At 69.3% G+C, this 57,671-nt stretch carries 45 protein-coding genes and 1 pseudogene (1 of these 46 running past the window's edge); 18 read left to right on the plus strand and 28 right to left on the minus strand.

What is annotated here, in order from left to right; translation table 11 throughout:
* Window positions 1–62 precede the first annotated feature (62 nt).
* Together A176_RS14225 and A176_RS14230 are read left to right on the plus strand one after the other, a co-directional pair.
* Window positions 63–845 carry an exodeoxyribonuclease III gene (locus tag A176_RS14225; RefSeq protein WP_021780955.1) on the plus strand — a complete coding sequence of 261 codons (783 nt, stop codon included), beginning with the start codon at window positions 63–65 and terminating at the stop codon, window positions 843–845.
* A gap of 18 nt (window positions 846–863) precedes the next feature.
* A complete protein-coding gene (locus A176_RS14230) occupies window positions 864–1,646 on the plus strand; it encodes a lysophospholipid acyltransferase family protein (RefSeq protein ID WP_002640769.1) in 783 nt (260 codons plus the stop codon).
* 1 nt (window position 1,647) lies between these two features.
* Here A176_RS14230 and A176_RS14235 read toward each other — a convergent pair whose 3' ends face one another.
* A complete protein-coding gene (locus A176_RS14235; protein ID WP_002640768.1) occupies window positions 1,648–2,181 on the minus strand; it encodes an LbetaH domain-containing protein in 534 nt (177 codons plus the stop codon).
* Between the two features lie 108 nt (window positions 2,182–2,289).
* Window positions 2,290–2,751, minus strand: coding sequence for a universal stress protein (locus A176_RS14240; RefSeq protein ID WP_044889162.1), 462 nt, complete (start codon window positions 2,749–2,751; stop codon window positions 2,290–2,292).
* A 157-nt stretch (window positions 2,752–2,908) separates the two neighbouring features.
* Here A176_RS14240 and A176_RS14245 point away from each other — a divergent pair, with 157 nt between their 5' ends.
* Window positions 2,909–3,766: an SDR family NAD(P)-dependent oxidoreductase gene (locus A176_RS14245; RefSeq protein ID WP_002640766.1), complete on the plus strand. Its 858-nt coding sequence runs from the start codon at window positions 2,909–2,911 to the stop codon at window positions 3,764–3,766.
* 20 nt (window positions 3,767–3,786) lie between these two features.
* Here A176_RS14245 and A176_RS14250 read toward each other — a convergent pair whose 3' ends face one another.
* The 7 genes from A176_RS14250 to truD all read right to left on the minus strand — a co-directional run bounded on the left by A176_RS14250 (window position 3,787) and on the right by truD (window position 12,433).
* Entirely contained in the window at window positions 3,787–4,581 is a 795-nt protein-coding gene (locus tag A176_RS14250) for a trypsin-like serine peptidase (protein ID WP_002640765.1), read from the minus strand.
* Between the two features lie 348 nt (window positions 4,582–4,929).
* A complete protein-coding gene (locus tag A176_RS14255; RefSeq protein ID WP_002640764.1) occupies window positions 4,930–6,447 on the minus strand; it encodes an FAD-dependent oxidoreductase in 1,518 nt (505 codons plus the stop codon).
* A complete protein-coding gene (locus A176_RS14260; RefSeq protein WP_002640763.1) occupies window positions 6,444–7,790 on the minus strand; it encodes a 2Fe-2S iron-sulfur cluster-binding protein in 1,347 nt (448 codons plus the stop codon). Before A176_RS14260 ends, A176_RS14255 begins: the two co-directional genes overlap by 4 nt.
* Before the next feature lie 209 nt (window positions 7,791–7,999).
* A complete protein-coding gene (locus tag A176_RS14265; RefSeq protein ID WP_002640762.1) occupies window positions 8,000–9,457 on the minus strand; it encodes a DUF8173 domain-containing protein in 1,458 nt (485 codons plus the stop codon).
* Window positions 9,458–9,464: 7 nt separating this feature from the next.
* Window positions 9,465–9,968: an anti-sigma factor family protein gene (locus tag A176_RS14270; RefSeq protein WP_002640761.1), complete on the minus strand. Its 504-nt coding sequence runs from the start codon at window positions 9,966–9,968 to the stop codon at window positions 9,465–9,467.
* The gene (locus A176_RS14275; RefSeq protein WP_002640760.1) at window positions 9,965–10,495 is read right to left on the minus strand and encodes an RNA polymerase sigma factor; all 531 of its coding nucleotides are present in this window, start codon (window positions 10,493–10,495) and stop codon (window positions 9,965–9,967) included. Before A176_RS14275 ends, A176_RS14270 begins: the two co-directional genes overlap by 4 nt.
* 150 nt (window positions 10,496–10,645) lie before the next feature.
* Window positions 10,646–12,433: a tRNA pseudouridine(13) synthase TruD gene (gene truD / locus A176_RS14280; RefSeq protein WP_002640759.1), complete on the minus strand. Its 1,788-nt coding sequence runs from the start codon at window positions 12,431–12,433 to the stop codon at window positions 10,646–10,648.
* Window positions 12,434–12,503: 70 nt separating this feature from the next.
* Between truD and A176_RS14285 the strand changes: the two genes are divergently transcribed.
* The 4 genes and pseudogenes from A176_RS14285 (at window position 12,504) to A176_RS14300 (ending at window position 18,457) form a co-directional block, all read left to right on the plus strand.
* Window positions 12,504–13,397 (plus strand): hypothetical protein, encoded by an 894-nt coding sequence (locus A176_RS14285; protein WP_002640758.1) that lies wholly within the window; start codon window positions 12,504–12,506, stop codon window positions 13,395–13,397.
* A gap of 118 nt (window positions 13,398–13,515) precedes the next feature.
* Window positions 13,516–15,180 (plus strand): adenylate/guanylate cyclase domain-containing protein, encoded by a 1,665-nt coding sequence (locus tag A176_RS14290; protein ID WP_002640757.1) that lies wholly within the window; start codon window positions 13,516–13,518, stop codon window positions 15,178–15,180.
* Window positions 15,177–17,379, plus strand: a pseudogene (locus A176_RS41210) (serine/threonine-protein kinase). The gene A176_RS14290 and the pseudogene A176_RS41210 overlap by 4 nt, the downstream one beginning before the upstream one ends.
* Before the next feature lie 106 nt (window positions 17,380–17,485).
* Window positions 17,486–18,457 (plus strand): hypothetical protein, encoded by a 972-nt coding sequence (locus A176_RS14300; protein WP_002640755.1) that lies wholly within the window; start codon window positions 17,486–17,488, stop codon window positions 18,455–18,457.
* Window positions 18,458–18,463: 6 nt separating this feature from the next.
* On the opposite strand, the gene A176_RS14305 is transcribed toward A176_RS14300, so the two are convergent.
* The 5 genes from A176_RS14305 to A176_RS14325 all read right to left on the minus strand — a co-directional run bounded on the left by A176_RS14305 (window position 18,464) and on the right by A176_RS14325 (window position 25,546).
* A complete protein-coding gene (locus A176_RS14305; RefSeq protein WP_002640754.1) occupies window positions 18,464–20,827 on the minus strand; it encodes a hypothetical protein in 2,364 nt (787 codons plus the stop codon).
* 156 nt (window positions 20,828–20,983) lie between these two features.
* Window positions 20,984–22,561 (minus strand): sigma-54-dependent Fis family transcriptional regulator, encoded by a 1,578-nt coding sequence (locus A176_RS14310; RefSeq protein WP_002640753.1) that lies wholly within the window; start codon window positions 22,559–22,561, stop codon window positions 20,984–20,986.
* Between the two features lie 13 nt (window positions 22,562–22,574).
* Window positions 22,575–23,408 carry an MBL fold metallo-hydrolase gene (locus A176_RS14315; RefSeq protein ID WP_002640752.1) on the minus strand — a complete coding sequence of 278 codons (834 nt, stop codon included), beginning with the start codon at window positions 23,406–23,408 and terminating at the stop codon, window positions 22,575–22,577.
* A 169-nt stretch (window positions 23,409–23,577) separates the two neighbouring features.
* Window positions 23,578–24,117 carry an AAA family ATPase gene (locus A176_RS14320; protein WP_002640751.1) on the minus strand — a complete coding sequence of 180 codons (540 nt, stop codon included), beginning with the start codon at window positions 24,115–24,117 and terminating at the stop codon, window positions 23,578–23,580.
* A 64-nt stretch (window positions 24,118–24,181) separates the two neighbouring features.
* The gene (locus tag A176_RS14325) at window positions 24,182–25,546 is read right to left on the minus strand and encodes a PQQ-dependent sugar dehydrogenase (RefSeq protein ID WP_044889166.1); all 1,365 of its coding nucleotides are present in this window, start codon (window positions 25,544–25,546) and stop codon (window positions 24,182–24,184) included.
* A gap of 515 nt (window positions 25,547–26,061) precedes the next feature.
* Here A176_RS14325 and A176_RS14330 point away from each other — a divergent pair.
* Together A176_RS14330 and A176_RS14335 are read left to right on the plus strand one after the other, a co-directional pair.
* The gene (locus A176_RS14330) at window positions 26,062–26,760 is read left to right on the plus strand and encodes a LysM peptidoglycan-binding domain-containing protein (protein WP_044889167.1); all 699 of its coding nucleotides are present in this window, start codon (window positions 26,062–26,064) and stop codon (window positions 26,758–26,760) included.
* Between the two features lie 181 nt (window positions 26,761–26,941).
* A complete protein-coding gene (locus A176_RS14335; protein ID WP_144429540.1) occupies window positions 26,942–28,174 on the plus strand; it encodes a COG3014 family protein in 1,233 nt (410 codons plus the stop codon).
* Window positions 28,175–28,179: 5 nt separating this feature from the next.
* On the opposite strand, the gene A176_RS14340 is transcribed toward A176_RS14335, so the two are convergent.
* Window positions 28,180–28,644, minus strand: a complete 465-nt coding sequence (locus A176_RS14340; protein ID WP_002640747.1) for a hypothetical protein — start codon at window positions 28,642–28,644, stop codon at window positions 28,180–28,182.
* A 22-nt stretch (window positions 28,645–28,666) separates the two neighbouring features.
* A complete protein-coding gene (locus A176_RS14345; protein ID WP_002640746.1) occupies window positions 28,667–30,460 on the minus strand; it encodes a DUF885 domain-containing protein in 1,794 nt (597 codons plus the stop codon).
* Window positions 30,461–30,755: 295 nt separating this feature from the next.
* Between A176_RS14345 and A176_RS14350 the strand changes: the two genes are divergently transcribed.
* Window positions 30,756–31,328: a tRNA-uridine aminocarboxypropyltransferase gene (locus A176_RS14350; protein ID WP_044889168.1), complete on the plus strand. Its 573-nt coding sequence runs from the start codon at window positions 30,756–30,758 to the stop codon at window positions 31,326–31,328.
* A 286-nt stretch (window positions 31,329–31,614) separates the two neighbouring features.
* Window positions 31,615–33,165, plus strand: coding sequence for an ArnT family glycosyltransferase (locus A176_RS14355; RefSeq protein ID WP_158513088.1), 1,551 nt, complete (start codon window positions 31,615–31,617; stop codon window positions 33,163–33,165).
* Here A176_RS14355 and A176_RS14360 read toward each other — a convergent pair.
* From A176_RS14360 to A176_RS39330, 4 genes are all read right to left on the minus strand, one after another.
* On the minus strand, window positions 33,080–34,234 hold the full coding sequence (locus A176_RS14360) for a sensor histidine kinase (RefSeq protein ID WP_002640743.1): 1,155 nt from the start codon (window positions 34,232–34,234) through the stop codon (window positions 33,080–33,082). The genes A176_RS14355 and A176_RS14360 overlap by 86 nt on opposite strands.
* Window positions 34,231–34,905, minus strand: a complete 675-nt coding sequence (locus tag A176_RS14365) for a response regulator transcription factor (protein ID WP_002640742.1) — start codon at window positions 34,903–34,905, stop codon at window positions 34,231–34,233. The genes A176_RS14360 and A176_RS14365 overlap by 4 nt, the downstream gene beginning before the upstream one ends.
* Before the next feature lie 260 nt (window positions 34,906–35,165).
* A complete protein-coding gene (locus A176_RS37985) occupies window positions 35,166–35,963 on the minus strand; it encodes a carbonic anhydrase (protein WP_226994313.1) in 798 nt (265 codons plus the stop codon).
* Window positions 35,964–36,313: 350 nt separating this feature from the next.
* Window positions 36,314–38,113: a hypothetical protein gene (locus A176_RS39330; protein ID WP_021780957.1), complete on the minus strand. Its 1,800-nt coding sequence runs from the start codon at window positions 38,111–38,113 to the stop codon at window positions 36,314–36,316.
* 311 nt (window positions 38,114–38,424) lie between these two features.
* Between A176_RS39330 and A176_RS39335 the strand changes: the two genes are divergently transcribed.
* Together A176_RS39335 and A176_RS14385 are read left to right on the plus strand one after the other, a co-directional pair.
* A complete protein-coding gene (locus A176_RS39335; protein WP_002640738.1) occupies window positions 38,425–39,513 on the plus strand; it encodes a leucine-rich repeat domain-containing protein in 1,089 nt (362 codons plus the stop codon).
* 65 nt (window positions 39,514–39,578) lie between these two features.
* Complete coding sequence (locus A176_RS14385) at window positions 39,579–40,340, plus strand: ParA family protein (protein ID WP_002640737.1); 762 nt, start codon at window positions 39,579–39,581, stop codon at window positions 40,338–40,340.
* Between the two features lie 70 nt (window positions 40,341–40,410).
* Here the strand turns inward: A176_RS14385 and rnk are convergent, their stop codons facing one another.
* From rnk to gltB, 3 genes are all read right to left on the minus strand, one after another.
* Window positions 40,411–40,827, minus strand: a complete 417-nt coding sequence (rnk, locus tag A176_RS14390; protein ID WP_002640736.1) for a nucleoside diphosphate kinase regulator — start codon at window positions 40,825–40,827, stop codon at window positions 40,411–40,413.
* 109 nt (window positions 40,828–40,936) lie between these two features.
* Window positions 40,937–42,400 carry a glutamate synthase subunit beta gene (locus A176_RS14395; protein WP_002640735.1) on the minus strand — a complete coding sequence of 488 codons (1,464 nt, stop codon included), beginning with the start codon at window positions 42,398–42,400 and terminating at the stop codon, window positions 40,937–40,939.
* A gap of 3 nt (window positions 42,401–42,403) precedes the next feature.
* On the minus strand, window positions 42,404–46,975 hold the full coding sequence (gene gltB, locus A176_RS14400) for a glutamate synthase large subunit (RefSeq protein ID WP_044889169.1): 4,572 nt from the start codon (window positions 46,973–46,975) through the stop codon (window positions 42,404–42,406).
* 231 nt (window positions 46,976–47,206) lie between these two features.
* On the opposite strand from gltB, the gene A176_RS14405 reads away from it, so the two are divergent.
* The 3 genes from A176_RS14405 to A176_RS14415 all read left to right on the plus strand — a co-directional run bounded on the left by A176_RS14405 (window position 47,207) and on the right by A176_RS14415 (window position 50,136).
* A complete protein-coding gene (locus tag A176_RS14405; RefSeq protein ID WP_002640732.1) occupies window positions 47,207–47,695 on the plus strand; it encodes an NUDIX hydrolase in 489 nt (162 codons plus the stop codon).
* Between the two features lie 134 nt (window positions 47,696–47,829).
* Window positions 47,830–48,720 (plus strand): TonB family protein, encoded by an 891-nt coding sequence (locus A176_RS14410; RefSeq protein ID WP_226994314.1) that lies wholly within the window; start codon window positions 47,830–47,832, stop codon window positions 48,718–48,720.
* 72 nt (window positions 48,721–48,792) lie between these two features.
* Complete coding sequence (locus A176_RS14415) at window positions 48,793–50,136, plus strand: PepSY-associated TM helix domain-containing protein (RefSeq protein WP_002640361.1); 1,344 nt, start codon at window positions 48,793–48,795, stop codon at window positions 50,134–50,136.
* Between the two features lie 95 nt (window positions 50,137–50,231).
* On the opposite strand, the gene A176_RS14420 is transcribed toward A176_RS14415, so the two are convergent.
* Complete coding sequence (locus A176_RS14420) at window positions 50,232–51,947, minus strand: DEAD/DEAH box helicase (protein ID WP_002640360.1); 1,716 nt, start codon at window positions 51,945–51,947, stop codon at window positions 50,232–50,234.
* Between the two features lie 239 nt (window positions 51,948–52,186).
* Here A176_RS14420 and traA point away from each other — a divergent pair, with 239 nt between their 5' ends.
* Together traA and A176_RS14430 are read left to right on the plus strand one after the other, a co-directional pair.
* A complete protein-coding gene (gene traA / locus A176_RS14425; RefSeq protein ID WP_021780959.1) occupies window positions 52,187–53,641 on the plus strand; it encodes an outer membrane exchange protein TraA family protein in 1,455 nt (484 codons plus the stop codon).
* Between the two features lie 171 nt (window positions 53,642–53,812).
* Window positions 53,813–54,742 carry a zinc metalloprotease gene (locus tag A176_RS14430; RefSeq protein WP_044889171.1) on the plus strand — a complete coding sequence of 310 codons (930 nt, stop codon included), beginning with the start codon at window positions 53,813–53,815 and terminating at the stop codon, window positions 54,740–54,742.
* Window positions 54,743–54,768: 26 nt separating this feature from the next.
* Here the strand turns inward: A176_RS14430 and A176_RS14435 are convergent, their stop codons facing one another.
* The 4 genes in view from A176_RS14435 to A176_RS14450 are tightly spaced (at most 26 nt apart) and all read right to left on the minus strand, a layout consistent with a single transcriptional unit that may run on beyond the window.
* Window positions 54,769–55,599: a hypothetical protein gene (locus tag A176_RS14435; RefSeq protein WP_144429542.1), complete on the minus strand. Its 831-nt coding sequence runs from the start codon at window positions 55,597–55,599 to the stop codon at window positions 54,769–54,771.
* A 26-nt stretch (window positions 55,600–55,625) separates the two neighbouring features.
* Window positions 55,626–56,636, minus strand: a complete 1,011-nt coding sequence (locus A176_RS14440) for an MlaD family protein (RefSeq protein ID WP_002640356.1) — start codon at window positions 56,634–56,636, stop codon at window positions 55,626–55,628.
* Window positions 56,629–57,387 (minus strand): ABC transporter ATP-binding protein, encoded by a 759-nt coding sequence (locus A176_RS14445; RefSeq protein ID WP_002640355.1) that lies wholly within the window; start codon window positions 57,385–57,387, stop codon window positions 56,629–56,631. The genes A176_RS14440 and A176_RS14445 overlap by 8 nt, the downstream gene beginning before the upstream one ends.
* Window positions 57,388–57,401: 14 nt before the next feature.
* A protein-coding gene (locus tag A176_RS14450; RefSeq protein WP_021780960.1) for an MlaE family ABC transporter permease crosses the window boundary here: on the minus strand, window positions 57,402–57,671 show its end. The gene runs 474 nt beyond the window's last position; the window shows 270 of its 744 coding nt (coding positions 475–744); its start codon lies beyond the right edge, outside the window; it ends in the stop codon at window positions 57,402–57,404.

Genomic DNA, 57,671 nt, shown 5'->3' on the forward strand with positions numbered 1-57,671 from the left:
TACCGCGCGTGTGTGCGGTAGGGGCTGGTAATACCGCACGGGGCGGGCCATAAGCCTGTCCCGTGCGAGTCGTTTCATGGAACGTGAACGGACTTCGCTCGGTGCACCGCAAGGGCTTCCTGCCCTGGCTGGCGGGCTCCCGGGCGCAAGTGGTGGCCCTGCAGGAGGTCCGCGCGCGCGCCGACCAGCTCCCCGATGAGGTCCGCGCGCCACCCCGGTGGAAGACGCACTTCGTCGCGGCGGAGCGGCCGGGCTACAGCGGGGTGGGGCTGTTCAGCCGCCTGGAGCCCGATGAAGTCGTCACGGTGCTCGGCGTGGGTGAGCTGGACGTCGAAGGGCGGCTGCAGATGGCCCGCTTCGGCAAGCTCACGGTGGTGAACGGGTACTTCCCCAACGGCAACGGGAAGGACCGGGACCTCAGCCGCATCCCCTACAAGCTGACCTTCTACCGGCGCCTCTTCGAGCGCCTGGAGAAGCCCCTGCGCGACGGGGGTCGGGTGCTGGTGTTGGGCGACTTCAACACAGCGCATCAAGAAATCGACCTGGCGCGGCCCCGGGAGAACCGGGAGACGAGCGGCTTCCGCCCCGAGGAGCGCGAGGAGTTCGACCGGTGGATTCGCGCCGGCTGGGTGGACACCTTCCGCCACTTCAACAAGGGTGGGGGGCACTACTCCTGGTGGAGCCAGCGCGCCGGTGTGCGGGAGAAGAACATCGGCTGGAGAATCGACTATGTCTTGGCCTCGCCAGCGGCCATGGCCTACGTGCGCAAGGCTGGCATCCACCCGGATGTGCTCGGCTCGGACCACTGTCCGGTGAGCGTGGATCTAGACCCCGCGGTTCGCTGACGCTTGCTCGAGGCTCTCATGAACGCACTGCTCTCCATCTGGACGTGGATCGAGATTGGCCTGGTGGCGCTGGTTGGCTTTTGCGTGCAGTTGTCGCTCGCCATCCTGACCTGGGCCTTTGACCACAAGCGCTATGTGACGGGGCGCTGCTTCCGGCTCATTGGCGTGACCGCGGCGAAGCTGACGCCGTTCTGGCGCTTCAGCGTGCACGGCGAGGCGCCCGACAAGATCGCGCCGAACACGGTGGTGGTGAGCAACCACGAGTCCAACGCGGACCCGTTCCTCATCTCGAACCTGCCGTGGGAGATGAAGTGGTTGGGCAAGGCCAGCCTCTTCAAGATTCCCGTGGTGGGCTGGAGCATGTGGATGGCGGGGGACATCCCGGTGAGCCGGGGGGACCGCGACTCGGCGACGGGGGCCATGGCGAAGTGCCGTCAGTGGCTGGCCAAGGGCATGCCGGTGATGATCTTCCCGGAGGGCACGCGCTCCAAGACGGATGACCTGCTGCCCTTCAAGGACGGCGCGTTCCGGCTGGCCATCGAAGCGCAGGCGGACGTGTTGCCCCTGGCGGTGAGCGGCACGCGGCGGGCGCTGCCGAAGCACTCCTGGCGCTTCGCGACCTCGCGGGGCCTGGTGACGGTGGGCACGCCCATCTCCACCAAGGGGATGACGTTGGCGGACGTGGAGAAGCTGAAGGAGCTGGCGCGCGAGCAGATTCTCACGCTGCGCGCTTCGCTGATGCCGTTGACGCGAACGGGCCCGGACGCGGCCGTGCCTCCGGGGCCCGCGAGCGCCGCGTGACTCAGGCGTCCTTCACCTTGTCCTTCGCGTCGTCGACGATGTGGCAGCCCGTCTCCGAGGAGAGGGCTTCCTGGATGATGCCGCGCACGAAGTCACGGCCGCCAATCTCGAAGGACAGGCTGACCTTCTCGCCCTTCACCGCGTCGTCCTGATCCAGCTTGAGGCGTCCGCCCAGGGCCACCGCGTTACCCTCGATGGTGGCGCCCTTGTGGACGCGGACCTCGCCGCCCAGTGAGACGGCGTTGCCGGTCACCCGGCCTCCGGGCTCGATGATGACGCGGCCCTGGATGGCGACGACGTCCTCCACCACCGCGCCCTTGCGGACGATGACGTTGCCCTCGACAGCGACGCCGTCCTTCACCTTGTCATCGGCCTCGATGACCAGGTCCGTGCCTTGAACGGCGCGGCTGCCGTCCTCCGACTGTGTGGCGCACACCACCTTCCAGGACTTGGAGGGCTTGGCGTCATCCGCCGCGAAGGCGGGCGAGGAAAGGGCGATGCCGAGGGCCAGTGCGGCGAGAGGGGACGGACGCATGAGAGGCTCCAGTGACAACCGGGATGTCTCTCCCTACGTGCGGCCCCTGGAGTGATTGCACGGGCGCCTCGACGTCGGCGTCCGCGGGCTCACTGGCCGGGTGATGCGTTACTTCGGTTCGGACAGGTGGATGGTGAGCACGGGGCAGGAAGCGCGGGCGACGACCTTCTGCGCCACGCTTCCCAGCAGCAGCCGTGGCAGGCCCCGCCGGCCATGGGTGCCCATGATGATGAGGTCGCACTGGTCCTGCTCGGCGACGTCGAGGATGGTGGACGCCGCCTCACCCACGACGATCTTCTGGCGCACCGGGACGCCCGCGGCCTCGCCTTGGTTGACCTGGGCGGTCAGTTCCTTCGTCGCCGTCTCCACCGCGACGTGCTCCAGGGACGTCGAGTTCCATCCCGGGGCCGCGACCAGCAGGTCGGGGGCCACGTACTGGGGCGGTTCCCAGGCGTGGACCACTTCCACTTCGGCCTTGAAGGGACGCGCGATCTTCATCGCGTAGTCGATGACCTCCCGGGAGCCGTCCGACAGGTCCACGGGAACGAGGATTCGGGAAACAGTCGCCATGTCTTCTTTTCTGGGCATGACCGGTCCCAGATGGAAGTGCCGTGCCGGGGGCACGGCTGACCGCCTGCTGCACAGGGCGGCGAGCTCCGGCGTGGACGCGGCGCGTCGCGCGCGGCGTGAGCACGATGGGCACCTCTCACGAACGGAGGATTCCCTCATGCGTCCCCTCCCCATCGATCAAGGAACCGTTCTCATCATCGGCGCGGCGCAGGGCATGGGCCGCGAGCTGGCCCGGTTGCTCGCGCGGCGCGTTCGCACCCTGGTGCTGGTGGACCGTCAGGCCCAGGCCCTGGAGCCCCTGCGCGACGAGCTGCTGCTGAACTACCCGACGCTGGGCGTGCTCGTGGAGTCCTGCGACGTCTGCGAACCCCAGCAGGTGGACACGCTGTTGTCGTCGTTGGACGCGCAGTTCGTCCGGGTGGACGTATTGGTGAACAACGCCGCGGAAGGGGCCCCGGGGTTGTATGCCCAGGAGGACTGGGCGCGCGTGGAGGCGATGCTCCGCGCCAACGTCTGGGTGCCCGCGCTGCTGACGCACCGGTTGCTCGGGCCCATGCTGGAGCGGGGCCGGGGTGGCATCCTCAACATCGGCTCTGGCGCCGCGCAGCTCATCCTGCCGGGCTCGGCCACCTTCGCGGCCAGCCAGCGCTTCCTCGACGGCTTCACGGAGGCCTTGCGCTTGGAGGTGGAAGGCCGCGGCGTGACGGTGACGCGCGTGGCCCCTGGCCCGCTGTGGTTGGAGGGGGCGGAGGATGACGCGGCGACCGCGCCCTTCTTCCCGCTGTCGCTGGAGCGCTGCGCCCGCGAGGCCCTGGCGGGCTTCGAGCGGGGGGAGGCGCTGGTGTACCCGGGCCTGGGCCACCGGTGGGTGATGCGGCTGATGCCCTTGTTGCCTCGCTCGCTCAAGCGGAGCCTGGGGCGGATGGCGCTGCGAGGCCTGCAGCGGGAGCAGTTGCGTCTCCCACGGCAGGCCCCGCCCATGCTTCAACTGCCGGGCGAGCCCTCACCAATGTGAGGTGAGGGCCCGGCTCGGGCTCACAGGCCGATTTCCGCCAGGCGCGCCCGCACGCGGGTGGCCTTGATGCCGGTGTTGCCGGTGCCGCGGCCCTGCGAGTTGCCGCCCAGGCCGATGTGGTGCAGGCCCACCACCTGGTTCGAGGACGTGGACAGCACGGGCGAGCCGGACGAGCCGCCCAGCGTGTCCGCGTCGTAGGACAGGTCCGTGGTGCTGTAGTTGGCGTTGAGGACGCGGCCGGGCGAGGACTTCTTCGTCGGCGTGCAGCCGCTCGTCGTGTAGTAGTCGCAGTTCTGGTGGACCACGTAGACGGTGGCGTTGGTGGCGGCGTTGGCGGAGGCCACCGTCAGCCAGCCGTAGACGTTGCCGGGGAGCTGGCCGTTGGTGGCCCTGCACCGCAGCGCCGTCATGTCGTCGCTGGCCCAGGTGCGGATGAGCGTGGGGCAGTCGTACCAGACGCGGCTCGCGGCGGCGACACCGTCCTCGTAGTTGAAGGACGCGCGCGCGCCAGCGGCCTGCGAGGCGCTGCCGACACAGTGGTTGTTGGTGATGATGGTGTCGGCCGACACCAGCCACGCCGTGCAGCGCGAGCCCACCGCGGGGATGGAGAGATAGCCCACCGCGCGCGAGCGCGTGCGCTGCGTGCCGGACAGCGTCGTGGCGCTCACCCAGTTCACCGAGCCCACGATGACGTTCGACTCCTGGGACTGGAGCGGCTCGACACCGTCCGCGTCGGGGACGTCGTGAGGCACCTCGGTACCGCAGGCAGACAGGGCTCCCACCAGGAACAGCGCACGAACGCTCTTCACGAACATCGGACCACCTCCACGCGCGGGGTTGCGCGGCGGGGGCCCAGGCACGTGCCGTGCCATGCCCATGCATCGGGCCTCGTCACTCGGAGCGGTTCGCGCGGCCCGCGCGCGGACTGGTGCGTTCCTGTCCAGGCAACTGGGTTGCTGATGTAAAGGGACTTCACATCGCTGCCGGATATCCCAGTTCTATCCGTGTTTTATATGAATATCCAGAACTGACCGAGGTCGGGTCAAGTCGTGCCCCAGGTGTTGTCTCAGGCCAGGACAGGGGCCGGAAAAGTACAAGGGCCGCGGCCGGACCCGGTGACAGGGCCCGGGCGCGGCCCGGAGCTTCCGCGGTGCGTCAGCGGCTCAGCCGATGACCATGTCCTCGCGCTCCAGCGTGCCGGAGCCGAACTCCCGCGAGTGGCCGGCGGCGTCGGAGTAGCGGCGGAGGTTGAAGCGGGTGAAGAGCTCGTCGGACTCGCCGGTGGCCATCCACTTCGCCATCCGCTCCGCGACGGCGGGGGCCATCATGAAGCCGTGGCCCACGAAGCCGGACATCTGGAGCAGGTTGTCCAGGCCCGGGGTGCGGCCGAGGATGGGGTTGTTGTCCGGCGTCACGTCGTAGCAGCCGGCCCACTGGCGCAGCACCTTCACGTGGCCCACCTGGGGGAGCTGCTCCATCAGCGCCTGCGCGAAGCGTGACACGAAGCGCAGGGTGCTGCCCATGTTGAGGCCCGCGGGCTCCTTGGCGTCGCCCATGCCGCCCACGATTTCGCCGCGCATGGACTGGCTGAAGTACAGCCCGCTGTCGAGCACGGAGACCAGCGGCCCGAGGAAGGGCTTCAGCGGCTCGGTGCTGAGGATTTCGTGACGGTGTGGCTCGTTGGGGAGCTTCACGTTCACCAGGTTGGCCACCTGGGGGCTCCAGGCGCCGGCCGCGAGCACCACGGTGTCGCAGGCGATGTCGCCGCGCGTCGTCTTCACCTTGCGGACCTGGCCGCCGCTGGTCTCGAAGCCGGTGACGTCCGTGTACGTCTCCACGCGGACGCCGCGCTTCTGGCAGCCCTGCGCGTAGCCCCAGAGGAAGGGCCAGGGGAAGATGACGCCGTCCTCCGGATTGTAGGACGCGATGAGGCTGTCCTTCATCGTGAGGCCGGGGACGATGCTTCGCGCCTCGTCCGGGGTGATGAGGCGGGTGGGCACGCCGAAGCGGTTGTGCAGGGAGACGTTGCGCTCCAGCCGCTGTGCCACCGGCTTCGTCTTGGCCAGGAAGATGTAGCCCCCCTGGCGCAGCCACACGTTGATGCCCAGCTCGCGCGCGAAGCCCTTCATCAGGTCGATGGAGCGCTTGGCCAGCTCCACCAACGAGGGCGTGCCCCACTGCATGCGCACGCCGCCGCCGTTGCGGCCGGACGCGCCCGCGCACAGGTAGCCGCGCTCCAGCACCACCACGTCCGTCTCACCGGCGCGCGCCAGGTTGTACGCCAGCGCCAGGCCCATGATGCCGCCGCCAATGATGACGACCTTGGCCTTCGCGGGCACCGGCCCTTCCGGGCGCAGCGCGGCGGGGAAGTGGTCCACCTCCTGGGGCAGGCCGCCCACGGGCGGCTGGGACTCGTCCACCTGCGCGGACGCCATCATCCGCAGCTCGGTGGGGTAGAGCGGCTGGCGCGGCGTGAAGGGCACCACCGCCGCGGGCTTGAGCGCCTTCTCCTTGGCCAGCAGCGCGGCCACCGCTGCGGTGCAGCTCTTGCCCTGGCAGATGCCGGTGCCGAAGCCGGTGTAGCGCTTCACGGACTCCACGTCACAGAAGCCCCGCGAGACGGCGTGACGGATGTCGTCGACGGTGACGTCCTCACAGGAGCAGATCATCGCCTTGCTCATGACAGCCCTCCCACCAGCGCCTCGGCCGCGCGTCGTCCGGCCGCCGCCGCGTCCTTCGCCGTTCCGCCGCCCGTGACGTCACCCGCCGCGAACACGTCCGCCGCGTGGGTGCGGCCCTGCGTGTCCGTCTCCACCACGAAGAGGCCGCGCTTCTCGTCGAAGGGCACCTTGGCGCCGCCCTGGCGCGCCAGCTCGAAGCTGGGGCTGACGGGCACGGACACCAGCACCGCGTCACACGCCACCTTCTCCCTGCCGCCGCCCTCGCGCGTGAAGCTGAAGGCGCCCACCTCGCGCAGGCCATGGGCCTTGGGCTCGTCGCCGCGCACCGCCGTGGCGTGGGCGCCCGGCGGCGGCGTGTCGCGCAGGTCCACCACCGCGACCACCTTCACGCCGCGCTCGTGGAGCAGGTTCGCCAGCGCGTGCAGCTCCGCGCCCCAGCCCACCAGGGCCGCGGACTGGGGCGCCACGTCGTAGCGGCGCAGCAGCAGGCTGGCCGCGCGGCCCGCGTAGACGCCGGGCAAATCGTTGTTCTCGAAGGGCACGGTGGGCGGGTGGCCGCCGGGCGTCAGCAGGAAGCGCTCCGCGTACACCTTCAACAGGCGCGGCTGTTCGCCCTCCCAGCTTCCCACCGCGAGGAAGCGCCCCTCCGCATCATCGTAGAGGCCCAGGGCGGTGGCCCGCGTCAGCACGCTGCCTTCGGGGAAGCTGCCCGCGTCGTCGATTGCGGGCGCGCCCGTCTCCGGAGCGCCGTGCGACAACCGGCCGCCGAGCGAGGCATCCCGTTCCATCAGGAGGAAGTCCACGCCGCGTCCAGCGAGCACGCGCGCCGCGGCCAGTCCCGCCGCGCCGCCGCCCACCACCGCGACGCGGGTGCGCACGGTGCGCGCGGGCGCCAGCGCTTGCGCGGGCTCACGGGGCAGCAGGCCCAGGCCGGCGAGCTGCCGCGCCACCTTGGCCATCACCTGCTCGGCCACGGGCACGCCCGCGAACATCTCGTGGTGGTCCATGCCCTTGGGGAAGAACCAGTCGATGCTTTCGAAGATGTCGACCTTCGCGGACGGGTAGGCGTTCTGCCGCTCCAGCTTCATGCCGTCGCGCGCGGGGGTGCGGCACGCGTAGACATTGGGCACGCCATCCACGCGCATCAGGCAATGCGAACAGGCGCCGGCGAAGCAGTAGGGGCCTCGCGGCCGGTGGTACTTGATGGAACGGGCCAGCAGGGGCTCGCCCGCGGCAACGAGGGAGCACGCCACGGGCTCGCCTTCGATGGCGGGAAGGCTTTCGCCTTCGAGGTCCACGGTGATGGCCCGGCCGCGCGGAGGTACGTCGGGGAGGCGTCGCATAGGGGTGCGCGCAAAATGGCGCACGCGGACCGGGCGGTCAAAGCCTCTGAAGCCATGACGCGGCATGGCCAACATGCCTGGCTGACAGGCGCGGTGATGGCGCTCGCGAGCTTGGCTAAGGCGCACACGGGAAAACGCGAAGGGGACCGTCCCGGGCCGTGTGGCGCCCGTGACGATCCCCTGGAGGACAAATCAACTGGCAATCCCTGTCAGAGGGCCTGCTCGTTGGAGGGGATGATGGGCTCGGGCATGCCCTGCGGACGCTGCCCGAAGCGGGTGCGGATGACCGCACCCAGCGCCATGAACCCGACGAGGAGGGTGACCAGGGTGCCGAGGATGGGGATGGCGCCCACCACCATCAACACCAGCAGGCCGAGCGCCAGCACCACCGCCTGCGTCTTCCGGCCTCGGAGGACCGGCACCTTCGTGCCCAGCTCGCTCGCCACCGCCGCGTAGCCCAGCGCCGCCGCCACGGGGGCGGCCAGCCACAGCACCAGGGCCACCGGGATTCCGATGATGGTGATGCAGAGCACCACCGTGAGCGGGACCATGGCCAGCAGGCCCAGGAAGCCGGTGAGCCCCGTCTGCACCGGGCTGCGGCGGACCTCTTCACCCAACTGCTTCATCCTCGCCGGGAAGAACATCTGCCCCAGGAAGCCGAGCCCGAAGAGCACCGCGAAGGTGAGGATGAAGCCCGCCAGGCCCGCGCCGTCGTCGTCCCGGTCGCCGCGGTTCCCGGACGGATGCTTGGCCTCCTTCACGCCCTTCTTGATTTCACCCGCGACCATCCGGCCGATGCCGGCGCCGCCGAAGGACTCGATGCTGCCTTCCACCTGCGCGTCGTCGTCGCGCTCCACGGTGCCGCCAAAGGCAGACACGTCTCCGTCCACCTTCGCGTCCGGCCCCAGGATGACGTTGCCACCGAAGGCGTGGGCGTCACCCTCCACGCGGCCGTGGACCTCCAGGTTGCCGCCGAAGGCCACCGCGTCATCCTTGACGTGGCCATTCACCACCAGGTTGCCGCCGTACACGACGGCGCTCTCCACCGTCTGGCCTTCCTTCACCTCGAGGTTCTGCCCGCGTGCCACCACGTTGCGGCTGCCGTTGCGGCGCATGTTGCGCCGGACCTCGTCCCGGGCCCGCTTCATCTCGTCGCGGGCGCGCTTCATCTCCTCGCGGACCTCCTCGGAGAAGTGCTCCGGCATGGGAGGCATCGGCGGGATGGGGGGAATCGGGGGGATGGGCGGCACCGTCACGGTGGAGGGCGCGTTGGCGACCGGCGCGGGCGCGTCGTTGGCGGAGGGCTCGCTCTCACCCGAGGCGGCGGCGTGCTTCTCCTTCTCCGTCATGGGGCGCAGCGTGAAGATGGTGCCGTCCTGGTCCAGCCGCAGCGAGTAGGCGCGGGCGACGGTGCGCAGGGCCTGGTTCGCGGTGACGCCGCGCAGGTGCACCTCGGCGGGCGAGTCCAGGTCGCCGGTGACGACTAGGTTGAGGCCGCCCTTGTCGGCGATCGTCTTGAGGGCGTCGCGCAGGCTGCCGCGGAAGCTGATGTCGATGGTGCTGGCGGCGGGAGCGCTCACCCCGGCCTGGGGCGCGGTGTTCTGCGCGAGCGCCATGGGGGCGCCGAGGAGCAGAGCGGGGAAGAGGATTCGAGAGAGGATCTTCATGGTTCGCTCACGCTCCGGAAGGGGTAGGCCCGGTTCCGACGAGCCGCTTGAGGCCATACAGCGAAGTCAGGAGGAGGAAGGCGAGGGAGCAGGCCACCGTCAGTCCCGCGGTGGACCACAACGCGTTGACGCCGCTGAGAACGCCCTCCACGAAGGGCCTCCCCTGAACCAGCACGGAGGCGAGCCCGGTGCCCAGCCGGCCGAGTGCCTGGTCGCTCATCACCAGGTAGCCCAGTCCGCCCAGCATGGACGTCAGCAGGATGGCCAGCCCAGACCAGACCTCGCGGCGTCGGGGGACGGGCTCGGCGGTGACGCGGGCCATGACGCTGGCCACCAGGGTGGGCGGGGGCAGCGGGTCCGCGAGCCGGTACAGGTCCTGCTCCATCAGCCGGTGCTCTTCCAGCACCGCGGAGCAGGCTTCGCATTCCGCGGCATGGTCGAGCGCCGGACCTTCTCCCTCATCCAGCTCCGTGAAGAGGACCTCGAGGTCGGGGCACAGGTCGGGATTCATCGCGGAGCCTCCTCGGTCGTCATCTTCTTGCGAAGCTTCTCACGGGCCCGGAAGAGACGGGCCATGATGGTCCCAGGCGCACAGCCCATGATCTGGGCGATCTCCTTCGTCGTGCGCTTCTGGACGTAATAGAGGGCGAGCACCTCCCGGTCGTCGACCGACAAGGTGGCCATGGCCTCCTCCAGCGACTGGCGCTCCTCGCGGGCGATGGCGCCTTCCTCCTGCGACGCCTCGCCGCTGGGGAGGACCTCCTTCATGGGCTCCAGCTCCTCGGTGCGCACCTTGGTGCGGCGGCGGAGCAGGTCCAGGCAGAGGTTGCGGGTGATGGCGAGCACCCAGAGGTCGAACGGGCGCGAGTCATCGTACTTGTGCAGGTTCTGGTAGGCGCGGAGCAGGGCCTCCTGCGCCACCTCGGCGGCCTCGGCCTCACTCTGGAGCAGGCGCAGCGCCAGGCCGTAGACGGGGCGCTGCACGCTGCGAACCAGGGCCTCGAAAGCGGACGGGTCACCCCGGCGGGCGGCCAGCACGTCCGCTTTCCAGGGAAGCGGGGGGGCTTCCTCAGCCATCAGCATCCCGATGGCATGGGCGAGCGACCTGGGAGCGTCGTCGAGGGTAAGAGCGTTCACGCCTTGTCCTACGGCGCGCCCGTCCCCCCATTGCATCGGGGGCCCGCATCTTTATTTCTTCCGTGATTTCGAAGGCTTGGCCTTCGAGGCTTTCTTGGCTTCGGTCTCCGCGCGGGCCACTTCACGGGCGGCCTTGCGCTTGCGCTGGCGCTCTCGGAAGCCCAGCGGCACGGCCGGCTCCACGGGCGTGGGGGCCTCGGGCGCCTTGCTGGCGAGCGTGCGCGCGCGGCCGGGCGCGGGCTCGGGGAGCTGCAGGTCGCGGGACGAACTCCGGCGGCCAGCACCCGGACGGCGGGCCGTGTCCGAACCGGCGGCAGTGCGGCCTCCGGACCCACGGCGAGGGGCGTCTGAATCCGAACCGGCGGCACCGCGGCTGCTGAACCCACGGCGCGGGCCGTCCGTCTCCGAACCCTCGGCACCACGGCTTCCGAACCCACGGCGCGGCGCCTCGGCGTCCGAACCCGCGGCACCACGGCTGCCGAACCCACGGCGCGGAGCGTCGGACTCCGAATCCGCGGCGTTGCGGCCTCCGGAAGCGCGGCGAGGCGCGTCGCCATCACGGCGCGGCGGACCCCGGCGGCTGGAGGGCTCCTGCGCGGCGGCGGCGGCCTCGGCCTCCACGAGCTTCGGGCGCTGCGAGGCGCGGATGGTCTCCGCGCTGTCCTCGGCGTACTCGAAGTGGAACAGCCGCTTGACGACCAGCGTGGCGTAGGCGCCGGGGGGCAGGGTGAAGGCGATGTTCACCTTGATGTCGCCGCGGTTGACCTCGTCCGGCATCGTCCGGCCCACGACGAGCTTGTGCGGGAACGACAGCAGGGGCCGCTCCTCGTGCTTGAAGTAGAGGCGGCGCTCGGCGCCCGGGACGCGCAGGTCCTCCAGGCGGAGCTTCTCGCGGCCCAGCACCCAGCGCACGGCCTCCTCGACCTTCGGGTCGCTGAAGGTGCTGTTGGGGGCGAGCAGGGGGAAGGAAGCGTCGCGCAGGGTGCGCAGCACGTCCGGGTTGGCGTCGCGGTGGAACAGCAGCGTGCCGGCCTGGTAGCGCATGGGGAAGAGGTGCTCGCGCGGCAGCATCAACTGCAGGTAGCGCCGCACGCCCTCGTTCCAGAGGAAGCTCTGGTAGGTGAAGATCAGCATCGCGCGGTAGTCCGCGTCGATCTGCAGGAAGGCGCGGAGGTAGTCGCCCGGCTGGTCGCGCAGGGACTTGAGGACGCGGTGGTACTTGCGCGTGCCCTCATAGGGAACGCGGGCGTCCCAGCGGCCCCAGTTCTCCCTCCAGAAGGCCTTGATCTTGGAGTCCTCCGTCCGGTCCAGCTCGGACGGCTTGGCCATGTAGTTGTGGAGCGCGGCCTCGAAGTCACCCCGGATGAGGTCCTTGGCGATGAAGCCCTGGCCGTGCTTCAGCGAGCCGAAGCGCTGGCTGTCGAAGTAGTTGATGACGCCCAGGCGGTTGACCTCGGCGGCGGCCACGTTGAGGGGCCCCAGCGTCGCGTCTTCCAGCGCGCGCACCGTCACCGAGAAGCGGTTGGACGTGATGTTGGCGGCGGACAGCGGCTTGTCCGTGCGGCCCAGGTACTTCAGGCGCAGGTCGGGCTCCTGCATGTCCACGTCGGCGCCGTCCACCGCGATGATCTGCTCGGTCCGGCCCTGCTTGTCCTTGAGTCCGCAATAGCTGATGGCACCCGGCTTGAGGCCGAAGGCATCGCGCAGACGCGTCACGGCGTCGAACGTGGACAGCTTCTGCTTGTCCATCAGGTAGACGCGGTGACGTCCCGAGTCGACTTCGTCGAAACGGTATGACTCCTTGACGGAGAAGTCCTCGGGCTTTTGTTTGATTCGCACGGCGCCCCCTTACCAGCGCGGCGCCCCGGAATGAAGCGTCTGCGCCAGAAAGGGGATAACGTGACTTCCCATGCGAATTCTTCCCTGGCTGTTCCTGACGTTGCTGACGGGGTGTGCTTCCACGCTGTCCACGCAGCAGACGGCTCGAACGCTGGCGCCCGGCCAGGTCCAGGTGACGGGCGGCGTGGGGGCCTTCGTCCCGGTCGGCACCATCGTCCGGGTGGTGGAGGAGGGGCGGGAGCAAAGCCGGGAGGCCTGGGACGCCATCGTGAATGACCGGCCGTACGCGCTGGGCGAAGAGGCGCAGCAGCGGATTCTCACCGCGGGCGTGGCGCTGATGGCGTCCCCGCCGGGCGTCAACCCGGAGCTGATGCTCCGCGTGGGCGTGCTGGACGGGCTGGACGTGGGCGTGCGCTACAGCGGCATCTCCCTGCGCGGGGACCTCAAGGTGCGGCTCGCCCACGGCGGAGACACGGTGGGCCGGTACCTGGAGCCGGGCCAGCGCTCGTTCGACCTGGCGATGGGGGTCGGCGTGTCCCGGCACTTCTTCAGCAGCCCGGTCCTGGACGTGCTGGAGGTGGTGGAGATGAACGACTTCGGGCGCTACGACATCGAGGTGCCCGTCTACCTGAGCGCGGACTGGGGGGACATCTTCAAGCTCTACGCGGCGCCCAAGTACATCTACAGCCGCACCCGGATGGACGCGCGGCTGGTGAACTACGCGGAGCAGGGCAAGCCGGTGACGGGCTTCGACGCATCGCTTCCCGCGACGGTGGGCAGCCACTTCGTCGGATCCACCCTGGGCATCGCGGTGGGTTACCGGTACGTCCACCTCTTCGCCGAGGTGACGGCCGGCTACTTCCGGACGCGGCCACGGCTCTTCGGAATGGAGCGGGACCTGGGGGGCGTTGCGGTGATGCCCAGCGTGGGGTTGGCCATCCGGGGCGGCGGCTCGGACCGGTAGGTGCCAGCCAGGCAGGCGTCCAGCTTCCTGGATGCTGCCTGGGTGTTCAGTGGTGATTTCCGAGCGTTCCCCGGTGACGATGCGCTCTGGTAGTGTCCGGGCCGGTGAGGATTTCCGCGTGAGCCAGTCCCCCGCCCCATTTGCACCCAAACCCGGGCAGATTCGCGGCCCCCGTCTGACAGGGCGCTTCGCGGACGGCACGCTCGGAGAGTTTCCATTGGGACCGGCGACGTCCCTGGGCCGGCATCCGTCCAACACGCTGCGGCTGGTGGACCGGGAGGTCTCCAAGGAACACGCCGTCATCGAGCGCGTGGGCAAGGAGTTCGTCCTCAAGGACCTGGGCTCGTCCAACGGCACCTTCGTGAATGGCCGCCGGGTGAAGGAGCTCAAGCTGCGCGACGGGGATGAAATCTCCCTGGGCGCCTCGCGGCTCATCTTCCACAGCGGCGAGCCGCCAGCGGCCTCCAACGCGCCCACCGCGCCGGGCGTGACGGTGGTGGCGCAGTCCATCTCCATGCCGGCCTTCCTGGCGCAGATGGATCAGGTGCCGCAGAACTTCCGGCCCGCCGAGCAGGTGTCCGACGTGGAGGCCCTGCGCCGCGACTACGAGAAGCTGCGCATCGCCCACGAGTTCCACCGGCAGGTGAGCCTGCAGGGCAGCCAGACGGACCTCTTCGAGCAGATCCTCAAGGTGGCCTTCCAGCTTTTGGCCGCCGACCACGGCGTCATCCTGAAGGTGGCCGCGGATGGGGAGTTCATCCCGTCGGCGGTGCACCACCGCTCCGACAAGGCCGTCAACGTCATGCTGTCCGACACTGTGCTCAAGCGCGTGGTGGAGACGGGCAAGGCGGTGCTGACGGCGGACGCCATCATCGACGAGCGCTTCTCCGCCGCGGAGAGCATCGTCGCGCAGGGCATCCGGTCCGCCATGGCGGTGCCGCTGAAGGTGAACGGGAAGATCCAGGCGGTGCTCTTCCTGGACAGCCGTCAGCAGATCAACGCCTTCTCGGAGAAGGACCTGACCATCCTCTCCGGCATCGCCTCCCAGGCGAGCATCGCGCTGGAGAACGCCGCGCTGGCCGAGCAGATTCGCGCCGAGGCGGTGACGCGCGCGGAGCTGAGCCGCTTCCTGTCCAAGGCCGTCGCCGACGCGGTGATTGCCGGCGAGACGGAAGATCTGGCACAGAGCCGTCTGGCGGAGGTGAGCTGCCTGTTCGCCGACATCCGCGGGTTCACCACCATCTCGGAGAACGACTCTCCGCAAGAGGTGGTGGCCATGCTCAACGCTTTCTTCACCGCGATGGCCGGCGTGGTGTTCAGACACGAGGGGAATCTGGACAAGTTCATTGGGGACTGTGTCATGGCCGTCTGGGGGCCGCCGCTGTCACACCCGGACGACGCCGCCCGCGCGCTTCGCGCCGCCTTGGAGATGCAGGACGCCGTTCATGAGCTGAACCGCAAGCGCGTGGCCGAAGGGAAGGCGCCCATCGAGGTGGGCATCGGCGTGAACACCGGTCAGGCGGTTGTCGGCTACATGGGCAGCGCGGAGCGCCACGAGTTCACGGCCATTGGCGACACGGTGAACACCGCCTCGCGCCTGTGTGGCATGGCGAAGAGCGGCGAGGTGCTGGCCTCGGATACGACGGTGCGCCGGGCGGGCGCCGGCTTCGACGTGGAGGGGTTGCCGGCCCTCCAGGTGAAGGGCAAGGAGAAGGCCGTGCCCACCTACCGCGTCCATGGCCTGGAATACACCACGGCCGCTTCCTCCTCGCGCCGCGTATGAATATGACGACGCAGGCGTGTCCCAACTGTGGCTTCGTCCACGACATCCGCGTGTACGTCAGCGGCCAGCGCGTCCAGTGCCGCTGCGGCATCCGCTTCGAGGCGCGCCGGGGTGAGGTGGTCGACACGGGCCGCCACTCGATGGTGTCCATGTCCAGCGCCGCCCCCGAGCGCCGCCTGGAGACGAACGGGACGTCCGGGGCGGTGACGGTGGTTCCGCACGCGGATCCTGACCCGGGCATCATGGTTTCCGTCTCCCGCGTCTCCACGCCCGTGAAGAATGGCGTGGGGAACGGGCTGCCGGGCGTGCCGGCCCCCATCAGCGGGGTGGCGCTGCCGTCCGGCGTGGATGACGGCGAGGCGCCCGTGGACGCGACGGTGGTGCGCTCGTCCGCGAACACGGGGCCGGGGAGCGCGCGCTCCGACCTGCACGGCCACGACGAGGAGCCGACCTTCGTGGGCGGCGGCAAGGTGGACCTGCCCGGCTTCGAGCTGAAGGAGATGCTCGGACGCGGCGGCATGGGCGAGGTGTGGCTGGCGCGGCAGCAGTCGCTGGGGCGCACCGTGGCGGTGAAGCTGCTGCCGCCGCGGCTGGCGAAGGACCCTGAGTTCGTCACGCGCTTCGAGAAGGAAGCCACGGCGCTGGCGGCCCTGAACCACCCGAACATCATCCAGATCATCGACCGTGGCGTGGCGGGCGAGCACTACTACTTCGTCATGGAGTACGTGGAGGGCCGCTCGCTGCGCGAGGCGATGTCCGCCGGGCTCACGCCGGACACGGGCCTGAAGCTCATCCTGGCGGTGGCGCGCGCCATCGAGTGCGCGCACGAGAAGGGCATCATCCACCGCGACCTGAAGCCGGAGAACATCCTGCTGGACGGGCGCGGGAACGTGAAGGTGGCGGACTTCGGGCTCGCGGGCATCCGCGCGCCGGATTCGCGGCTGCAACTCACGGCGACGTCCGTGGCCATGGGCACGCTGAACTACATGGCCCCGAGCAGCGCCGCGACGCGAAGAGCGTGGACGGCCGCGCGGACCTCTTCTCGCTGGGCGTCATCCTCTACGAGCTGCTCACCGGCGAGCTGCCCCTGGGCCGCTTCAAGCTGCCCTCCGCGAAGAAGCCGGGCCTGGATCCGCGCGTGGATGGGGTGGTGGACCGGTTGCTGGAGCAGGACCCGGAGGCGCGCTACGCGCAGGCCGGCGAGCTGTGCGCGGCGCTGGAGGTGATGATCTCCACCAGCTCCGCGCCGGGGCTGCCGCAGGGGGACATGGCCCTCGCGCACCTGGTGCCCGCGTCCGCGCGGCCGGTGAAGCCGAGTCCGATTTCGCGCCAGCTCCGCACGGGTTGGCGGCGCGTGCGCGGCGGGCTGTCCGTGGTGGGCGGTCTGGCGCTGCTGGGCTTCGCGGCCCGGTGGCTGGTGGGGCCGGTGACGGTCGACATCAAGCGCGGGAAGGACCGGGTGGTGCGTACGGCCCCCGCGGCGCTGCCGCCGAACACCTACGGCGAGGTGTTCTCCTCGCTGAGCATCGCGGAGCCCGCGAAGCCCGGTGGCACATCGCGCCTGGAGCTGGGCTTCAACGAGGGCAGCGAGGAGGTCAACGTCCACAGCGGCCAATGGACCATGGTGGACGGGGAGCTCCGCGCGCTGCAGGCCGGCAAGGAGACCAACGGGCGCCGGCTGATTCCGCGCGCGTACATCGCGACGCGCTACTTCTCGTCCAACGACTTCACGGCCGAAGTGCTGATGGACGTGGATCGCCTGGGGCCGGAGTACCCGGAGGATCCCGACGCGCAGCACTACGGAGAGCTCGCGTTCCGCATCAAGGACACGCAGGTCTCCGCGTTCGCCATCCCCAACGTGGGCATGCGGCTGGCCTGGCGGTACTTCACGCCGGACGGGCGCGAGGTGGTGGGCAACAGCGCGCAGGACACGGACGCGCTCGTCGAGGACGAGATGCCGCTGCCCGCCCACGGCCCCTACCAGGTGCGGCTGCAACTGCGCCGGAACAGCTCGGGCGTGCTGGTGGAGGCGTTCCTCAACAACGAGCGCTTCGCGCGCAAGCTGCTGGTGGGCCTGGAGGACCACGTGGCGAAGGTGGCCCTGGGCTGCCGGAACCTGTCCTGCTCGTTCGACGACTTGAAGGTCCGGGGCACCTGATGCCCCGGCCGGTCCGCCGCGTGGCCAAGGGCATCGAGTAGCCCCCGCGCCGGGCGTGGGCTTGCGCGGACGCCCGGTCATCCCCACCTTGCACTCGGCACGGTGTCGCCTCCACGGTGGCCGTGCCGAGCCTACGCGGGGGTGGGGATGGAGCTGTGGCGCATGGCACTGGCGCCCGTCTTGGCGGCGTGCCTCCTGGGATTGCTGGTGGTGGCCTTCGCCTTCGGGCGCAAGGACGTGTCGTCCCGGCCGTACCGCGTGCCCCTCCTGTGGTTCGCCCTGCTGGCGGTGGTGTCCCTGTTCGTCCTGGAGCGCGTCCAGCTCACGGGCACGGTGCTGTCCTCCGTGACGGCCGTGAAGGCACTGGGCTCCGTCCTGCTGGTGGTGGCCGCGGGGCTGGTGCTGCGGGGCGCCTGGGCACGCTCGCGCGCCCATGGGTTGCGGGGCTCGGCGCCCGTGCCGCTGGAGGAGGCGGTGGAGGCGCTGCGTGCGGGCAAGGCTCCGGGCTGGGGCGTGTACCACGGGGTGCTGGAGGCGGAGCCGGCGCTGACGTCTCCCGGCGGCGTACCGTGCGCGTTCTTCGACGCGGAGGTGCGCGAGGTGGCGGCGGATGGCCGCCGAGGTGCGCTGCTGTCGCGCGAGCGGGCCTACGCGCCGGTGCTGTCGCTGCGGGGTCGGCGCGTCCAGGCGACGGTGGTGTTCTCGCCCGCGTCGTTGATGGCGCCGGTGGAAGTGCGCCGCTGCAAGGCCCTGCCGGGGACGGTGCCCGCGTCGTGGTACCAGACCCCGCATCCGGAAGACGGCTCGGCCTTGGCCGGGAGCCCCTCCGGAGACAGTGCGCGGCGCGAAGAACCGGAGTCCCACCTGGAACCCGAGGCGCTGTCCTGGGAGCGCGTGGGCACGGTGGGAGAGTCCTGCCTCGTGGTGGGCGAGCTGCGCCGAGGCTCCACCGAGGGCAGCTATGTCTTGAGCGGCCGTGAAGGTGGCGCCGCGCTGGTGGTGCTGGGGCCCCAGGCGCCGGCCACGGGTGGGAGCCTGGCGCGCAGGGCCTGGGGGCACTTCGCCGCGGCCGGCGTGTTGTCCATGGCCGCGGCGGGGGTCCTGTCCTGGGCGCTCTGAGCCGGCTCAGGGCGTCCCGGGGTTTCCGGCGCCTCGCGTGGTGGAGAACACGAGCTGCTCCTCGCTGTCCGCCACGCGCACGGTGAGCGTCCGCTCGACGCCCGCGAGCCCCATGGGCGTGGACTGCGCCACCTCCGCCAGCAGCGCGGCGCCAGCGCGCAGGTGGAAGCCCGTGCTCCACATGCCTTCCAGCTCGCCGAACACGGTGCGCAGCTCGTCCGGGGCCTTGCGCTCGTCAATGGCGCGTCGCAGCCGGACCATGCCGCTCACGAACTCCCGGCAGCGCACGAGCGAGTTCGGGTTCTTGTGGATGATCTCCGCGAACGTGAAATTGCCGCCGCCGGGGCGCCACTCGCTCTCGATGAGTTGCAGGTCCTTGCCCAGCTCGCGCACGGTGGGATCTCGCTGGAAGAACGCCTTGGCGATCTCCGCGGCGCGGCTGGGTGACAGGTCGTTCAGCATCAGGCTGCCCCGGTTCTGGACCTCGCGGAGGTAGGCCTCCCAGATGGGCGCGTAGACGGTGCGGCGGAACTCGGGGGAGGCGCGGGCCGTCTGGTCGCTCCAGGGCATCGCGCGGGCCAGGGCGCGGGAGAAGCGCGGAAGGTCGAACTCCTGGATGCGCGGCACCAGGGCCCGGAACGTGTCGTCCGCCATCTTCACTTCGAGCCGCGTCTCGATGGGGTGCTTGCCCATATCCTCCTGCATCCAGGAGACGACGGAGGACGCGTCCTTCGTGTCCAGCACACCCCAGACGACGGCGTCATCCACCGCCTGCTGCAGCTCCTTGCGCGTCAGCTTCTTCTGCCGTCCCCATTGCAGCAGGTGCAGGCCGTAGCCGAAGTCGGTGGCCACGGGCGCCGGCGCGAAGCGGGACATGTCCGCCTTCAGGTCCACGGCCCACTGGCTCCGGTTGCCCAGCAGCTTGTCCTCGTAGCCGCGACGTCCCAGGAACGCCATGCGCCGGGCGCCCTGGAAGTTCTCCTGCGTCACCCAGGCCTGCCGCTTCACGTCTCGCGACTTGAGCAGCTCGAACGAGCCGAACCCCAGCGAGAAGCCCACGGCCTGTTGCCGCGTGATCGTGGTGGCGTGCAGGTAGTTGCGCAGCTCGAACTCGGCGGGCTGGGCAGAGGCCTTCATCCACTTGAGCAGCTCCACGAGGTTGCCCTTGAGCAGGGATTCGTGGAAGCGCATCGCGGTGACGTCCTCGACGACGACCTCCAGCAGCGTGGAGGCTTCGTTGAGGCGCAGGTACTCGTATTGGAAGCCCTCGGCGATGTGCGAGCGGACGGCGTTCTCCAGCGCCTCGGCGACGCGGGCCTTGAAGTCCGCCCAGGCCTGCGGAAGGTTGGCCGGGTCCGCGAGCTGCGGGTCGATGCCGAGCCGCTCCAGCACCATGCCCAGGACCCGCTTCTGGTTCTCATCCAGCTTGGTCTTGCTGGCCTTCTCCACCAGCCCGTCCATGAGCTCCAGCGCCGTCTGGCCCTTCTTGAGGAGCTCGCGAAGCACCGGCCCCAAGAGGGCTTCCAGGAGCTGACCGAGCTGCGCCTTCACGGCCGCGGGGTCGAGCAGCTCCACCTGGATGCCGAGCCCGGCGGAGAGCGTCTGCTCGTGGGACTTCACCTTGCGCACGGCGACCTGGATGCGGCCGGTGCGGGGGCGCGTGAAGCTGAGCTGGTAGTCGTCGGTGAGGGACACCTTGGCGGACAGGCCGGCCTTCACGCTCGTCTTCACCGCGAGCAGCTCGCTGCCGCGCAGGAACCCCAGGCGGTTCAGATTGGAAGGGAAGACGTCCGCCCAGTTGAGCTCCAGGCGCGTCTGGAGCGAGCCCCGGGCCTGCCACGCCACGGCGTCTCCCAGCCCGAGCTTGGCCAGATCGGTGGCCTGCATGAGGCGCAGCTCGGACAGGTCCGTGCGCGCGGCCTCGCGCATGTTCCGGCCCAACGGATGGGCCCGGTAATCGCTGAGCACGACGCTCAGTTCCGTCTGCTGTTCGGAGGCGAGGAAGGACAGGCTGGCGCTCACGGCGGCCTTCACCCGCGCGGCCACCTGGTAGCGCATCCAACCCGTCTCGGTGCCCAGGAGAAGCTGCGGCCGTGGGCCTTGCTCGGATGCCTCGGGGGTCGTCTCACCGACGATGCCGTTCTCATCCACGTCGCCGGGTGAGTTGAAGTTGCGGACCGTCGCCTCGCCGCTGGCTTCGAAGGAGAGGGTGATGCCGTGCATGGCCAGCTTGGGGGGAAGGACCTTCTGCTCCGTGAGCGCCCCCTGGGCCACGGTCACCTTGATGTCCTGGTCCTGCAGCTTCACGTCGGGAATCTTCTCGGCCACGACTTCGGGAAGCTTCTCGAGCAGCTTGTTGACCACCTTCATGCGCGTCCCCCAGGGCTATGCCCCCGCCACCTGACCGGAGGCCCCTCCGTCGTACGACGGCGGTCAGCCTGGAACAAGGCGCATACCCGAAAAGGCCTGTGGTCAGCGGACGCATCACCCTCCAGGGAGGGGTGGTGTGCTGCGCCTCGCGGTGCGTCAGGACGGCTCGTCGGCCAGCCCGTACTCCTTGAGCTTCCGCGCGAGCGTGTTTCGGCCAATCTCCAACACACGTGACGCGGCGGTGCGGTTGCCTTTGACCGATTCCAAGACGCGCAGGATGTGGCGCCGCTCGACTTCCGCCAACGGGAGGAGGTTCGCCTCCGCGCGCGCGGGCTGATGGTCCTGCACTGCGGTGGGCACGGCCGCCGCGCGGTCCACGTTCGGCAGGGGCAGGTGCTCCTCGAGAATCTCGCCTTCGCACAGCACGACGGCGCTCTCGATGCAGTTCTCCAGCTCGCGCACGTTGCCGGGCCAGCGGTAGCGTTTGAGGCGCTCCAGGGCGGCGGCGCTGAGGCGCGGTGGGGACAACCGGTGCCTGCGGGCCACGGCGCCGACGAAGTGGTGGGCGAGCCGCTCGATGTCCTCGGCGCCGCGCTCGCGCAGGGGGGGCAGCACCACCTCCACGACCTTGATGCGGTAGTAGAGGTCCTCGCGGAAGCGGCCCTCGGCCACCATGCGCGCGAGGTCCCGGTGTGTGGCGGCGACGATGCGCACGTCCACCTTCACGGCCTGGGTGCCGCCCACGCGCTCGAACTCGCGGTCTTGGATGACGCGGAGCAGCTTGCCCTGCACGGGGAGGGGCAGCTCGCCAATCTCGTCGATGAACACGGTGCCGCCGCTCGCGGCCTCGAACTTGCCGGGCATGCGGTGGTCGGCGCCGGTGAAGGCGCCGCGCTCGTGGCCGAAGAGCTCGTTCTCGATGAGCGTCGCGGGCAGGGCGGCGCAGTCCACCTTGATGAAAGGCTGGTCGCGGCGCGGTCCGTTGACGTGGACGGCGCGGGCGAAGAGCTCCTTGCCGCTGCCGCTCTCACCGCGCAGCAGCACCGTGGCGTCGGTGGGCGCGGCCTTGCGCACCAGCCGGTAGATGGCCTGGAGCTGCGGGGACTCGCCGATGATGCGGTTGAAGAAGTAGCCCACGGGGACCTGGGGCTGGTCCTTGGCGCGTTGGAGTTCCTGGTAGAGGCTGGTGCTCTGGAGCGCGGTGCTGACCTGCGAGGCGATGGCGGTGAGGCGCTCCGTGTCGTCGCCGGTGAAGCGGTCCGCGCCGCGGCGGTTGAGGACCTGGAGCACGCCGTAGAGCGCGCCGTCCGTGTCACGCAGGGGAACGGCGAGCAGGCTGGTGGTGCGGTAGCCCGTCATCCGGTCGATGTCCGCGAAGAAGCGCTGCTCACCGCGCGGGTCGGGCACGTTGATGGCGTGGCCCGCCTCGGCGACGGTGCCGGCGACGCCCTGGCCCAGCTTGACGCGAATCTGGGACACCTCGGGCAGGTGCGCGGCGCGGCTGAACAGCTCGCGCCGGGCCGGGTCCAACAGCCAGAGGGTGCCTCGGTCCGCTTGCAGGGTGATGGCGATGCGGTCCATCAGCGTCTGGAGGAACGCGTCGAGGTCCACCTCCCTGCCAACGAGTCCTCCAAAGGGGAGGAGGACCTGGGAGACATCCGAGGGGGCGTGGGGCATGGCGGGGAGCGGCGGGAGGACGAAGCCGGAAGCCGCACCATAACATCCGGAGGGCATGGGGCGGCCCCTCTCAGGCCGCGCGGCCCAGCACCAGGCGCTGGCCTTCGCGAGCGGGCTCGCAGACGGGGAACAGCGACCGGGCCTGTTCGGCCATGTCCTCCAGCACGTCGTCGCCGTGCGCCGGGTCATGATGGAAGAGGCACAGCCGGCGGGCGCCCACGAGGCCGGCCACGCCCGCGGCATCCATCATCGTCGAGTGGCCCCAGCCCTTCTTGGGGATGCCCTTGCGGCCCTCGTATTCGTCCGGGGTGTATTGCGCGTCCAGGCACAGCACGTCCGCGCCCTCGAAGAGGCGGCCGACCTCTGGCGCGAGGTCCTCGACGCGGACCTCCACGTCGGTGGCGTAGATGAAGGAATGGCCATCCGCTTCCACGCGGTAGGCCAGACATCCCTGTGGGTGAGGCACGTCGATGGGCGTGACACGAAACGGGCCGACCTCCACGGGCTGGGCGTGCAGCGCCGAGCGGAAGTCCATGCGCGAGCGCATGGTGGACAGCGGCACCGGGAAGTGGGGCGGTTGCATCTGCGCGGCGAGTTCGGACTGGAGCGCCTGCGCGCCATTGGCGCCGGGGCCGTAGAGCGTCAGCTCCGAGGTGGGCAGGTAGGCCGGGGTGAAGAAGGGGAAGCCTTGCACGTGGTCCCAGTGCAGGTGCGAGAAGAAGAGGGTGGCCTTCTGGGGCGCGCCCTCGCGCATCATGATTTCGCCCAGCGAGCGCAAGCCGGTGCCCGCGTCCAGGATGAGCCGGTGGCCCTGGCTGGTGACCTCCACGCAGGCCGTGTTGCCGCCAATGCGTGAGCCCGACACCGCGATGCTTCCTCGAACGCCATGAAACCGGACTTCCATCGTGAGTCTCCTTGGTGGATGTGAGGAGGCTCAGAGCAGGGGATGTGCCAGTTGCAAGGGGTTGAATTCACGGGGGCATGTCTGGCCCATCCGCGAAGGTGCACCAGAACGGATCGCCCTGCATCGTGCGGGTCGCTCCAGATTGGCGCATCACCTTCGTGAAGCGGAACTAACCGCGCCCCAGCCGTTCGAGCACTTGTTTCACCCGCGCGTCCGCCGAGCCGTGGACGGTGAGCACCTCCACGCCCAACTCATACGGGTCGTCGAGCAGCACCCTGCACAGTGCTTCATCCACCGCGGTCCTCATGTGGATGTCTTCACGGGCCCGGAGCCGGATGCGATCCGGTGCATCGATGGGCACGAAGACGATGAGGTCGAGCGTCTGGACGGCGGAGCGGACCCGGGGAAGCCATTCCTCCAGGTCGAACGCCTCCGCGTCCTCGTGCGCCTGCAGATACCCCAGGAAGTCGACAGGGCAGCGGTCGAACAGGATGTCGCGTGCGTCTTTCTCGGCGTGAAGCAGCTCGGCCGAGAACCGGAGCTGTTCGACGAAGTCCTCCAGGGAGGGCGGGGTCGCGAACTCGTAACCCTCTTCCTCGAGGAGGAGGTACGGCTCTTCCGCGAGCCGGTACCCCTCGAGTTCTTCTCCGAGCAAGTCAATCAGAGTCGACTTGCCCACCCGGTGTGAGCCTGTCACCGCGATGCGCATGCCCTCTCATACCGCAACCCCGAGGAGCACGTGCCTCGGGGCGCGGGCATGCGCATCTGGAACTTCAGCGCGGCGTGACCTTGAGCAGCTTGCCGTTGGTCGCGTCGGTCAGCAGGTAGAGGGCGCCGTCGGGGCCCTGGACCACTTCACGGATGCGCTCGTTGCGGTCCTTGAGGAGGTGCTCCTCACCCACCGCGCGGTCGTTGTGCATCCGCAGCCGCACCAGCGCGCGGGCGGACAGGCCGCCGATGAAGACGTTGTTGCGCCACTCGGGGAACAGGTTCCCGGTGTAGATGGTCATGCCGGAGGGCGAAATCACCGGGTCCCAGTAGTACACGGGCTGCTCCATGCCCTCGCGCCGCGGGCTCTCGTGGATGGGGGCTCCGGAGTACTCCTCGCCGTACCCGATGGTGGGCCAGCCGTAGTCCTTGCCGGCCTCGGGACGGTTGAGCTCGTCACCGCCCTGGGGGCCCATCTCCACGGTCCACAGCCGGTTCTGGCTGTCGAGCGCCGCGGAGAGGATGTTCCGGTGACCGATCGACCAGATTTCAGGCTTGGCATCGGGCGTGTTCAGGTACGGGTTGTCGTCAGGCACGGAGCCATCCGGGTTGATGCGGACGACCTTGCCGAAGTGGCTCCTCACGTCCTGCGCCTGCACCCGGCCCGCGAGGATGGAGCGCTCACCGAGCGTGACGAACAGCTTGCCATCCGGGGTGAACACCAGCCGGCCGCCCGAGTGCAGCGTCGACTCGAGCGTCGGCATCATCTGGAAGATGACCTGCACGTTCTCCACGCGAGGCTGCGCCCCGTCCACGAGCCGCGCGCGCGCGACCGCCAGGCCGTTCCCGCCCGTGCGGGGCTCGGCATAGGTCCAGTAGATGAGCCCGCTCTCCGCGTAGTCGGGGCCGACCTCCACGTCGAGCAGGCCGCCCTGGCCACGTCCATCCACGGCGGGGAGCCCCGTGACGGCGGGGGACTTCGCGCCCTCCGGCGTGACGATGTAGAGCGAGCCCGTGGGCTTCTCCGTCACCAGCATGCGCTGGTCGGGCAGGAAGGCGATGGCCCAGGGGTTCCTGAAGCCCGACGCAATCTCGGTGACCGTGATCTCCGTCCGGGACTGGATGGCCGGGACGCGCGTCTGGCCCGGGAAGGCCGGGTCGAACTCGGGAACGTTGGCCGGGCCCTGCGGAACCGGCGGGCCCGTGGGCAGCGGCTCTTCCGGCGTGCCCGCGTCATCATCGGGGACGCCCGCGTCGTCATCAGGCACGCCCGCGTCATCATCGGGGACGCCCGAGTCTTCAGGCGGAACGCCGGAGTCCACTCCCGAGTCCCCTTGGGGGACACCCGAATCGGGAGGCTTGGGGCGAGGGTCTTCGCTGCAACCAACGAGGAGTGTGGCGACGATGAGGGGGATCGACAGGATTCGCATGCGACTCGCTCCTGGGGGGGATGGGAATGACGCGACCATCGCGTCCCTGACGTTGCGAGGAAAGGACGCGTTTGGGTGGGTGGTGATTCCTTGCCGTGCATCGGACAGACATTCGCCTCGGGGATGGAGCCCCACGCGCCATCACCCATGTCTGTGCAGCAACGCACCAATTGTATGAAAGGGCCGTAGTCCCCGCCGCGCCAAAGCCTGCCCCCACGCAGGGTGGGCTGCCGGTCCTGAAGCACGGCGCGGAGTCCTTCATGTTCGGCACCGCGTTCATCTGGATGGAGAAGATTGCTGGCAGCAGCGTGCCCCAGTTCATCCTGCACGACGCACGCACGGCCATCACGGCGCGTGTCCCTCCTGCCTCCACCAAGCGTGAACCTGACGCGAAGGTGACGAAAATGTCAGGGACGGGCGGCCTTCAGAGGGGCGGGAGGCGGATTCCAAGTTTTTGGGAAATCGGACGCAACTTCGGCGGTCGCCTGCCGACAATGGGGGCAGGAGATACCTCAATGTCCACGTCCATCCGTTCGAACCGCTCCAACGGCTCCTCCTACAAGATCCAGCGGGGCGACACGCTCTCCGCGCTCGCCGTCCGCTTCAAGACGTCGGTGAAGGAGCTGGCGCGCATCAACAACATCGCCAACCCGGACCTCATCTACGCGGGCGCGAACCTGCGTCTGCCCGGCAGCAGCGGCAAGGCGGGCGGGTACAGCGGGAAAGACTCCTTCGATTCCGGCTCCAGCGGCGGTGGTGCGCGCCGCTCGGGTGGTGCGTCCGGTGGTGGGAACGTCCGCAGCACCGGTGGCGTGGCGCCGAACGGCGCGACCCCCGCGATGCAGCGGCTGGCCGACGCGGGCCGCCGGGCGGCGATGAGCATGGGCGGCTACAACAGCCAGGGCCTGTGCGCCACGGGCGTGAGCCGGGCCATCCAGAACGCCTTCGGCTTCAAGGTCTGGGGCAACGGCAACCAGATCGACGACAACCTGCCGCGCGACAAGTTCAAGCAGGTCAACATGTCCCTCGAGGAGGCGCTGAAGATTCCGGGTCTGGTCCTGACCTGGGAGAAGACCTCGTCGCGCCTGGGCAGCATCTACGGCCACACCGCCATCACCACCGGCGACGGCCGCTCGTCCGCCAGCGACTTCATCGAGCAGAACACCACGAACAACGGCCGCAGCGGCTTCAAGGTCTTCATGCCCATCATCTAGTTCCGCCGCGAGGTGGAGCCTGATGTCCCATCGCCTCCGGGGCTGCCTGCCCGGGGGCGATGTCGTTTTCGTGGCTTGTTGATGAAGGGGGGCTTGAACGCATTATCCTCGCGGGATGGGCGCATTCATCTCCAGGGGCGGCGTTCATCCATCGCGACTGACACGTTTGTGGGTCGGTGCCTTGCTTGTCGCCGTGCTGTCGGGATGCCGCGCCAGCTATGTGCGGCAGACCGCACAGATGCGCGTGCTCGCGGACGTCGGACAGTATGACGCGGCCTTGACGGAGCTGGATTCCGTCGCGGCGCGAGAGGAATTGGATCCATTGCTCGTCGCGGTCGACCGGGGCGGCCTGTTGCACCGCGCGGGTGCGTGGGACGCGAGCAGCCGGGTGTGGGTCCGGGCGGCGGAACTCGCGGACGACCACGAGCGGGTCCGGCTGTCGGAAGAGTTCACGGGGAACATCCCCTGGCGCATGGGCTCCTTGGAGCGCCAGACGCTGCACACACTCAATGCGCTCAACTACCTCCAGCTCGGCCGTCCCGAAGATGCGGCTGTCGAGGCGCGGCTGACGAATGCACTGACGCTTCAGCGTCACCTCGAGGAGCGCCACCAGATCCAGATGGAGCGGCATCTCCATGCCATTCATTTCGACGAGGAGCTGCGCCCTTACCTCGTGCAGAGCGCCATCGGGCTCTACGTCAGCGGGTTGGCGCATGAGCTGGCGGGGAACGAGGCGTCAGCGTTCATCGATTATCTGGCCGCCTGGAGCATCACCCGGAGCGCTCCGCCCGGAGCGCCTTCCCGTTTGACCCATCTGGAGCCTTGGCTGCTGTCGGAGGCACGCCGGCTCGGTCGACCTGAACTCGAGGCGTTGGAGCGGGCCATTCCTGTCCCTGCCGCGTCAGCTCGGGAGGGCGAGTCCGGAGCGCTGGTGGTGGTCGTGGAAGCCGGCAAGCTGCCCGAGCGCTGTGTGATTGAAGACGCGAAGGAGGCTCGGGTCTGGAACGTCTGTCCCCGTCCATGGCGTCGCGGGCAGGCCCGTGTCGAGACCGCCTCCGGAAGCTGGGACACGGAGACCGTCACCTCCCTGGAGAACATCCTGCTGCGCCGAGGCTCCCTGGGCGTGAGCGTGGATACGACGCGAAAGCCCAACCTCTGGGCGAGGGCAGGGGCTTTGTCCCTCTTCGTGCTCATGCCTCCCTTGGGAGGCTATCTCCTGGCGCGCTCCGCCGTTGAACACGGGACGCAGATGGAACAGGGCTGGCTCAGCTTGCCGGCGGAGTTCCAGGTGGCCCGTTTGTCGTTGCCTCCGGGGCGGCACACCGTGCGTGTTCGCAGGAGCGGTCAGGAGGAGACGCGCGAGGTCGACATCGTCTCCGGCCATCCACGCGTGCTCGTCGTACCAATGCACTGAGCGGGTTATCGGGCACGCTGGCCCGCGCGACTGGCGCCCTGTCGGACCTTCGCCGCGTCCGCTGGAACGATGCGGCCAAGCAGGTCCAGCTCCGTGTTCACCTCACGGGCGCTGATGTCGTGCGGCTGGAAGGACGCGCCGTGCTCCGCCTTGAAGAATTTCACGTAACTGCGTCCACCTTCTTCCCAGCCGCGCATGAGCAGGACCTCGAGCGTCGTCTCGTCTCCGATGCTCGCCCGGCGGATGGCGACGACCGCGGTCCGAACGCCGTCCTCACTTCGGGATTCGTCACGGGTGGACTCGGCCATCTGCTTCGCCGTTTCCCAGAGCGTGTCCAAGGCGATGTCGTAGCCGTAGTCGTAGAGCTGCTGTCGCAGGTACGCGTCCTCACCCAGGTCCTTGCGGATGCCACCACACGCCGCGGCGGCGATGGTGCAGACGATGATGAGGCCGCGCGGCAGAGCTGACATGGATTGTGATCCCATCGACAGGTCAGGGCGATGCCGACGACACACCGTCCTCGCCCAGCATCAGCCTGCGGACGATGGGCACGGGCGGGTAGCCATAGGAGACCACCTGGTCGTGGAAGCGCTGCAGGGTGAAGTCCTTGCCCCACTGCGCCTTCGCGTCCTCGCGCAGCTCCATCAACAGCTTCTTGCCGAGCGCATAGACGAGGTACGTCGGGTCCGACGTGCCCCGGCGGGCCTCGCGCTCGGCGTTGATGCGCGTCATGTACGCCTCCTCCTCGAAGAGGCGCACCGCCTGCTCATACGTCATCCCCCGCGTGTGCAGGGACAGGCCCGCCACGTAGCGCGCGAGCCGTTGAAGGTAGAGCGCCAATTGGTTCAGCCGCAGCCGGTCCGCCTGGACACCCGTTCCGCCATAGCCCTCGTCCAGCATCATCTGCTCGGTGTACAGGCCCCAGCCCTCGCTGAAGGAGCCCGAGCCCATCAGCTTGCGCACCTTCGACTCCACCCGGTTCGTCCACAGAAACTGCACATAGTGGCCCGGGTAGGCCTCGTGAATGGAGACCAGGGGCAGGGCGTAGCGGTTGTAGAAGCTCATGTGCTGCGTGGTCTGATCCGCGTTCCAGGCGGAGTCCGGCGGCGTCACGTAGTAGTACGCCTCCGTGGCCTTCGTTTCGAACGGGCCTGGCGTGCTCATGCTCGCGAAGGACAGTGCCCGGTTGAAGGACGGTGTCTCCGCCACCTGCGCCCGGACCTCGCTGGGCACGGTGATGATGCGCTGGTCGATGAGGAACTGGCGGATCTCCTCCAGCGTCGCGGTCGTCGTCGCCACCAGCTCCGCTGGGGCGGGGTGGTCCTTGCCCAGCTCGCGGTACACGTCCATGGGCGCCTTGCCCGGCGCCAGCCTCGCCGCCACCTCGTGAAACTGCTCTTGCGAGCGCTTCATCTCCGCGCGGCCCCAGGCCAGCAGCGAGTCGATGCTCTCCGTCACGCCCTCGTCGTACTGGAGCTTCTTCCGGTACGTCTCCTCGCCAATCGCGAACTCGCCCTTGGAGCGCGGCAGCAGGTCCTCCTTCAAGAAGCGCGCGTAGGTGTCGATGGCCTCCAGGCCGCGGGCCTGCTCCTTCTTGAAGGCTTCCTGCAACGCCGCGTCCTTCACCTTCGCGAAGGCCTGGGGCAGCGTCTGCGCGTACAGCGCGCGCGTTCCCCGCACCTGCTCCAGCGCGATCTCCGTCCAGAGCCTCGGCGGATTCTGGAGATTCGCCTGGGCCGCGGCGAAGACCTCCGGCACCACCCCCATGCGTTTCACCGCCGAGCCCATCCGCTCCTCCAGCGGAGCGTAGTCGCGGTTGATGAGCTGGAACACGGCGCTCGAGGCGAAGCCCAGGTACGCATTGGGATTGCGCTCCCACGTGCGCACCACCTCCAGCTCCAGGATGCGTGAGCGGAGGTGATTCTCCAGGATGTCGTAGTCCGCCTTGTCCAGCGGCGGCAGCGCGGCCCGGTCCACCGCCTTCGGCAGCGCTGCGAGCCGGTCCTTCAGGTACGCGAGGTGCTCTGCGCGCTCCTCGGGCCGGAAGTTGCGCAGTTCGCCGTCGTAGGTGTGCACACCCGCCGACGTTGCTGCGAGGGGTGAGCGGCGGAAGTGCTCCTCCAGATGCGCGTCCACGAAGGCTCGCAATGCGACCTGGGCCGGTGCCATGGCCCGCGCCGAGGGGATGTCCCGAGGTTCCGATGGAGGCGGCGGGCGCGAGGCCGTGCAGCCGGGGGAGAGCAGCAGCCATGCGGCGAGGACGCTCGTGGAACGCAGCACGATCATGAAGCCTCCAAGGAGAGAGATGGATGGGGGCGCGAGCCTCGCGCATGCTTCCGGGGCCGACAAGTGTCCCTTCGCGACCGTCGACCTCCAGGGAGGCGTGCAGTCGCATTGCCGCTTCCTGACGGGGAAGTCGCGTCTGGCGCCTCGCGACACACGAACCATTCCGCTGCGCGTTGGCATGGCTGACACACTCCGTCAAGTCACCGCGCCTCCTCGCTGGGCCTTGGGGCGGCGGCGCTGGCGTGGGGGAAGGAGTGCTTCTGTTCCATCTCCCGCCGGACCAGAATGTCGGCAGATGTCTTCCCGTCTCGCCAGCCGCCCGCGGTGCTTGCGCTGCAACCTGTCGCTTCACCTGTGCCTCTGTGACGCGATTCCCCAGGTGCGGACGCGGACGCGCATCCTCCTCCTTCAGCACGTGATGGAGATCGCGAAGAAGAGCAACACGGGCAGGGTGGCCGCGCTGGCGTTGACGAACTCGAAGCTCATCATCCACGGCTCGCCCAGCGGGGACTTCGACCTGGAGTTGCTCTCGGAGCCGGGGACCTGGCTGCTCTATCCCGATGGCCCCAAGGCGCCGCCGGATGCCCCTCCGCCGCGCCAACTGGTGGTCCTGGACGCGAGCTGGTCTCAGGCCCGGAGGATGACGCAACGGGTCCCAGAACTGCGGACCCTCCCTCGCCTGGCCCTGCCAGCGCCCGAGCCGGGACTGCTCCGGCTTCGTGAGACGTCGCATCCTTCAGGGATGTCCACCCTGGACGCCGTCGCTCGCGCCGTGGCCGCGCTCGAAGGGCCCGACGTGGCGGAGCCGTTGGAGCAGCTCGCCGCGCTTCGGGTTCAGCGGATCGCCGCCTGCGGAACGTTGTTCTGAGGCGGGCCAGGGTGATGCCGACCTGATTGTCCCTGTCCACCGTGCTGGGGCTCGTGGGGTTGCCGGCAGCGTATGTGCTGGTGCGTCGTTCATCCTCGGTTTCAAGCTGAACGTCTGACGCGGCTTCACCGCCGCGGGCCTGGAGGCGTGGATGAGAGCCGGATGAGATTCTTCTCATCTGGCTTTGGGTTCGCGGACACGCCCCGCCCGCATCGTGCATGACATCACCGACTCCTTCGCGCCACGGTGCATGGGTGCCCGCGTGCGTCAGGGGCAGAGGTGTCGGATGGCGCGTGCGTCCGTGGAGATTTCCCGGGTGGCGGGATGGCGCTGGGTCCTGTGGTCGTCATTGGGGCTGGTGCTCCTCCGCCTTGTCTACGCTCGGCAGGTGGAGTTGGCCCCCCAGGAGGCATATTACTGGCAATACGCTCGTCACCTTGACTGGTCGTATCTGGACCATCCTCCGATGTGCGCCTGGTTGATGGCGTTGTCCTCCTTCTTGCTGGGGGACTCGGAGATGGCGCTCCGATTGCCCGCCATCCTGTCTTCGGCCGCGCTCAGTTGCATCCTGTACTCCCTGGGCACTCGGCTGTACTCACCGGCAGTGGGGCTGTTGACGGCCATCGCCGCGAACACCACGGTCCTTTTCGGGCTGGGCGCGGTGGTGATGACGCCGGATGTTCCCCTGGTGCTTGCATGGGCTTCGGTGTTGCGGGTGCTCTGTGAGTTGGTGTTGCCGGATGGGCGAGGGCCAGGCCGGTTCGGCTGGCGCTGGTCTCTGGTGGGGCTGCTGTGTGGGCTGGGCCTGCTGTCGAAGTACACCGCGGCGCTGCTGCCGATGCAGGTGTTGCTGACGGCGCTGGTGACTCGTCGAGGTCGCGAGGCCTTGTGCACGGCGCATCCGTATGTCGGCTTTGCCCTCACGGTCCTGGTCTTCTCGCCGGTGTTTTTCTGGAACCACGCGCACGGTTGGGCCTCGTTCGCTTTCCAGACGATGGGACGTGCCCAGACGATGGATGGCTTCCACGGCTACCTCGTGGGCCGATATGTGGGGCTTCAGTCCGTGGCCGTGGGGCCGTTGCTCTATCTTGCGCTGTTGCTGACGGCGGGCCTTCTCGCACGCCAGGCGTGGAGGGGGGACGCGCGAACGCGTCTTCTGGCGCTCGCGAGCGTGCCGGGCGTGCTCCTCTTCACCCTGGTGAGCCCGTTCCACTGGGTGAAGATGAACTGGGTGGCGCCCGCCTATCTCGGGTTGCTGGTCGCCGCCGCTGGTGGCGCGTGGAAGCTGCGCCACCAGCACCTCCTGCGTGCGTATGCGGGACTCAGCACGGGGATGGGAGCGGTCTTGATGGTGGCCATGTACCTGATGCCCCTCTGTTCATGGATTCCGTTCCGCGAGCGCGACAATCTGGTGAGCGGCTGGAGGGAGTTGGCCACGGCCGTGCAACGCCATCTCGACTCCTCGGGAAAGCCGGCACCCTTGGTGGTGGGGTGGGGCTACAAGACCGCCAGTGAGCTGGCCTACTACCTGGAGGGGCGACCGGAGACGCAGTCTGACTCCGCGTTGGGCGGCGACGGGCTCGCCTATTCCTACTGGCTGGAGCAGGTGCCTCCGGCGAGGGACGCCATCATCGTCGCGGACATGCGTCAGCCGCTGCGGGATGCCGGCTCGCGCCTCGACATGCATTGCGCTTCAGTCCGGGAGCTGCCGCCGGTGACGGTGCATCGAGGCGCTCGGGTGGTGACGACCTTCAGGTTGTGGTCTTGCCAGGGATGGCGGGCAAAGAGCGAACTGGCTCGCCGGCAGGCCCACTCGACAAGGGCAGACGAAAGGTGAAGTGGCTCTCCTCTCCGCGGCGCTGGTAGGCGAGTGCTCCTCCGTGGGCCTCGGCGATGGTGCGAGAAAGCGCGAGTCCCAGCCCCGTCCCCTCCGTGCTTCGTGACACATCCGCGCGGGCGAATCGCTCGAAGAGGCGCGGCAGAAAGGCCGCGTCCACTCCCACGCCGTCGTCGCTCACTGTCGTGAGCACTTCGCTGCCGGTGGTGATGATTTCCACGCGGATATGGGACCGTGCATGGCGGCGCGCGTTGTCGAGCAGGTTTTCGAGCAGTCTGGTCAGGAGGATGGGGTTCCCGTGGATGGGTGTGGTGGCGCCCACGAGCTCCAACGTCAGGCTGCGCGCCTGCGCCGCCACGTGCCGGCGCGTCTGCTCCAGGGCCTCGCGTGCCAGTGCATACAGGTCGAGCGGCTCCGTGTTCATGACGCGTGCTCCGGCATCCGAGCGTGCCAGTTGAAGCAGCTCATCCACGAGCCGCGCGAGGCGCTGCGTCTCCTCGAACACGATCTCGAGCGAACGACGGTACTCCTCGGGTGTTCGTTCCCGCCTCAAGCTGACCTCGGTCTCACCCAGAATCACCGTGAGGGGCGTGCGGAATTCGTGCGCGGCATCCGAGGTGAAGGCGCGAATGCGCTCGAAGGAGGCGCGAGCATCCGCGAGGAGCTCGTTCAGGGTCGAGGCCAATTGGTCCCACTCGTCTCCATTCCCTCGAACCGGGAGGCTCAAATCCAGCTTGGAGGCACGGGCCGCGCGGGCGCGCTCGCTGGCATCTCGGAGGGGCGCCATCGCGCGACGGGCCAGTGCGCTGCCCAGCACCGCCGCTCCCAGCGCGGCGAGGGGCGCCGTGAGGGCCATGGCGCCCAGCGCCTGGAGTGCCTCATCGAAGAGGCCCTCTTCGTCCGCCTGCTTCGTGGCTTCGGCTGGAGCGGAGTGCCGCTCGAGGCGCTCACGCCACTCGCCCCAGACGAGTATCGCCGTCACCGCGCCGCCGTAGAGCAGGAGCGTTCCCAGCACCGCGCTGGCGAAGAAGAGCGTCAGATGGGCGCGCAGGGTGAGCGGCCGCCTCATTTCTGACTCCGAAGGACGTACCCGACGCCCCTCACGGTGTGAATGAGCTTGAGCTTGAAGGGGGCGTCCACCTTGGTCCGGAGATAACGGATGTAGACCTCGACGACGTTGGAGAAGGTCTCGAAGTCGTGTTCCCACACCGCCTGGACGATGCGTGTTCGCGACACCACCTCGCCCGCATGCTCGAGCAAGAACTGCAGCAGGGCGAACTCCCGTACCGTCAGGATGATGGTCTCTCCCGCGCGGGTCACCCTTCGCGTGGAAGGGTCCAGGGTCAGGTCCGCGTGGCTCAACAGCGGGCCCGCACGCTGAACGACGCGACGGAGGATGGCTCGGATGCGCGCGAGCATCTCCTCGAAGGAGAATGGCTTGACCAGGTAGTCGTCGGCGCCGGCATTCAGCACGAGAATGCGGTCGGTGACGGCGTCCTTCGCGGTGAGCATGAGGACGGGGGTGTTGTCGCCTTGGGCCCGCATGGCCCGCAGCAGCTCCAACCCCGGGAGTCCGGGAAGCATCCAGTCCAGGACGATGAGGTCGAAGCGTTCGGTGTGAAGGAGTTCTTGTGCCTGGAGCCCGTCAGCGCTCTCCCGAACGCGAAAGCCTTCTTCCTGCAGTCCGCGCGCGATGAATGCCCGGACCCTCGACTCGTCTTCGACAATGAGGATGGACACAGCCCGGTCTCCTGGGTTTTTCAGAAGTGCCTGGTCGCTTCCAAGCCGGGCCCTTCGCGGCGCAAGCCGCGAGCGATAGTATCCACGACAGTGCCCTGCGGTGCCCCGCGCCCGGCCGTTTTGTTGCCGTTCAGCTTCGGCTGACATGGTCGCGGCATGTTCTCCTGGAGCAGGCTTCGGAACGCAGGTGGTTGGTGGCCCGTGGCGCTCTGGAACCGCGCTGCGGACCGACATGGCACGGGGTTCAATCCAGAGGGAACCTATGGGTCACGAAGATAGATGACGCGCCCATTGATTGGCTGAAGAGGCCGGTTGTTGGGGTTGATGTAGGGTAGGCGCTGAAAGGCGGCAATCTGTGCGTCAGCCAGTTCGACTGGATGACGCATCACGTACCACTCGACTCCCTCCGTGCAGGGCGGCGTTGTCAGTGAGCCTCGATACTGAAAGTAGCTCGTTTTTCGAGGCAATAAGTTGCTGACATTGATGAGCGCGCCACGCGGTGCGTGTTCATCATTCACGGTCCAGGGTAGATTCTGGAACGCTTGAAACAGCGCGGCGTTGGTCATGCCCACCTTCATGAACACACCCACGACCAGGTGCTCGCCGTCAGGACTCTCGTGGACGATATGCAGTTCCATGGGATGGCGCATACCATCCACGACATGCTCGCTTGGCGTGTGGAAATGGAACGACTTCAGCATGTAATGCTTGGTGCCAACGCGAACTTCGCTTCCGGTGTCATAGGCGAATTCGACAGTGTGCCCAGTGTGCCTCATTTTTACGCGGCTGGTGCGATAGTAGAATGATGGAGCGGGGCCGTTTTGCGGTTCGGCCAATGCACTCACCAAGGGAATGGGCGTTTCATGCTGTCCCATGGAGCAGGCGTCCGCCCCAGGCAATTCTCCCCAGTGTGAGGGGCCGACGCTGTCGATGTATCCCCAGCTCGGCCCCGGACTGGCACTTTTGGCGCGCACGCCTGTCTGTGCGGACACGGATGCGGGGAAGACGATTGCAAGCGCAAGTATACCTAAACCCATAAGGTCATTTCTGGTTTTCATGTCGGAGGCACCGGCTGCGCTGCCAGCCAAGACGGCAGCAAACTCAATTTAGCGGCCGGTCGGCATGCCTCCAATCACGATGAACGCGCCATGTCACTCACCGGGCATGGGGGTTTCAAAGCCATAAACAACCAACACTCTGCTCGCGCTTGGGAGCCACCTGGAGCGTTGCTCGTGATCCCGTGCCCGTCCCCCCAAGCAGCACGCGTTGCTTGTGATTCGGGGCTTCATGCACGAAGGCCCCGCGATACTCATCGCGAGGCCCGTGTTAAACGAAAAGGCCCTGCCGGTTGGCAGGGCCTCTCAATCAGCTCCGAGGGACGTCTTCAATCCCGCGATGTGTCTCGGGATTACAGCATGCTGGCGATGTCCTTCACCGGCTGCGGCGCGGCCTCGGTGTTCGCCAGCGCGCCCGTGGCGGCGCCGAAGATCAGGGAGGCGGGGTTGATGCGGCCCTTGGTGAAGGCCCCGGCGACACCCTCCGCGGCGCCCTTGATGGTGTTGAGGTAGCCCTTCGCGGCGCCCTCGAACACGCCCTTGACGCCACCCTCCGAGTTGCCGATGCCCGTCAGGACATTGCTGACCCCCGGCAGGAACCACAGGTGCTTGCCCGCCTCACCCGCGAACCACTGGAAGTTGTCCTTGTTGCTGCCGTCCGCCTTCACGTGGGTGTCCTTCGTGGTCGGCAGTTGGTGCTCACCCAGGAAGGAGTAACCCTTCTCGGCGAAGTCCTTCACCATGCCGGCCTCGGTGCCGTGGCGCGCATCGCCGTCCTTGGTGATGCCCTCGATGTTGCCGTCGCCCTTGCCGTTCTTGACCTTGTTGGAGCGGTCATCGCCCGTGGAGGCCTTCGCGCTGTCGATGAACTCCAGCACCTTGGCCAGGCGGTAGACGGCGTCCGGGTTCTGCTTCGCGTCCTTCAGGTCGAGCTTGGGGTCGATGCCCGTCTGCTTGCAGAGCTGCTCGAACTTGATGTCCTTCTGACGGCCCAGGCTCTTCAGCACGGGGGTGTCGTCGACGATCTGCGCGGCCGTCCGCTTGTCGCCGGCCGGGCGCTTGTCCTTGGCGCTCGGGACGCCGTTCCCGGAGGACTCCGGCTCGGGCGCCGGCTTGAGGTTCTTCGCGTCCTCGAGCTTGGGCGCGCCGCGGGGCGCGAAGCTGGCCGGCACGGAGTGCGGCGTCATCTGGCCACCGACCCGGAACGCCGTCTCGGGCGGCCGCGTCAGGACCGGAGACTCGAACTCACCCATGGGGGCGAGCGCGCCCATGGGCATGTTCCCGGACGGGAGCGCCGACGACGGAGGAGCAAAGCCGCCCATCGGAGGGAGGCCGGCGCCCGGACCGAAGGCGCCCGGCGGCGGGAGGCCCGGCGGACCGAAGGCATCCATGCCCATGGGGGGCAGACCGGCGCCCGGACCGAAGGCGCCCATCGGCGGCGGGGGCATACCCGCCGGGCCGAAGCCCATCGGCGGGAGACCGGCCGGCGGACCGAAGGCATCCATGCCCATGGGGGGCAGACCGGCGCCCGGGCCGAAGGCGCCCATCGGAGGCGGGGGCATACCCGCCGGGCCAAAGCCCATCGGCGGGAGGCCCGCCGGCGGACCGAAGGCATCCATGCCCATGGGGGGCAGACCGGCGCCCGGACCAAAGGCACCCATGGGCGGGGCCGCCGGACCGAAGGCCTCCATGGGCGGCGGCATGGCCGCCGGACCAAATCCGCCCATCGGGGGTGCCATGGCCGCCGGACCGAAGGTGTTCAAGGTCTGGAGCGCCATGGGGCCAATCTCGGCCGCCGTCTGGAGCGCCATGGGGCCCAGGTCGGCCACCGTCTGGAACATCATCTCGCGGCCGGAGGGCCGGTTCGGCGCACCCGGACCCTGGGGCCCCTGAGGACCCGCCGACGGGCCGGAGGGCCGGTTCGGCGCACCCGGACCCTGGGGACCCTGAGGACCCGCCGACGGGCCGTTGGGCCGATTCGGCGCACCCGAGGTCTGGAACGAATCCGAGGGCCGGGAGGGCTTGGTCTCGGACGCGGGCGGGCGGCGGATGCGGGTGTCCTGATCAAGCCCCGTCGGCTTCGAGGAGGGCGGCTTGGCGGAGGGCTGCGCGGCACCGGGACGCTTGGAGACGGAAGGGGGCTTGATGCGCATGGGGATCACCAGGGTTTTGACAGCGAGGAGTGCTGCTTTGGCGAGTGTGTCCCGCCCATGCGCTGTCTCATTGCAGCGCCCATGCCACCTTGTGTGCATGCAGTAACTTGCTGATTTCACATGAGGCCGGTGGCTGCGAGGCCCCCCTGTGAGGCGTTGGGCCGGTGACCGCAGTCACCAGGCAGATGGCGTCAGTCACCACCGAAGGGCCAGCACCCGAAGCGCCGCCACTCCGCCGTCAGCAGGGGCCGCCCGCCGCGCTCCGCGTGCCTTCCTCGAGAAGGGGGGATGCGGGTAGGAGTCACCGGGACATGTCGAAGAAGACCGTATCGTTGGCGACGCTGTGGAAGCGGGTGGAGAAGAAGGCCGTCCAGGTGCTGGGGAAGGGCGCCGCCGGCAAGTATCCGGAGGCGCTGGAGCCTCGGGTGATGCCGTTCTCCACCGGATTCGACCCGGCGCCGCTGCTGCCGGCGGAGTACGTGGAGCTGGTCCAGGCGCTGGGGTACCGGTGGCTGACGGGCACGTCTTCGACGCTGGCGTTGCTCCCTCCGCGCTGGCAGGTGGGCCTCTCCCAGCAGACCGGGGTTCCCGACCGCCAGTGGGATGAGGTCCGAACGGAGCGCGAGGCGGGGACTCACGTTCATGCGTTCGTGATGTTCGCCGCCCACGACATCGAGGACATCAACGGCTTCGCCTTCGGCAAGAGCGCCGACAGTGACGCGCTCGCCGTGTGGAACGTGGAGGACAGCCTCCCGGTGGAGGAGCTGGGGCCGTTCTCCACGTGGCTCGCGGAGGCGTTGGAGGCGATGTCCGAGTCCCTGGATGAAGCGGAGGAGGGCGCGACGTCCGAGGAACCTCCAGACCTCGCGGGGGCCTCGCTCCCCATCAAGGCGAAGGCCAAGGCGTCCGCCGCGTCGAAGAGCCCGGCGGCCCTGTTCGACACGTTTCCTCGGGACTCCAAGGAGTTGCTGTTCAACGGCCGCAAGCTGGGGGCGCTGCCCGCGGTGATTGGCGAGTTCACCGAACTGGAATCCCTCTGGATGCGCACCACGGGCATCCAGCAGGTGCCCCCAGAGGTGGGCCGCCTCTCCAAGCTCAAGAAGCTGGACCTGTCGTTCAACCCCGAGTTGACCGAGCTGCCGGCGGAAATCGGGGACCTCGAATCACTCGAGTCCATCAACCTGAACCGCACCGGCCTGAAGACGTTGCCGGACTCCCTGGAGCGTCTGCGCCGCCTGACGTTCGTGGACCTGCAATCCACGCCCCTGACGGCGCTGCCGCCGGTCCTCTTCCGGATGCCGTGGTTGCGGACGTTGGACCTCTACTGGACGACGCTGCCGCCCGAGGAAATCGAGCGGTTCCGGCGCGCCGTTCCGGGGTGCAAGGTGGGCGTGAACTGACCGCCCGAGCGCCATGGCGCCCCGTGGCTTCTCTCCCCGTGGGACGTCCGGTATAGACCGGGGCCATGGCGTTCATTGCGTTCTCCACCATCAAGGGCGGCGTCGGGAAGACGACGCTGTGCTCGCATGTGGCGGCGGCCCTCGCGGATGCCGGGCGCCAGGTGTTGCTCCTGGACCTGGACCCGCAGGCCCACGCGTCGCTGGTGCTGGGCTTGGAGAGCCGCGAAGGACCGTGCGTGGGCGACGCGCTCGGGCCCCGGCCCAAGCACACGCTGGCGCAGGTCGTGGTGGCCTCGCCCAAGCGGCCGGGCCTCTTCATCGCGCCCGCCGCGCCGCGCATGGCCACCCAGGAGCGCGAGCTGTTCCAATGGGGTCACCGCCTCCAGGCCATTCCCCGCGCTTTGAAGACCCTGGGCTGGACGCCCGACGTCATCCTCGCCGACACACCGCCGAGCATCGGCGCGTACACCGAGGCCGTGCTCGCCTCGGCGGACCTCGTCGTGGCCCCCGTGCCCACCGGGGCCTTCGCGCTGCAGGGCCTGGGCGAAATCGAGACCGCGTGGCGCGAGGTGCGGGAGCAGGGCGGCGAGCTGGTCGCCGTCGTCAACCTGTGGGACCGGCGCACCACCGCCACCAACGAGGCCATGGAGGGAGCGCTCAGCGAATCCTCCGTGCCCGTGCTGCGCTCGCGGATTCCGCGCTCCGAGTCCATCAACCAGGCGGGGCTGGGCTACGAAGTGGTGTTCGACACGAGCCCCCAGGCGGCGGGCGTGGAGGAACTCCGCGCGCTGGCGCACGAGCTGGGCAAGCGCGTGGGCCTGCGCTGAGCGAAGCGCCGAAAACACGAACGGCACCGCGCGCCGCGAGGGACGCACGGTGCCGTCCAGGGACTTCCACTCAGAGGTGGTAGTGGCCCGCGGCTTCGGGCTGGTAGGGAACCGCGACGATGCGCAGGCGCTTGCTGCGCCCGCCCGGCAGGGGCCAGGTGATGGACTGGCCCACGGACAGGCCGATGAGGGCGCTGCCAATGGGGGCCAGGACGGAGATGCGCCCGTTGTCGCTGCTGGCGTCGCGCGGATAGACGAGGGTGACCTCGCGGCGCTCACCCGACTGCTCGTCTTCAAAGACGACCTTGCTGTTCATCGTCACGACGTCGGGGGGCACGGCTGCCGAGGCGACGACGCGAGCCCTCGTCAGCTCCGCGTCCAGCATCTCCGCGAACTCGGCCGTACGGCCGCCTCCGTTGTGGTCCACCACCTGGCGCAGGCGCTCCAGGTCGGTCTCGGTCACGATGAGGGGCTGTTCGCTGGTCATGTCACGGGCCTCCTTGTGAAAGGAGTTTCGGGTTGAACCCGTTCCAACCCCTGGGCCCTCGGCTTATTCCCGAGTCGTCCTCGTGGACGACTCGGGTGTTCCCCGTCGCTCAGAAGGCGCAGTCCGCGCCCCGGGTGGGCAGCACGGACCGGCCGCCGGACAGGTACGCGTCGCAGGCCTTCGCGGCCTCGCGGCCGTCCGAGAGCGCCCAGACGATGAGGCTCGCGCCCCGGCTCGCGTCGCCCGCGCAGAACACGCCCTCCGCCGACGTGGCGAAGCGCGCGTCCACCTGCACGGTGCCCCGGGGGGACAGCTTCACGCCCAGTTCTTCGGACAGGGGGCCCGTCTCCGGTCCGGTGAAGCCCATGGCCAGCACGAGCATGTCCACCTCGAACGTCACGTCGGAGCTGGGCCGCTCGATGATGCGGGGCAGGGCGCCGGCCGTGGGTTGCAGTTCGACCTCCACGGCGTGCAGCGCCTGGAGCCGCCCATCCTCGGTGCCCGTCAGCCGCTTCGTCATCAGCGCGAACCTGCGTTCGCCGCCTTCCTCCTGGCTCGTGGAGGTGCGGAAGATGAGCGGCCACCTCGGCCACGGGTTGCCTTCGGCCCGCACGGCGGGCGGCGCGGGGAGCAGCTCCACCTGCCGCACGCTCTTGGCGCCCTGGCGCAGCGCGGTGCCCAGGCAGTCCGAGCCCGTGTCGCCGCCGCCCAGCACCACCACGTGCCGGCCGGCCGCGTCCAGCGCCGGGTCCTTCTCTCCGTGGGCCGAGACGAGCCGGTTCTGGTGTTCCAGGTACGTCATGGCCTGGATGACGCCGGTGAGCTCGCGGCCGGGGACCTCCAGCTCGCGAGGCCGGCGCGCGCCCAGGGCCAGCACCAGCGCGTCATGCTTCGCGCGCATCTCGCGGTAGCTGACGGCGCCGCCCACGTCCACGCCGGTGACGAAGGTGATGCCCTCCGCCTCCATGAGCGCGAGGCGCCGGTCCACCACCGACTTCTCCAGCTTGAAGTCGGGGATGCCGTAGCGCAGCAGGCCTCCGGCCCGAGCGTCCCGCTCATACACGGTGACGGTGTGTCCCGCCGCGTTGAGCTGCGCGGCCGCCGCCAGTCCCGCGGGGCCCGAGCCCACCACGCCCACCGTCTTCCCGGTGCGCCGCGCCGGAGGCCGGGCCTTCACCCAGCCCTCCGCGAAGGCGCGCTCGGAGATCTCCTTCTCCATCTGCTCGATGGTGACCGGGTCCCGGTCGATGGCGAGCACGCACGCGGCCTCGCACGGCGCCGGGCACAGCCGCCCCGTCATTTCCGGGAAGCCGTTGGTGCGGCTGAGCAAGTCATACGCCTCGCGCCAGCGCCCGCGATACACGGCCTCGTTGAAGTCGGGGATGAGGTTCCCCAGGGGACAGCCCTGGTGACAGAAGGGGACGCCACAGTCCATGCAGCGCCCGGCCTGCCGCTTCGCCTCGTCGGCGGACAACGGCAGGGCGAATTCGCGCCAGTCGTTGAGCCGCTCCGTCGTGTCCCGCTTGTCGGCGTGGACGCGCTCCCACTCGATGAATCCCGTTGGCTTGCCCATGGCTCAGGCCCTCCCCGCCGCGGACTGTGCCGGCGCCGCTGATGTGGACTCGGGCGGTCTGCGCGCGGCCCGCCGCGCCTGGAGCACCCGCTTGTAGTCCGTGGGCATCACCTTCACGAAGCGCGGCACCATCAGCTCCCAGTTGTCGAGCACCCGCCGCGCCAGCGCGCTGCCGGTGTGATGCAGGTGCCGCTCCACCATGCCGTGCACGAGCCAGATTTCGGACTCGTCCACCAGCGACTCCAGCTCCACCATCTCCAGGTTGCAGCGCTGCCGGAAGGACTGCTCGCGGTCGAGCACGTAGGCGATGCCGCCGCTCATGCCGGCCGCGAAGTTCCGCCCGGTGGGGCCCAGCACCACCACCGCGCCGCCCGTCATGTATTCGCAGCCGTGGTCACCCACGCCTTCCACGACGGCCTGCGCGCCGCTGTTGCGCACCGCGAAGCGCTCACCCGCGAGTCCGCGCAGGTACACCTCGCCCGCCGTGGCGCCGTACAGCGCGGTGTTGCCCACCAGCACGTTCTCCTCGGGGGTGAAGCGGCTGGCCTGCGGCGGGTAGACGATGATGCGTCCACCGGACAGGCCCTTGCCCACGTAGTCGTTGGCGTCGCCCTCCAGCTCCAGCGTCACGCCCTTCACCACGAACGCGCCGAAGCTCTGTCCCGCGGAGCCCTTCATCCGGACGTGGAGCCGGCCGTCCGGCAGGCCCTGGCCTCCGTGACGACGGGCAATCTCTCCGGACAGGAGTGCGCCCACGGCGCGGTGGACGTTGGCCACCGGCACGTTGAGGAGCATGGGCTGTCCCCCGTCTAGCACCGCGCCCGCGTCGCGCAGCAGTTGGTGGTCCAGGTGGTCGGACACGTCCTTGATGCGCGGCTCGATGCAGTGGCGGGGCTCGCTGTCCGGCGCGGCCGGCGCGGTGAGCAGCGAGGACAGGTCCACGCGCTTCGCCTTCCAGTGGTCCACGGCGGGGCGCTGCTTCAGCAGGTCCACTCGGCCCACCAGCTCCTCCAGCGTACGGGCCCCCAGCGCCGCCATCCGCTGGCGCAGGTCCTCCGCGATGAGGAGGAAGAAGTTCACCACGTCCTCGGGCTTGCCCTGGAAGCGCTCGCGCAGCCCCGCGTCCTGCGTGGCGATGCCCGCCGAACACGTGTTGAGGTGGCACTTGCGCAGCATGATGCAGCCCACGGCCACGAGGCTGGCGGTGGCCATGCCGAACTCCTCGGCGCCCAGCAGCGCGGCCACCAGCACGTCGCGCGCGGTGCGCATGCCACCGTCCGCCTGCACGCGGATGCGCGAGCGGAGCCCGTTGTGCACCAGCACCTGCTGCGTCTCCGCCAGGCCCAGCTCCCACGGCAGGCCCGCGTGCTGGATGCTGGACAGCGGCGAGGCGCCCGTGCCGCCTTCGTAGCCGGAGATGACCACGCAGCTCGCGCCCGCCTTGGCCACGCCCGCGGCGATGGTGCCCACGCCCACCTCGCTCACCAGCTTCACGCTGACGCGCGCGGAGGGATTCACCGACTGGAGGTCGTAGATGAGCTGCGCCAGGTCCTCGATGGAGTAGATGTCGTGGTGCGGCGGCGGGGAGATGAGCGTCACGCCCGGCGTGGACCAGCGCACGCGGGCGATTCGCTCGTCCACCTTGTGGCCGGGGAGCTGGCCGCCCTCGCCAGGCTTGGCGCCCTGGGCCACCTTGATTTGAAGCTCGTCCGCGTTGACCAGGTACTCGGTGGTGACGCCGAAGCGCGCGCTGGCCACCTGCTTGATGGCGCTGCGGCGCAGGTCGCCATTCTCATCGGGGGTGAAGCGGCGTGACTCCTCGCCGCCTTCGCCGCTGTTGGAGCGCCCGCCCAGCCGGTTCATGGCGATGGCCAGCGTCTCGTGCGCCTCCGCGCTGATGGAGCCGAAGGACATGGCGCCCGTGACGAAGCGCCGGGCAATGCTGAGCGCGGGCTCCACCTCATCCAGCGGCACCGGCGTGCGGCCTTCGTGCACGACCTCCAGCAGCCCGCGCAGGTTGCAGTGGTCGCGCGTCTCGTCGTCCGCCAGCCGCGAGTACTCCGCGAAGGTGGCGGCGTCGTTCGAGCGCACGGCCGCTTGGAGCTTGGCGATGGTGGCCGGGTTCCACTTGTGCCGCTCGCCCAGCCGGCGCCAGCGGTACTGGCCGCCCACGGGCAGCATGCCGGCCTCCGCGTCCGCCTCCGCGCCGAAGCCGCGGGTGTGGCGCTCCTTCACCTCGCGGCCCAGCTCCGGCAGGCCCACGCCTTCCACGCGCGACGCCGTGCCGGTGAAGTGCCGCTCCACCAGCGAGCGCTGGAGTCCCACGGCCTCGAAGAGCTGCGCGCCCCGGTAGGACTGGAGCGTGGAGATGCCCATCTTCGACATCACCTTCAGCAGGCCTTCCTCCACGGCCTTGATGAAGCGCTCCTGCGCCTTCTCCGCGTCCACGGCCAGCTCGCCGCCGTCCGCCAGCGCCCGGAGCGTGTCCAGCGCCAGGTACGGATTCACGGCCGCGGCGCCGTAGGCGAAGAGGCACGCGAAGTGGTGCACCTCGCGGGCCTCCGCCGTCTCCAGCAGCAGGCCCGCGTACATGCGGATGCCGTCACGCACCAGGCGCTGGTGCACCGCGGACATGGCCAGCAGCGCGGGGATGGCCGCGTTCGCCGCGTCCACGCCCCGGTCGCTCAAGAGCAGGATGCTGGCGCCCGCGTCCACCGCCTCCACGGCCTCGCTGCACAGCTTCTCCACCGCCGCCTCGAGCGCGCCGTCGCCGCCGTCCAGGGGGTAGAGGAGCGACAGGCGGCGCGTCTCGAACATGCCCTCGTCGTTGATGGCCGCCAGCCGCGCGAGCTGTCCGTTGGTGAGAATGGGGCCGGGCAGCGACAGCCGGTGGCACTGCTCGGGCGTCTCCTCGAAGGTGTTGCTCTCCGGGCCCAGCGCGGTGGCCAGCGTCATCACCAGCGACTCACGCAGCGGGTCGATGGGCGGGTTCGTCACCTGCGCGAAGAGCTGATGGAAGTAGGAGAACAGGCTGGGGGCCTGGTCGCTGAGCACCGCCAGCGGCGTGTCCGTGCCCATGGAGCCCACGGGCTCCTTGCCCGTCTCCGCCATGGGCGTGAGCACGGAGCGGACGTCCTCGGCCGTGTAGCCGAAGGCGCGCTGGGCTCGCCACAGCTCCTCGCCGCGCAGCCGCACGGGGGCCGTGACGGCGGGCAGGTTGTCGAAGGTGTAGACGTTGCGCTGGAGCCAGCGGCGGTACGGCCAGCGCGTGGTGATGTCGCGCTTGACGTCCTCGTCCTCCAGGATGCGGCCCTCGGTGGTGTCCACCAGCAGCATGCGGCCCGGCGTCAGGCGGCCCTTGCGTCGTACCTGCGAGGGTGGCACGTCGATGACGCCCATCTCCGAGGCCAGGATGATGCGGTCATCCTCCGTGACGAGGTAGCGCGCGGGTCGCAGGCCGTTGCGGTCCAACGTGGCGCCGATGAGCTGCCCATCCGTGAAGGCGATGGCGGCGGGGCCGTCCCAGGGCTCCAGCAGCGCGGAGGAGTACTCGTAGAAGGCGCGGCGCTCGTCCGACATCAGCGTGTCGCCCTCCCACGCCTCCGGAATCATCATCATCAGCGCGTGGGGCAGGGGGCGGCCGCCCAGATAGAGCAGCTCCACCATGTTGTCGAACTGCGCGGAGTCGCTCTTGCCCGGGACGATGATGGGCTGGAGCGCGTCCAGGCTTCCGCCCAGACGCGCCGTCTGGAGCAGGCCGCGCCGCGCGGTCATCCAGTTCCGGTTGCCGCGCATGGTGTTGATTTCACCGTTGTGCGCGATGAAGCGGAACGGCTGCGCCAGCTCCCACGTGGGGAAGGTGTTGGTGGAGAAGCGCGAGTGCACCAGCCCGAGCGCGCTCACGAAGTCCGGCTGCTGCAGGTCCGAGTAGAACCGGGGCAGGTCCGCCGGCAACATCAGCCCCTTGTAGACGAGCGTCTCCGACGACAGCGAGGCCACATGGAAGCGCCCGCTGGGGTCCGCGCCGCGCGCCTGGATGAGGTTCTCCGTCAGCTTGCGGATGCGGTAGAGCTTGCGCTCGAAGGCGCTGGGGACCACGCGCCGGCGCGCCACGAAGATCTGGCGGATGACGGGCGCGGCCTCGCGCGCCACGGGCCCCAGGTGCTCCGGATGCACGGGGACGTCGCGCCAGCCGAGCACGCGCTGGCCTTCTTGTACGACGACCTCCTCGAAGGCGGCTTCACAGGCGGCCCGGGCCTCGGGCTCGGGAGGGAGGAACACCTGGCCCACGCCGTAGTGCCGGCGCGGGGGGAGGGCGAAGGAGAAATTCGGGGACTCCCGCTCGAAGAAGCGGTGGGGGAGCTGGACCAGGATGCCGGCGCCATCGCCCGTTTTCGGGTCCCTGCCAGCAGCCGCCCGATGACTGAGCCGGTTGAGGAGCTCCAGGGCGTCCTCGACGATGCCGCGCGAGCGTTCTCCGCGCAGGTGGGCGACGAAGCCCACGCCGCAGGCATCATGCTCGGTGTCCGGCTCATACAGGCCGTACCGGCCGGGGCGGAATGCCGACTTCGACATCAAGGGTCCCCTTACCCGACGACGCGGGTAGTCATTAATGCTGTGTCGCAACACGCTAACGCGCTGCGTTGGCTGGCGTAAAGGGAAGTCCCCACCCGATGTTTCACGGAGGGCGGGGCGAGGAGGGGCCTGGCGGGCCCGGGGATGAACTACAGTGCCGCGCTTTGTCGCATTCCAGCGGTGCCCTGGGGGCGCTGGCGCTTGGATGCCGCACCGCGGAAGGCCGCTCCCATGCCCTACACCCCGATCATCGGCACGCTCGGTTACGTCATGTCTCCGGACGGGCAGCGCGTGCTGCTCATCCACCGCAACGCCCGCCCCGACGACGCCCACTTCGGGAAGTGGAACGGCCTGGGCGGGAAGATGGACCGCGACGAGGACGTGGCCGCCTGCATGCGCCGGGAGATTCGCGAGGAGGCGGGCATCGAGTGCACGCAGATGGTGCTCCGCGGCACCCTGTCCTGGCCCGGCTTCGGGAAGCACGGCGAGGACTGGCTGGGCTTCGTGTTTCGCATCGACCGCTTCGAGGGCACGCCGCTGGAGAGCAACCCGGAGGGTTCGCTGTCCTGGGTGCCAGTGGCGGACATCTCGAAGCTGAACCTCTGGGATGGGGACCGGCACTTCCTGCCGCTGGTGTTCGACGCGGACCCGCGGCCGTTCCATGGCGTGATGCCGTACGCTGGGGGCAAGGCCTTGCGCTGGAGCTACAGCCGCTTCTAAGCGCCTGTCATCACTGCGGGTTGGGCCTCCGTCTCCTGTGGACGGGCGGACGGACGTGTTTCCACATGCGCGAAAATTTACTCGGCGCGCGTTGACGCACGTAGGCGAGGGGGGTATCCACAGCGAAAGTGAAAGTGAGAACGATTCTCAATTTCGACCCCGCGTCTCCGACCCCTGCTGTGACGGGGCTGACGGCGGTGGCGTCCTCCGGCGCGCTGTTCCGCATGGGGGAGTCCTCGGCGACGGAGGGGTTCTTCCGCCGCTGGAGCGGAGCGAGCGCCGTGGCGGTGGTCCTCCACGCGGGCGTCCTCGTGGCCGCGATGTCGGTGTCGTCGGAGGCGCCGAAGCGGGTGGTGGTCGAGGAGCCGGAGCTGGTGCTGCTGGCCCTCGCCGCGCCGCCGCCCCCGCCTCCCGCGGGAGGTGGAGCGCTCCGGCAGGCGCCGGCGAAGGCCGACGTCCCGCGGCAGGCGCGCCCCCGGCCCACGCCTCGCGTGGTGCCCGCACCGGTGACCCGGCCGGAGCCGGAGCCCGTGGCGGAGGTGAAGCCGGAAACGCCTCCCGAGCCCGTCGTGGAGCCTGTCTCCGAGCCCGAGCCCGAAGTCGCGCAGGCGCCCGCTGACACGGCCGCCGCGTCCGCGATGGGTGGGGTGGTGGGGGGCGTGGTCGGCGGGGTCGTGGGTGGCACGAAGGGCGGCATCGTCGGTTCCATGGCGGTGGGTGGCACCGGTGATGCGCTGAGCCTGAAGCAGGTCATGCGTCCTCCCACGGTGGTCAGCGCGGTGACGCCGGAGTACCCGCGGCTGGCGAAGCAGCGGAACATCGAGGGCGTGGTGGTGGTGCGCGTCATCGTTGGAACGGATGGCCGCGTGGAGCCGGAGCACACGAAGGTGATGCGCTCGGTGCCCGCGTTGGATGCGGCGGCGATCGCCGCGGTGAATCAGTGGCGCTTCACGCCGGCGCTCGGCCGTTCGGGGCGGCTGGCGCGCGTCATCATCGATGTGCCCGTCAATTTCTCGCTGAAGTGAGTGCCGGCGCGGGGTCGCGCCGGGTCCGCTCCAGTGTCGTCGCGCGCGGTTTGGCCGCGCACAGGCCGTCTCATGCGCACTTTCCGAAACATCCTCTTCTGGATTCACCTCATCACGGGCATCGCCGCGGGCATCGTGATTGGCATCATGTCCTTCACGGGCGTGGTCATCGCCTTCGAGAAGCAGATCATCGAGTGGGCGGAGCGCGACATCCGGACGGTGCAGGTGCCGTCTCCCGGCGCGGCCCGGCTCCCGGTGGAGGACCTGGTCGAGCGCGTCCGCGCCGTGCGGACCGATGGACAGCCGACGGCGGTGACGGTGTTTCCGGATCCCGCGTCGTCGGTGATCGTGAACATCGGCCGGGGCTCGGTGACCTTCATCCACCCGTACACGGGCGAGGTGCTGGGCAACGGGGCGGAGGGCGTGCGGGGCTTCTTCAGGTGGAACGTGGAGCTGCACCGGTGGCTCGTGGCCAGCGGTGACAACCGCCCCGTGGGCAAGGCCATCACTGGGGCGAGCAACGCGGTGTTCCTCTTCCTGGCCATCTCCGGCCTGTACCTGTGGTGGCCGCGCAAGTGGACGCTGCGCGCGATGCGGCCGTCGCTGTGGTTCCGGCGCGGGTTGAAGGGCAAGGCGCGGGATTGGAACTGGCACAACGTCATCGGGTTCTGGACGCTGCCGGTGATCATCGTGCTCGCGGGGTCGGGCATGGTCATCTCGTACAAGTGGGCGTCCAACCTGGTGTTCACGGTGATGGGCAGCCCGGCGCCCACGACGCAGGGGCCTCCGGGTTCGGGGTCGGTGAAGGTGCCGGCACCCACGGAGCCCACGCCGCGCAAGCCCTTGGACGAGCTCATGGCCGAGGCGCGGAAGACGTCGCCCAACTGGGAGTACGTCGTGCTGCGCCTGGGCGGTGGCAACGCGCGTCCGGCGGGTGCGCAGGCGCCGGGGGGCAAGGGGCAAGGGGGCCGCGAGGGCGCGCCGGAGGCACAGGTGAAGGCCGAGGGGGCTCCGGCCGACGTAGTGCCGGACGCTCAGGGCAAGCGGGGCCGGGGCAAGGGCGACGCGGACGGTGTGGACGCGGTGTCGTTCTCCGTGCGTGAGAAGGACGCCTGGCCCCTGTTCTCGTCTCAGCAGGTGTCGCTGAACCCCTTCACGGGCGAAGTGGCGAAGCTGGAGGGCTATGCCGACTACAACAGTGGCCGCAAGGCACGGAGCTGGCTCCGCTTCCTCCACACGGGCGAGGCGCTGGGGCTGATCGGTCAGCTCGTGGCCGCCATCGCCTCGCTGGGCGGCGTGTTCCTGACCTACACCGGCTTCGCCCTGGCGTGGCGCCGGTTCTTCCCCCGTCGCCGGCGCGCGACGACGGAGGCCAAGGCGGAGCCCGTCACCGCGGAGTCCGAGCGCGCGGCCTGAGCCCAGGGATAACAGCCCCCCTCGTGAGCGTGACGGGTTCGCTCGTCATCCTCCCACTCACGAGGTGGGCACTTTCGAAGCGACGCCGAAAGGGCTCAGTTTCGGTCCTTCCGGACCAGCACCTTCTTGCCCCGCAGCGTGGCGTTCTTCAGCGCGGCGATGATGCGGTTGGCGTCGGACTCGGGGACCTCCACCAACGAGAAGGTGTCGCCAATCTGGATGGCGCCAATCTTCGAGGACTCGACGCCCGCCTCGCCCGCGATGGCACCCACGAGGTCGGCGGGGCGCATGCCCGCGTGACGGCCCGCTCCAATCCACAGCCGGGTGACATCCCACGTCGGGGGCGCCCCACGGGACTTCGGGCCCCGCTCCGACGGTCCTGACCGCCCCGACGGACCACCGAACTTGCCGCCCGGACGGTCCTTCCGCTCCTGCGGCGGCGCGACGACGGGAATCTCCGTCTCCTCGGCGTCACGGCCCTCGTCCTGGGCGTCATGGAGGAGCTTCACCGCGGCGGCGGCGATGTCCATGGGGTCGAACTCGCTGGCCAGTCCCTCCACCACGCTGCGGAGAGAGTCGAACTCACCGGCCACCAGCGTCTCGCGCAGGGACTCGCGGAGCAGCTCCTGTCGCTTCTCGCGCATGTCCGCGACGGTGGGGACGGTGGCCACTTCGATGCGCTGGCCCGTGACGCGCTCGATGTTGCGCAGCAGCCGGTGCTCGCGCGGCTCCACCAGGGTGATGGCCACGCCCTCACGGCCGGCGCGACCCGTGCGGCCGATGCGGTGCACGTAGGCTTCGGGCGCGTTGGGCACGTCGAAGTTCACCACGTGCGACAGGCGGGGGATGTCCAGGCCGCGCGCGGCGACGTCGGTGGCCACCAGCAGGTCGGTGCCCTGGGACTTGAGCTGCTTGATGACGCGGTCGCGCTGCTCCTGCGTCATGCCGCCGTGCAGGGCGTGGGCGCGCCAGCCGCGGCCATTCAGCGACACCGTGAGGTCATCCACCTCCGTGCGCGTGCGGCAGAAGATGATGGCGGCGGTGGGGGACTCCACGTCGAGCAGGCGGCCCAGCGTGGCGATCTTGAACGCGCGCGGGACGACGTAGGCCGTCTGGCGGACGCGGGGCATCTCGCCCTGTTCCACCTTCTCGCGGGCGATCTTCACGCGCACGGGCTCGTGCAGGTGGCGCTCGGCGATGCTGGCGATGCGCGGGGGCAGGGTGGCCGAGAAGAGGGCCGTCTGCCGGTCCTCGGGCGTGCCGGAGAGGATGGCCTCCAGGTCGTCGGCGAAGCCCATGTCGAGCATCTCGTCGGCCTCGTCGAGCACCACCATCCGCACGTCGTCGAGCTGGAGCGTGCCCCGGCGCAGGTGGTCCAGCGCACGGCCCGGCGTCGCGACCACGACATCCACGCCGCGCTTCAGGACGCGGAGCTGCTGGCCGATGACCTGCCCGCCGTACAGGGGCAGCACGGAGACGCCGAGCTTCTGGCCGTAGCGGTGGATGGCCTCGGACACCTGCATGGCCAGCTCGCGGGTGGGGACCAGGACCAGGGCGGACGTGGTGTGGGGCTTACACGCACCTGGCGTGACATGGTTGAGCAGGGGCAGCGCGAAGGCGGCCGTCTTGCCGGTGCCGGTGGCGGCGATGCCGAGCAGGTCCTTCCCGCCCAGGAGCGGCGGGAGGGCCGCGGCCTGGATGGGGGTGGGCTCCTCGTAGCCAAGCGCACTGAGGGCCTCGACGAGCGCGGGCTTGAGGCCCAGGGATTCGAACGTGGCGTCGGACGGGGCGGGGGTCGGGGGGGCTTTCACGGCCGGGGCTTGTACCACCGGCACTGGCCGCGTGCGCCCCTAGAATGGCGGGAGGGGCCGCACCCTGAACAGTTTCGGGGTCGGGGGGGGACACTGTGCGACGCCGCACGAACGGCCTGTCCGAGTGCCCAACCCGGGCCTGGCGCCTGGCTTCGCCGCATGCGTGGCGGGGGTCATCTCTGGCTCACTGGTCGGTGTGCTCCGGCCGGAAGTAAGACGCGCGCATGCGCCCGCTTTGCATGTTCTTGCTTCTGGTGTGGGGTCTCCTCATTCCGCTGGCCGCGGGTGCCCAGGTGGTGGTCATCAGCGGCCGTCCCGTGGCGCCCCTGCCCGGGACGCCGGGGGTGGGCCTTTGCTCCGCGGCGAGAGTCTCTCGGAGTCCCGCGGCGGACTTCCCTCAAAGCCAGTGGGCCTACATTCCTGGCATCAATGCTTTCCTGGATGCGGACCCCGGCAGCCGCATTGACTCCGTGGTGCAGACGCCCCTGGACCTGTCCAACAACCTCAATGATGGAAGGACGCTGAGCTACGGCGATTTCCAGGGGGCTGTCGCCGGTTGTCCCGCTGGCGGGTGTGGCTTCATCTACAACGATGACCTCACGTCCTTCGCGACGCGCCTGCGTGGCTACCTCGCGGTGACGAGCGACATGGCCGGCAGGTCCCTGCAGTTCGGGTTCTATGCGGATGAGTCCGTGAGCCTGACGATCATCGACGGCAATCAGGCGCACCATCCGCTCATCAACCGGCCGCCGACGATTGGTTTTCCGACGTGGCGTGCCGCCAAGACGGTCCGGTTCGAGCAGCCCGGGCTCTACGGCGTGGAGGTGCTCTACACGAACATCGGTCAGCACGCCGCCCTCGAGCTGTCACTCCGGGACGGAGACGGGGACCTCGCTGACTTCGAGCGACAAGCGACCACACCGCCCATCATCCGACTGGATGCCGCGGGTTTCGTGCTCATGACGCCCGAGCTGTTCCACCAGACGGAGTCGGGGTGGCCTTCCTTCCCGGTCTCCACCGAGTGTGCCCAATGCAATCGCCAGTCCGCCAATGCGCCTGGGAATGGCGGCTGCGAAGCGGGCTTCCGTTGCAATGCCGCGGCGCTGTGCGCGCGATGTGATTCCTTGAATGCTTGTGGGGAGTCCTGCTCGCCTTGCGGAGCATCGGCGCCCTATTGCGTGAGTCAGGCCGAAGGCTTCGCCTGTGCGGAGTGCCGGGGTGACAACGACTGCTGGGTGACGGAGGAATGCCGCGTGCCCACCTGCTCGGAGACGGGGAGGTGCGCCTCGAACCTCGCGGAAGACGGAACTGCGTGCCGTGGAGGCACCTGCCAGCAAGGTGAGTGCATGCGCGTGGACGCGGGGACTCCCGACGCGGGCGAGGTGGATGGGGGCGCCCACCCGGACGAGGACGGAGGTTCCGCGAACGAGGACGGTGGAACCTCGGACGATGATGGCGGCTCCGCGGATGAGGACGGTGGCTCCAGCGCTGAAGAGGATGGCGGCTCCGCGAATGCGGATGGCGGCTCCACGGTGGACTCAGGTGTGCCGGGAGGGGACGCGGGCGCTGTGGATGGCGGCGCGGAGGCGCCCCCGGCGTCCGAGGCTGGCTGCGGGTGCCAGGGCGGTCCGTCCGCGTTGTTCCCCACGTCCCTGCTCGTGCTGGCGCGTGTCGTCAGGCGTGGACGGCGATAGGGCACGCCGCACTTCCTGAGGCGGGAAGCGTGCCTTCAGTGTTGCGAGGGCGCGCTGACGTAAGCCTCACGGATCGATGGGGCAGGCACTTGTCTGGAATTCAATTCCTCTCATGCTGCCCATCCAGCACGGCCGTGGCTTCCGTCAGCCTGCACGGTATCGTGACCTCAAATGACACTTGGCTATTTGATTGTCGGTCATGCCCTGGCCCTCCTGTCTGGGCCTCCCCATGCGTTCGAAGCCAACGGCTGTGCCGCTCCGGAGCCCGCGCCTTCCTGGGTGGCGAAGTTCGCGCCCACAACCTCCGACTGCTCCATGGACTCGACGGTCCCCGGCCCGCAGTGGCTTCCCACGGCGGTGCTGCGCATTCCCGTGGTGGTCCATGTCGTCGCGGACAATGCCTGCGTGAATGGCAACGTCTCGGACGCGTTGGTCCACAGCCAGATGGCGGTCCTCAACGAGGACTTCCGCGCGCTGGCCGGCACGCCGGGCGCGGGTGGGGTGGATAGCAAGATTGAGTTCTTCCTCGCCACCGTGGACCCCTCGGGCAACCCGACCACGGGCATTCAGCGTTACTGCAACACGACGTGGTACCAGGACTCGGGCAGCTACTGGCTCAGCAGCGCCTGGGACCCGGCGCGCTATGTGAACATCTACACCCACAGCGCCGGTGGTTCGCGAGGGTATGTGCCCTTCCTCCCCGCGGATCCCTCGGCCGCCGTGGGGCAGCCGCAGGACCGGATGGTCATCAACTGGCTGGCCGTCGGACGGGTGGGGCCTTTCCCGCCGTACCACACCGGTCGCACCGTCACGCACGAGATGGGCCACTACCTGGGCCTCTTCCACACGTACTACGCGGGATGCGGCACGGCGTCCGCGCCGGCCTGCTACACCACCGGAGACCGCATCTGCGACACCCCTCCCAACGCCACCTCCCACAAGGGGTGCACCGCGGGGATCACGAGCTGCGGCGGCGTGCCGGTGCCCATCCAGAACTACATGGAGCTGACGGACGACACCTGCATGACGGGCTTCACCGCGGAGCAGGTACAGCGCATGCGGTGCACCCTGGCCACCTACCGCCCGGACCTGGCGCAGTAGCCTCGGGCCTTCGTTGCTGCAAGTGATCACCAAGCCCTGCGTCTGTGCTTGGTGAGCACTTCGCGCCGCCCCACGCCATCCAGCCAGATGCAGCGGCATTCCGAGTCGCTGCCCCCTGGGATGTTGATGACCTGTTCCAGGTGTTCGCTGTGTGCGCAGAACGGCTGTCGGTACAGGCGCGCGAGCCTTGCCGTGACGTGCTCCCAGTCCTCGGCCTCCTGTTGGAGCGAGCGCCATGGTCGCGCCTCCCAGGCGATGGAGACCGAGTAGGTGAATCTGTAGTGCACGCCATCCACGATGGGGTGCGAGTGCTCATAGGGGGACGCAGGCTCCCGTGGCGGTCGGATGCTCTCCGTCATGCGCGCCTGGGAACCTGGAACACCCAGGAGCGGGGAGAGTCTCTCCGTGAGCAGGGCAGGCTCCAGACGGGTCGCGCTGGAGATGCGGCCCACGGGATGCGAGGCGGGCCCGGCGATGATGAGCGTGCCGGACTCATCGAGCGCTGATGTCTCGACGTCGACGTGCAGCATGTCTCCCGTCGGTGTCAGGAGGACAAACGTATAGGGGCTGATGCGCTCGTCCGAGGCGAGCACGTGGCAGCGCGTGTCCTGGGCACATGCCGAGGCGTGCCTCAGCTCCTCTTCAAGGGACGTCGCGGGCAGGTACACCTCCACCCGCCATGGGAAGTCGCCGCCGCCTCGAGGATGCGATTCGACCCACACCTCGTCAGCGACCGGTTCGCGGTTGATGGCGAAGACGCGCGCCGCAAAGCGCTGCTCGAGCCAGGTGCGAAGTTCCAAGTCGGAGATGTGTCGTGAGCCGTACCACTCCATGGCGAAGGGTATAGCTCGGTTCACCGCAGCCTTTTCGAGACGGCCTTGGCTCAGTCCTTCCAGAGCACCTTCCACGGGTGTTTGCGGAGGTCCGTCACCAGCGAACGCAGCTCATCGTAGAGCGTGCCATCCTGAAGGGCCGCGCCCACGCTGCCCTCGCCGGCTTCAATCTTCGCCAGCACCCGGTCCGCCCGGGAGGCGATGCTCTCCAACTGCCCCGAAGCCGCCGTGAGGCGCTCCAGGGCGACCTTCACGCGCTCGCCGTCTTCCGGCCCCAGCGGGCCCGTGATGGCCGCCAGACCGTCCAGCGTCGTCCCCGCGGACTTCGTCAGCCCCGGCAAATCCCGCCGCACCACCGAGGCCACCGCCGACGCGTCGTCGAGCATCCGCGCGCCCTTGCCGCCGGGTTGGAAGGCTTCCCGCGCGAGCCCCGAGAGCTGCCGCAGGTCCTTCGACGCGGCCGCCAGCTCCGTGGCCAGCACCTTCAGGTCGCCCTGGTTCTCCTGAAGCAACTGGTCCAGGGTCCGCGCCAGCCGCGACACATTCGCGGCGAGGCCACGGATGGCCTCGGGGTCCTCCTCGAGCATCTGCGACAGCAGGTCCACGAAGCGCGTGAGCTGCTCCGCGAGCACGTCCAGCCGGGGCGCGTCCGTCCCCCGCACGGAGGTCCCGGCGGGCAGCCGCTCCTGCGCCGAGCCCGGGTTCAGCTCCAGGTACGGCTCGCCCAGGATGCCCACCGTGGCCACGGTGACGCGCGCGTCCTTGCGCAGCGAACCCACGGCCTCGGGTGACACCGCGAGCTCCATCCGGACGGGCAGGGGACGGCCCTGTGCATCCCGCCGTTCGGGCTGGAGCTGGATGTCCTTCACGCGCCCCACCTGCACGCCGCCCAGCTTCACCGGGGCGCCCTCCACCACGTTGCCCGTGTGGCCGAAGTCCACCGCGAGCCCCGTCTCCGAGCCCAGGTTCAATTCGCCCATCAGGAACAACAGCACCAGCACGCTCACGATGGCGGCCAGCACCAGCGCGCCCACCTTCAGCTCCAGCCGTCGCTCATCCATCCGTCGCGCCCTCCATGAATGGCGCCGTCAGCACCCGCAGCTCGGGCGCGGAGGACTCCAGGAAGCCTTCCGGAGTCCCCAGATAGGCACATCGCTTGTTCGCCACCACCAACACCCGATCCGCCAACGCCTTCAACTGCCGGTAGTCGTGGGACACCACCATGCCCCCCAGGCCCCGTGCCTTCAACGACGCGAGGACCTCCTCCACCTGGCTGGCGCCCCGGCGGTCCAACCCCGTGGTCGGCTCGTCGAACAGGAGATAGCGCGGGTTGAGCACCAGCGCTCGCGCGATGGCGGTCCGCTTCTTCGCTCCGGGCCCCAGCTCAGGTGGCAGCCGGTCCGCCCAGTCCAACAGGCCGACCTGCTCCAGCGCGGCGTCCACCGCGTCCTGGGGCGCGTTCGGATCCGCCAGCCGCACGTTCTCCCTCAGCGTGCGCCAGTCCAGCAGCGCGGGGCCCTGGACCAGATAGGGGGCCTGTCGGCGCAGCCGCACCAGCTCCCGTTCGGGCCGTGAGTCCACGCGTTCACCCCACAGCTCGATTTCACCCGCGTCGGGATGCAGCAGGCCCACGGCCAGGCGGCACAGCACGCTCTTCCCGGTGCCGCTGGCGCCCGCGATGAACGTCAGCTCCTTCGTGGACACGTCCGCCGTCAGTCCCTCCAGCACGCGCCGCCGGCCCTGTTCGAACGCGACGTGGACGTCCCTGAATCGCAGGGCCTCGCTGTCGGGCAGGGGCAGGGGAGATGGCATGCGCGGCGTCCCGTTCACAAGCGCAGGAGCTGGAAGGCGAGGGACACGGCGAGGTCGATGAGCAGGCACCCCAGGCTCGCGGCCACCACGCCGTCGGTGGTCGCTTCACCCACGGCCTCGGCGCCGCCGCGTGCCTTGAGTCCCGCCACCGCCGCGGCCAGGGGAATGTAGATGCCGCAGGCCGCGGCCTTCAGGAAGGCGCCCAGCACGTCCCAGCCGTCGACATAGCGCGGGTCCATGAACGCTCGCCCATCCACGCCGAAGGCGAACTGCGCCACCGCCGC

Source organism: Myxococcus hansupus (assembly GCF_000280925.3).
Classification (GTDB): Bacteria; Myxococcota; Myxococcia; order Myxococcales; family Myxococcaceae; genus Myxococcus; species Myxococcus hansupus.

What these genes read in the sequence shown, in the direction of transcription:
- A176_RS14230 (WP_002640769.1), top strand. Translation starts at nt 864, where the DNA reads ATGAACGCACTGCTCTCCATCTGGACGTGGATCGAGATTGGCCTGGTG.
- A176_RS14235 (WP_002640768.1), bottom strand. Translation starts at nt 2,181, where the DNA reads ATGCGTCCGTCCCCTCTCGCCGCACTGGCCCTCGGCATCGCCCTTTCC.
- A176_RS14240 (WP_044889162.1), bottom strand. Translation starts at nt 2,751, where the DNA reads ATGGCGACTGTTTCCCGAATCCTCGTTCCCGTGGACCTGTCGGACGGC.
- A176_RS14245 (WP_002640766.1), top strand. Translation starts at nt 2,909, where the DNA reads ATGCGTCCCCTCCCCATCGATCAAGGAACCGTTCTCATCATCGGCGCG.
- A176_RS14250 (WP_002640765.1), bottom strand. Translation starts at nt 4,581, where the DNA reads ATGTTCGTGAAGAGCGTTCGTGCGCTGTTCCTGGTGGGAGCCCTGTCT.
- A176_RS14255 (WP_002640764.1), bottom strand. Translation starts at nt 6,447, where the DNA reads ATGAGCAAGGCGATGATCTGCTCCTGTGAGGACGTCACCGTCGACGAC.
- A176_RS14260 (WP_002640763.1), bottom strand. Translation starts at nt 7,790, where the DNA reads ATGCGACGCCTCCCCGACGTACCTCCGCGCGGCCGGGCCATCACCGTG.
- A176_RS14265 (WP_002640762.1), bottom strand. Translation starts at nt 9,457, where the DNA reads ATGAAGATCCTCTCTCGAATCCTCTTCCCCGCTCTGCTCCTCGGCGCC.
- A176_RS14270 (WP_002640761.1), bottom strand. Translation starts at nt 9,968, where the DNA reads ATGAATCCCGACCTGTGCCCCGACCTCGAGGTCCTCTTCACGGAGCTG.
- A176_RS14285 (WP_002640758.1), top strand. Translation starts at nt 12,504, where the DNA reads ATGCGAATTCTTCCCTGGCTGTTCCTGACGTTGCTGACGGGGTGTGCT.
- A176_RS14300 (WP_002640755.1), top strand. Translation starts at nt 17,486, where the DNA reads ATGGAGCTGTGGCGCATGGCACTGGCGCCCGTCTTGGCGGCGTGCCTC.
- A176_RS14305 (WP_002640754.1), bottom strand. Translation starts at nt 20,827, where the DNA reads ATGAAGGTGGTCAACAAGCTGCTCGAGAAGCTTCCCGAAGTCGTGGCC.
- A176_RS14310 (WP_002640753.1), bottom strand. Translation starts at nt 22,561, where the DNA reads ATGCCCTCCGGATGTTATGGTGCGGCTTCCGGCTTCGTCCTCCCGCCG.
- A176_RS14315 (WP_002640752.1), bottom strand. Translation starts at nt 23,408, where the DNA reads ATGGAAGTCCGGTTTCATGGCGTTCGAGGAAGCATCGCGGTGTCGGGC.
- A176_RS14320 (WP_002640751.1), bottom strand. Translation starts at nt 24,117, where the DNA reads ATGCGCATCGCGGTGACAGGCTCACACCGGGTGGGCAAGTCGACTCTG.
- A176_RS14325 (WP_044889166.1), bottom strand. Translation starts at nt 25,546, where the DNA reads ATGCGAATCCTGTCGATCCCCCTCATCGTCGCCACACTCCTCGTTGGT.
- A176_RS14330 (WP_044889167.1), top strand. Translation starts at nt 26,062, where the DNA reads ATGTCCACGTCCATCCGTTCGAACCGCTCCAACGGCTCCTCCTACAAG.
- A176_RS14340 (WP_002640747.1), bottom strand. Translation starts at nt 28,644, where the DNA reads ATGTCAGCTCTGCCGCGCGGCCTCATCATCGTCTGCACCATCGCCGCC.
- A176_RS14345 (WP_002640746.1), bottom strand. Translation starts at nt 30,460, where the DNA reads ATGATCGTGCTGCGTTCCACGAGCGTCCTCGCCGCATGGCTGCTGCTC.
- A176_RS14350 (WP_044889168.1), top strand. Translation starts at nt 30,756, where the DNA reads ATGTCTTCCCGTCTCGCCAGCCGCCCGCGGTGCTTGCGCTGCAACCTG.
- A176_RS14355 (WP_158513088.1), top strand. Translation starts at nt 31,615, where the DNA reads ATGGCGCGTGCGTCCGTGGAGATTTCCCGGGTGGCGGGATGGCGCTGG.
- A176_RS14360 (WP_002640743.1), bottom strand. Translation starts at nt 34,234, where the DNA reads ATGAGGCGGCCGCTCACCCTGCGCGCCCATCTGACGCTCTTCTTCGCC.
- A176_RS37985 (WP_226994313.1), bottom strand. Translation starts at nt 35,963, where the DNA reads ATGAAAACCAGAAATGACCTTATGGGTTTAGGTATACTTGCGCTTGCA.
- A176_RS39330 (WP_021780957.1), bottom strand. Translation starts at nt 38,113, where the DNA reads ATGCGCATCAAGCCCCCTTCCGTCTCCAAGCGTCCCGGTGCCGCGCAG.
- A176_RS39335 (WP_002640738.1), top strand. Translation starts at nt 38,425, where the DNA reads ATGTCGAAGAAGACCGTATCGTTGGCGACGCTGTGGAAGCGGGTGGAG.
- A176_RS14385 (WP_002640737.1), top strand. Translation starts at nt 39,579, where the DNA reads ATGGCGTTCATTGCGTTCTCCACCATCAAGGGCGGCGTCGGGAAGACG.
- rnk (WP_002640736.1), bottom strand. Translation starts at nt 40,827, where the DNA reads ATGACCAGCGAACAGCCCCTCATCGTGACCGAGACCGACCTGGAGCGC.
- A176_RS14395 (WP_002640735.1), bottom strand. Translation starts at nt 42,400, where the DNA reads ATGGGCAAGCCAACGGGATTCATCGAGTGGGAGCGCGTCCACGCCGAC.
- gltB (WP_044889169.1), bottom strand. Translation starts at nt 46,975, where the DNA reads ATGTCGAAGTCGGCATTCCGCCCCGGCCGGTACGGCCTGTATGAGCCG.
- A176_RS14405 (WP_002640732.1), top strand. Translation starts at nt 47,207, where the DNA reads ATGCCCTACACCCCGATCATCGGCACGCTCGGTTACGTCATGTCTCCG.
- A176_RS14415 (WP_002640361.1), top strand. Translation starts at nt 48,793, where the DNA reads ATGCGCACTTTCCGAAACATCCTCTTCTGGATTCACCTCATCACGGGC.
- traA (WP_021780959.1), top strand. Translation starts at nt 52,187, where the DNA reads ATGTTCTTGCTTCTGGTGTGGGGTCTCCTCATTCCGCTGGCCGCGGGT.
- A176_RS14430 (WP_044889171.1), top strand. Translation starts at nt 53,813, where the DNA reads ATGACACTTGGCTATTTGATTGTCGGTCATGCCCTGGCCCTCCTGTCT.
- A176_RS14440 (WP_002640356.1), bottom strand. Translation starts at nt 56,636, where the DNA reads ATGGATGAGCGACGGCTGGAGCTGAAGGTGGGCGCGCTGGTGCTGGCC.
- A176_RS14445 (WP_002640355.1), bottom strand. Translation starts at nt 57,387, where the DNA reads ATGCCATCTCCCCTGCCCCTGCCCGACAGCGAGGCCCTGCGATTCAGG.